This is a genomic window from Streptomyces sp. NPDC051907 (assembly GCF_040681075.1).
Classification (GTDB): Bacteria; Actinomycetota; Actinomycetes; order Streptomycetales; family Streptomycetaceae; genus Streptomyces.
This window is the reverse complement of sequence record NZ_JBFAYB010000052.1, coordinates 1-56,400: the sequence shown is the minus strand read 5'-3', so window position 1 is coordinate 56,400 and position 56,400 is coordinate 1. Positions and strand designations below refer to the sequence as shown.

The window sequence follows — 56,400 nt, the reverse complement described above, 5'->3', positions numbered from 1 at the left end:
CCCATGAGGTCGTGGTCCGTTACCTGGCGCGCGCCTCCCCAGGTCTGCTCGATGCCATTCGCGTACGTGTCGAAGAGTCCTCCACCCGGCATTCGTCGCAGATGGAGCGCAGGTGCCATGTACGCACCGATCCCGTAGACGTGGGTGTTCACCAGCATCTCGTCATCGGCTCGGAACAGGGAGTTGTAGAGCGTCGCGTCATGCAGCCGGAAGGCGATGTCAGGATGGCTGCCGAACAGCGGCCGATAGTTCATCAGCGCATTGCGAATCTTCCCGTCCATGATCTGGTGACCCTCGTCTATGCCGCGCTGCTTGACCGCGGCGCAGTCCGGGTCCCCGAGCAGGATGCGCACCTGTGCGTTCCCCTGCACTTTGGCCTTGAGTAGGTCATGGAAGAGCGGATCCTCCGACAGCCACAGTCCGGAGTACACGAGAACGTCGATGTGCGACTGAGCCCGCGCGTAGATCTCGCGCTACAACTCCCCGGGGACCATATGGCGATGCGGGTAGACGGTGACGATCTCGGCTTTGCTCAGGTCCGAGGAGCTTTCGACCGTGCGGGAGTCCTCCCACAGCGTCGTCACGTCGACCTTGATCAGTGACGCCGTCGCGTACTGGTGACGCCGATACGGACGCGGATGCTGCGCACGAGCTTTGTGTCGCTCCTGTCGGACCACGGAATCCCGATCGAGGTCATCGCTCGCGTCGTGGGCCATAGCGGCAGCACCACCACTGAGCGCGTGTACCGCAAGCAGCTGCGTCCGGTGATCACATCGGGTGCGGAAGCGATGGACGACATCTTCAGAGCGAGTGGCGGCGAGAGGACGAGACAGGAGTGCGAACGGCCGCGCTAACCGGGCAGTGGCTCCCTGTCTGGCTCCCCGTGGCTCGTGTGCGCTGGGGGAGGGGGCTGTGACCTGGGCAGGGATCCACGCTCACCATTACCTCTGCGGTAATCGACCCCGTCCGCGGCGCCGGGCAGGCTTGCGCTACCGGAACTCGGGCGGCGCACTCCGTCCGAGCTCCGGGTCACCGACCGGCCCTTTGCCCTCGATGGAGGCTGATCCGCCATGTCCGCTGCCCTGCTCGCCGGCATCTCCCGTACCACCGAGCCGAAGACCATGCTGCGCCGCCTGCTCGCGCTCGACGCCGTCGTCACCGGCGCCAACGGACTGGCGTACGCTCTCGCCTCCGGGCCGCTCGGCCGGCTGCTGGGCGTCGACTCGACCCTCCTGGTCGAACTGGGCGTCCTCCTCACCCTGTTCGCGGCCGGAGTCGGCGCTCTCGCCTCGCGGCCGGAGCCCGCCCCGACGGCGGTGAAGGTGGTCGTCGACGTCAATCTGCTCTGGGTCGTCGGGAGCGTCGCCGCCCTGGCGTTCTGGTTCGAGCCGACGACCGCCGGCGCCGTGTGGATACCGATGCAGGCGCTGGTCGTCGGCGGATTCGCCGTGCTCCAGTGGTCCGCGCTGCGGGCGGGCGCTAGGGCGTGAGCGACTGAAGGTAGGCGACCGTCGCCGGGTCGGCCGGGAGCAGCGTCTCTATGGCCAGCTCGGCGACGGTGACGTCCATAGGCGTGTTGAACGTCGAGATCGACGACACGAAGGACAGCACCCGGCCGTCGTGCTCGATCCGCAGCGGAAGCGCGAAGTACGCGTGCTCCGCCTCGTCCTCGCCGTGCTCGGTGCCGTGTCCCCCGTCGGCGCCGGTCTCGGCGAGGGGATAGGCGGCGACCTCGTCGTACAGCTCGCGCAGCGCGTCGGAGCGGACCAGCGCGATCTGGCGCTCCATCTGGGCCAGCAGGTGGCCGCGCCACTGCGGCAGATTGCGGATGCGGGAGGCGAGGCCCTCGGGGTGGAGGGTGATCCGTACGGCGTTGACGGGCGGTGTGATCAGGTGCTCCGGCAGGCCTTCCATGAGCATCGCGATGCCTCGGTTCGCCGCTACCACCGTGTACGTAGCGTCGACGACGAGCGCCGGATACGGCTCGTAGCCCTCCAGCAGCGCCTTGATGCCCTCGCGCAGGGCGCCCATCGCCGGGTCGTCGAGGGCGGTCTCGGTGTACTGCGGCGCGTAGCCGCCCGCCAGCAGCAGGGCGTTGCGCTCCCGCATGGGGACGTCCAGGTGCTCCGCGAGGCGCAGGATCATCTCCTCGCTGGGGCGCGAGCGTCCCGTCTCGATGAAGCTGATGTGGCGGGCCGAGGAGTCCGCGCGCAGGGCCAGCTCGAGCTGGCTGATCCGGCGCTGCTCGCGCCAGCCGCGCAGCAGCTGCCCTACTCTCATGTCGGGCGCGACAGTTGTCATACCGCGACCGTAATACGCCGAGTGGGGGATGCGCGGGCGCGGCCCGGCGCACGGTCGAGGACCGAGGTCTGGACACGGACCGGCTCGGCGGGGGCCACGGGCCCGGAGCGGGCAGTTCCGCGGCCAGCGGTGGCAGCGGGCGCCGGTGTCGCCCAGACTCGGACGGTGAAGGCGTGATCGCAGAGTGTGAGATTTCACGCAGGCGTCCCCGAGTCACAGGAGTCCCGCCATGCCCGAAGGTCCCACGGCGCCGGCGCATCTGACCGCCGCGGTGCGCAGCCTCGCGGACGTGCTGGGCGGGCTGCCGAAGCGCTGGGTCGAGGCGCTCTGGCTGGCCGAGGTGGAGGGGCAGCCTCCCGACGCGGTCGGCGGGCGCATAGGCACGGCGCCCCCGGCGACGGCGATGGTGCTGGAGCGGGCGCGGGAGGGGGCGCGGCAGGCGTTCCTGCGGGCGTACCCCGGGGCGCCGGCAGACCCGGCGTGCGGGACGTACTGGGAGCGGGTGCCGGCGAGGGCGGCGGGCGGGGCGTGGGGATCACCCGAGCGGTCGAGCGAGCTGCGAGCGCATATGGCGGGGTGCGGGGGATGCCGGACGCGAGCGGCCGTGCTCGCCCGCGCGGACGAGGGGTTCGATGCGCTGCTGCGGCCCGCGCTGCTGATGTTCTTCCTGGGCGGCCCGGAGGCCGAGGCGGCGGATGAGGCCGGGCGCGGCGGTCGCTGGGAGTCCGTACGCCGTGTGCTGGCCGGCGGTGGCAAGGTCCCGGCCGTCGCGATCGGCGCGGCGGCGGTGACGGTGACCGTCGCGGGTGTCGCGGTCGCCGCGGGCCTGGCGCTGCGGGGCTCGGACGCCTCGACGGCCGACGCGGCGGACCGGGGCGGGTCTGCCTCGGCGTCGCGTCCGCTGCTGGACCCGGACGCGCCGGCCGAGGAGAAGCCGCCCGCGCCGCCCGTGGACCCGGAGGAGTCCGCGCCCGCCGAACTCCTGGAGGAGGCGGACTCGGAGGTTCCCGCCATCCCGGACGCGCCCGAGGAGGCGGAGGTCCCCGACGTGCCGGAGGACCCGGCGGAGGCGCCCGTCGAGGCGGAGCTGCCCGAGGCGCCCGCGCTGCCCGAGGCGCCGGACGACGCGGCGCTGCCGGACGAGGCGGAGGCGCCTGCGCTGCCGGCGCTGCCGGTGGAGACGGCCGTACCGGAGGAGCCCGCGGCGCCCCTGGTACCCGTCGAGCCCGTCGAACCGGTGGCGCCCGTCGTTCCGCTCGTGCCTGACGAGCCTGAGCCCCCGGTCGAGCCGACGACGTCCGCGCCCCCGGCCCTGCCCGTACCACCGCCCGCATCCGCGTCGGTATCGCCGTCGCCAGCGCCGTCGAGCCTGACCCCCTCGGCCGCGTCAGCGAAGCCGAAGCCGACGCCCAAGTCGACGCCCAAGCCGTCGCACGCGACGAAACCGAAGCATGAGCCCGAGCAGAAGCAGAAGCAGGCGCAGCGGAAGCAGGAGAAGCTGAAGAAGCCGAAGGCGTGCGGCTCCGCGAGCCCGACGGCCCAGCGCACCCCTGCCGCTTCCCTCGCCCCCCTACGGCCCACCGTCGACCCGGGATCGATCTGTGTCCGGAAATCGCCGTCCGCGCTCGGCGGGCGGAGGTGAGAAGCCCCGGCCGGACGGGGGTTTCCGGCCGGGGCGGTCAGCGTGCGGGCGGTCACCGTCACACCCACGTATAGATGAACGGTAAACCATCACGTGGGTTCCCGTGAACTCGGTCCCCTTTCGGCGTGTGTGCCGGTTTCGCCTACTCGCCGGTCCCGCGCGGCACCACCGTGGCGAGCACGGAGGGCAGCGGGAACCAGTCGGCCGAGACGACGTTCGCGTGACGGCCCGCCAGCAGGGACAGCCGGTCGCGCGCCTGGGCCTCGGTCGGGTTGGTGCCGTCGATCGCGGGCGCCACGCTGTGAGCGTCGGTCATGACCACGAGATAGCGGTTCCTGGCGTACCAGGCGGTGTCGATCGAGCCGCCCGCGTAGGTGCCCGCGCTCCCGTCGAAGACGACGAACCAGGGGCGGATCGAGGCGTCGGCGTACCGGGTGCGCGGGTCGCCGGCGGCCGCGCCGTGGACCGCGGGGAACGCCCCCGCCTCGCCCAGCCGGCCCGCCGCCTTGAGGTCCCGCAGATGCTGGGCGTACTCGCGGTCGGTCCACAGCGAGTCCAGCGGGTTGCCCTCCTCGACCGTGCCGGGGATCAGCTCGACGATGAACTTGCCGGCGAGCGCGGAGCGGGCGGGCCAGCCGTTCGTCCGTACGGCCGTGTCCAGGTCCGGGTGCCCGCCGGCCAGGTCGCGCGGGCGGTACAGGGCGTCGCCGAGGCGGGCGGCGAGGAGCGCGTCGAGGGCGGCGGGACCGCGTCCGTGCTTGGCCTGGAAGCCGTCCTTGAGCTCCATCTTGATGAGGATGGGCCGGTGGCCGGGGTTGGCGTCGTGCCAGGCCTTCATGTCGGCGAGACAGCCGCCGAGGTCCTGGTTGCGGGACTTGGTGCGCAGCTGGGCCGCGTTGGCCGCGTTCTCGCAGTTGTTGTTGTTGCCTATCGGGTTGCTGTGCGAGACCCGCCACGATCTGCCGAACGCGTTGGTCCAGACGTCGACCTCCAGCATCCCCGCCCCGGAGTCGAGCGCGTCGGCGAAGTACGGGTACTTCGCCTTCTCGTACGCGTTGTGGACGCCGACCCCGGTCGTTGCCGAGTAGGGCAGCTGCCCCGGATCCGCTGCCCGGGGCGCGGCCGTCCCGGTCGGAGCGAGCGCGACGGCGAGCAGCCCGGCCGCGACGGTCGTCGTCACGGCCGCGCGCGAAAGCTTCCCCATGGTCCCCTGCCTTTGCTTTCGTTCGATCAGTTCGATCAGTTCGATCAAGTCGACGTGAAGGCTAGGGGAGTTGGGTGAATCGTGGGGAGACCGGACCCGGCCGTTGCGCGCGGGTCCCGTGTGCTAGAAGCTCTGGCCGGCTGCCTGTTGGGCGACGGTCAATGCTGGTTGACGGGCTGTCAGCCGACAGGCCGCTGGCCGGCCGGCCGCTCCAGGAACTCCTCCAGGATTCCCGGGGCGGCGACGGAGGCGAAGGCGACGGCCTGATCGGCCGCCATGTCCCGGACGTGGTAGCCGTGTTCGCCCGCCCCGACCGCGGCGGTGAGCGTGAGGAGTCCGTTGCGGCGGCCGAAAGGAGAGCTGACGAAGGTCCAGGCGATGATCGCGTCCCGCTCCAGGGCGACCGTTTCCCGGCTGAACGTGCCCGCCCGCACCAGGAAATGGGCGCCGTGCAGCGCATGGCCGAGACTGCGGTACGCGTCCCGGGCCAGCAGCCACACCGTAGCCGCCGCGACCAGCGCGTAGATCCAGGCGACGGTCAGCAGGACGGGCGTCAGCAGCAGCCCGAGCGCCAGGAGCGCGGCCGTGGCCGGAGCGACGGCGAACAGCAGCCCGCGCGTCAGCCTGCGGCGCAGCGCGGCCCGGGGATGGGGCGTGAGGCGGGCCGCGGTGAAGGGGTGCTCGGCCGTGCGGAGCGCGCCCGCGGTGACGCGCAGCGCCTCCTCGCGCGGCGCGGGCGGGAGCAGGGCGCTGCGCGCGCGGGTCTCCTCGCTGTCGCCGAGCCCGCCCGCGACGGCCGCCGCGCTCGCGCCGCCGCCGGCCCGCAGCAGCAGCGGCTCGCGGAGCGCCACGCCGCGCAGCCGGGCGCGCTCGATGGAGACCGAGCGTGTGGTCAGCAGCCCGCGGCGCACGGTCAGGGTGCGCTCGTCGGTCCAGGTCGCGCTGTAGCCCCACCAGTTCTCGACGTACATCGCCAGCGCGCCGATCGAGCCGAGGGCGAGCACGGCGAGCAGCGCCCCGGGGACGGTCAGCCAGAGCATGCTGTGGCCGAACTCCGTGAACGCGTCCCTGACGAAGCCGACGCGCCACAGCTCGACGCCGAAGCCGTCCAGCACGCGGTAGACCGTGCCCACGACGACGCCCACGCCGCCGACGACCCAGAACGTCAGCGGGGCGTAGCGCAGCCACCGCCAGTCGACGCGGCTGAGGACGGGGTCGTGGGCCGCCGCGCCGGCCTCGGCGCGGGCGAGCAGGGCGGCGCGCAGCCGGTGCGCCTCGGGCGCGGCCACGGAGTTGAGGACGATCTCGCCCCTGCCCTCGCCCGACGCGGAGGCGCCCGCCCGGACGACGGCGAGGCCCAGCAGCCGGTGCAGCGGGGTGGCGGTCAGGTCCACGCTGCGGACGCGGTGGAGCGGGACGGTGCGCACGCTGCGGCTCAGTACTCCGCTGCGTACGACGAACGCGTCGGCGGTGACCTGATAGCCCGTGCGGGACCAGCTGAGCAGGCCTACGGCGGTGACGACGGCGAACGAGACGGCGAGGGCGGCCAGCGTGATCAGGGCGCCCACGGGTATCGCGCCGCCGGTGGCGAGCGCGGTGAGGGCGAGCGAGGCGAGCGGCGGGGCGAGCCAGCCGCAGTGCACGAGCAGGGTACGGGCGTCGGGGCGGCGCCAGGCGGCGGCGGTCGTCGTCATGCGGCGTCCCCGGGGACGGTCTCGGCGGCCTCGCCGATGAGTCGCGCGAGCTCCTCGGCGTCGGCCTCGCGGATCCCGGAGATCTTGACGTCGCCGGCGGTGGAGGCGGTGGTGACGGTGAGCGTGGCCAGTCCGTACCGCGCCTGGAGCGGGCCGCGGACCGTGTCGACGGTCTGCACCCTGGACAGCGGGGCGATCCTGCGCTGCTGCCAGAGCCAGCCGCCGGCCGCGTAGACGGAGTGCGTGCCCAGCTCCCAGGCGTGCACGGCGTACCGGCGGCGCGGCATGAGGGTCAGATAGGCGAGCGCGGGCGCCACGAGGACGACCAGCAGCAGCGGGGCGAGCCAGGGGAGCGCGCCGGCGAAGAACAGCGCGGAGAGCCCGGCGAGCGTGACGGCGGTCAGCAGCATCGGGCCGCTCACCGTCAGCAGCGCCTGGACGGTCCACCAGCGGCGGGCCCGGGGGTCGACCTGGTGGCGGGGCGGCCGTAGGCGTGGGGCGGCGTGCAGGGACATGGGAGCTCCGCTTTCCAAGTCAACTGTATTGGATAGCGATACGTTACAACGGTACAAGTGACTTGTAAAAGTCGGCCGACGGACATCGGGAGGGGCCGATGAGCCGCGAGAGCCGACGAGCTGACAGCCGACGAACCGAGAGAGAGGAACCGCCCGGTGCCCAAGAAGGTGGACCACGAAGCCAGACGCCTGGAGATCGCGGAGGCGCTCCTGCGCATCGCCGGCACCCGGGGGCTCGACGGGGTGAGCCTGCGGGACGTAGCCGCGGAGGCGGACATCTCGCTGGGGCGGCTCCAGCACTACTTCCGTACGAAGGACGAGATGCTGCTCTTCGCCCTGCGGCACATCAACACGCTGGCGGACGCGCGGATCAGGGAGCGGATCGCGGCGGCCGGCGGGGAGAACGGCGAGGCGCCGCCGCCGCGGACGGTGCTCAGGGAATGCCTGGTCGGAATGCTGCCGCTGGACGACAAGAGCAGGGTGGGCACGCTGGTGGGGGCGGCGTACTTCGCCCGGGCGGTGCACGACGACCGGCTCGCGGGGGAGGCGCGGGAGGGGATCCCGAAGCTGGCCGCGCTGCTGGCGGAGCTGCTGAGGCAGTCGGGGCTGGGGGAGGGGCGGGACGCGGACGACGAGGCGATGCGGCTGATCAGCCTGGTCGACGGGCTGACGGCGTACACACTGCTGGGGGTGCAGACGGGGCGGGCGGCGCTGCGGCTGCTGGAGGGGTATCTGGACGGGCTGCTCCCCCCGGACCCGACCCCTTCGTGAACCGGACCCGAACCTTCCCCGGACCGGACCCTTCCCAGGGGCGACCCGCCCCTCGGAACCGCACCCCGACCCCCCCGCCCGCGCGTGCGCGTTCCGTCCCCGCCCCTCGGAACCGAACCCGGACCCGCCCCCGGCCGCGCGTGCGCGTTCCGTCCCTGCGGTGGACCATGGGGCCATGCTGATCGCCCGGCTCGCCGAGGTCTCCCAGCGCGTCGCCCAGACCTCCGCGCGGTCGCGGAAGATCGACGCGCTGGCCGAGCTGTTCCGGGAGACCGACGCCGAGCACGTCGGGCTCGTCATCGCGTATCTCGCCGGGCGGCTGCCCCAAGGGCGCATCGGCATCGGATGGAGCATCCTCAAGGAGCCCGTCGCCCCCGCCGAGCGCCCCGCGCTCGCCGTGTCCGACGTCGACCTCGCGCTGTCCCGGATCGCGGACGTCTCAGGGCCCGGCTCCACCGCCGAGCGCAAGCGGCGCGTCCACGACCTCATGGGCGCCGCCACCGCCGACGAGCAGGCGTTCCTGATGCGGCTGCTGACCGGCGAGGTGCGCCAGGGAGCGCTCGACGCGATCGCGCTCGAGGCCGTCGCCAAGGCCGCCGAAGCGCCGGCCGCGGACGTGCGCCGGGCCGTGATGCTCGACGGCTCGCTGCCGCGCGTCGCACGCGCCCTGTTCGCCGAAGGGCCGTCCGCGCTGGCCGGGTTCCGCCTGCGCGTCGGCGTGCCCGTGCAGCCGATGCTCGCGCACACCGCCAAGTCCGTGACCGAGGCCGTCCAGACGCTCGACGCCCCCGCCGTCGTCGAGGAGAAGCTCGACGGCATCCGCGTCCAGGTGCACCGCGCCCAGGACCAGATCCGGGTCTACACCCGCTCCCTCGACGACATCACCGACCGCCTCCCCGACGTCGTCCTGGCCGCACGCGAGATGACGGGCGATCACTTCATCCTGGACGGCGAGGTGATCGCCCTGGACCCCGTCGGCCGGCCCCTCGCCTTCCAGGACATCGCCTCCCGCGTCGGCTCGCGCCTCGACGTGGACGCCGCCAGAGCCGCGCTTCCCCTGGTGCCCGTCTTCTTCGACGTGCTGGCCGCCGACGGCGAGGCGGTCCTCGACCTCCCCGGCGGCGAACGCCACGAGGTCCTCGCCCGCCTCGTCCCCGAGCCCATGCGCGTACGCCGCAGCGTCGTCGCCGACCCCGCGTCGGCCGAACAGGTCGCCGCAGCAGAGGAGTTCTTCGCCGAGACCCTGCGCAGGGGCCATGAGGGCGTCCTGGTCAAGGCCCTCGACGCGCCGTACGTCGCCGGCCGCCGCGGCCGCTCCTGGCTCAAGGTCAAGCCCGTACACACCCTCGACCTCGTCGTCCTCGCCGTCGAGCGCGGCCACGGCAGACGCACCGGACTCCTGTCCAACCTCCACCTCGGCGCCCGCGCGGCCGACGGCACGTTCGTCATGCTCGGCAAGACGTTCAAGGGGCTGACCGACCAGATGCTGCACTGGCAGACGGAGCGGCTGGGCGAGCTCGCCGTCGCCGACGACGGGTACACCGTGCAGGTCCGCCCCGAGCTCGTCGTGGAGATCGCCTACGACGGACTCCAACGCTCCTCGCGCTACCCCGCAGGCGTCGCCCTCCGCTTCGCCCGGGTGCTGCGCCACCGCCCCGACAAGCCCGCCGAACAGGCCGACACGATCGAGCAGGTCCTGCGGTCGGGGCAGTGAGCCCCCCCCCACGAGGCAGTGAGACCCCGTACGAGGCAGTGAAGCCGTGAGCCGCGCACCACGACACAGGAGCCGGAGCCTGCTCTGGCCCATCCGGGGGAGCGAGGTCCGACGCGCCGCGGGGACACGTCCGGCGCGGCTCGCCGGTGGCGTCGCCAGAGCTGATCGCACGTCATAGGGTGGCCGGGTCGCCTGCCGTCTCCCGAAGGGATCCCGGTCATGCCCACAGAGCCGCTGTCGCAGAAGGAGATCGAGGACCGGCTGCGGGAGCTTCCCGGCTGGTCCCAGGAGGGCGACCGGATCGCCCGCTCCTACCGCCTGTCCTCCCACTTCGCGGCCACCGCGATGGTCGTGCACATCGCGCAGATCCAGGAGGAGCTCAACCACCACTCGGATCTCACGCTCGGCTACAACACCCTCGCCCTGTCGATGAACAGCCATGACGCGGGCGGGGCGGTGACGGAGAAGGACTTCCAGCTCGCCCAGCGCGTGGAGGACATCGCCTCGGGCCACGGCGCGAGCTGAGCCTCCACGCCGCGACGCCTCCACGCCTCCACATCTCGTCGCCTCGACGACTCCGTCACGGCGAGGACCACGTGGCATCCTCGGTCACATGCTCGACTACGACTCCGAGGCCGCCGCCTACGACGCCACCCGAGGGGGTGTGCCCAGGGCCGAGGCCGCGGCCGCGGCGGTCCTCGGCCTTGTGCCCGCCGAAGCCCGCACCCTGCTCGATATCGGCTGCGGCACCGGCCTGGTGACGGAGCGTCTGATCCGGCCGGGGCTGCTGGTGACGGGCGCCGACGGCTCGTACGGCATGGCCCGCAAGGCCGCCGAGCGCGTGGGCCGCGTCGTCCTCGCGGACGTGCGCCGGCTGCCGCTGGCCGCCGAGGCCGTGGACGCCGTCTCCGCGGTGTGGCTGCTCCATCTGGTGCGGGAGGCGGATGCCGTGGTGGCCGAGGCGGCACGGGCGCTGCGGCCCGGCGGGGTGTTCGTCGCGACCGTCGACAAGGACGCGGGACACGACGTGTCCAGCGACATCGACGAGGTGCTCGCGCCGTACCGCTCGTACGAGGACGCCTTCGACCGCGCGGATCTCGTCGAGCGGCACGCCGCCGCGCACGGGCTGAAGCCCGCCGGGGAGACTCGCTTCGTCGGCCACGGCCAGGGGCGCTCGCCGCAGGGGACCGCGAAGTCGCTGCTCGCTGGGGGTTTCGCGTCCTGGTTCAGGGGCCACGACCAGGCGACGGCGGCCGAACTGGCCGACCGGCTCGTCGCGTTGCCCGATCCCCAGACGTGCCGCCCCGACCCCCGGTACCGACTGCTGGCCTTCCGCAAGGAGCGCTGAGCCTCCCCCGGCCGGGGGAGGCTCAGCACCGGTGCGGGCGGCTCACCCGTTCCAGGCGCCCGACTCGGCCGCTTCCCGGGCGAAGTCCGCGAAGTCCTTCGGGGCCCGGCCCAGCACCTTGTACACGCCGTCCGTCACATGGGCGTTGTGCCCGTCGAGCAGCATGGCGAACAGGCCCGCCAGCCACTCCGACTCCGGCCCGGGGAAGCCGTAGTGCTGGAGCATCTCGGCGTACTCGTCGGCGGACACCGGGAGGTAGCGCACCTGACGGCCCGTCGCGCGGCTGATCTCGGCAGCCGCCTCCTCGAACGTGAGCAGCCGGGGGCCGGTCAGCTCGTGGACCACGCCGGCGTGGCCGTCCTCGGTGAGCGCCGCGACCACCACGTCCGCGAGGTCGTCCGCGTGGATGAAGGGCTCGGCGGTCTGGCCGGCCGGGAAGGGGATCTCGCCGCCGAGCACGGCTTCGTACATCGCGCCCTCGTTGAAGTTCTGCGCGAAGAAACTCGCCCGAACGACCGTCAGATCCAGTCCGGACGACCGCAGTTCGCCCTCGGCCACCAGCGCGTCCGGCTCGCCGCGCCCGGAGAGCAGCACCACGCGCCGCACCCCGTTCTCCTTCGCGATCCGGCCGAAGGCCTGCATGGCCTCGGCGCCGCCGGGGGCCGCGAGGTCCGGGTAGTAGGCGATGTACGCGGCGTCCGCGCCGTTCAGGGCTGCCGCCCAGGTCGACTGGTCCTCCCAGTCGAATCGGACGTCGCCCTTGCGCGAGCCCGCCCGCACCGTCGCTCCGAGCGCCGTGAGCCGCTCCGCCACCCGCCGTCCGGTCTTGCCCGTCGCCGCCGTCACCAACACCGTGTTCTGCTTCGTGTTCTCTGTCATGCCTCAAGATTCGCGGCTCGCGCTTGGACTCTCCATGCTTCAAAGGCTCAATGTCATATGCGCGCGTCTACGGGTCTGCGTACGCTGTGACGCATGGACGTTCTCGCCGGACTTCTGGACGGACCACGCGCCAGGGGGGCCTTTCTGCTGCGGATGGTGATGCGGCCGCCGTGGTCGGTGCGCGTCGAGGACGAGGCCACGCTGTGCGTGCTCTGCATGACCAAGGGCGAGGCGTGGATCATTCCCGATGTCTGCGAGCCGGTGCTGCTGCGCCCCGGGGACGTCGCCATCGTCCGCGGTCCCGGGCACTACACGACCGCCGACCGGGCCGACCGCGAGCCGACCGCGCTGATCGGACCGGGCGGGACCTGCCACACCCTCCAGGGCGAACCGCTCGCGGAGTCCATGTCCTTGGGCGTCCGCAGCTGGGGCAACGACCCCGCGGGGTCGAGCACCATGCTGGTCGGGACGTACCAGATGAAGGGCGAGGTCAGCACGCGGCTCCTGGACGCGCTGCCCGACGTGGTGCATCTGTCGGCCGAGACGCTGACCTGCCCGCTGATGCCGGTGCTCGACGAGGAGATCTCCCGCGACGAGCCCGGCCAGAGCGTGATGCTCGACCGCATCCTGGACCTGGTGCTGGTCGCGGCGCTGCGGACCTGGTTCTCCCGCCCCGACGCGGCGGCCCCGGCCTGGTACCGGGCGATGGGCGACCCGGTGGTGGGACAGGCGCTGCGGCTGATGCAGGACGATCCCTCGTACCCCTGGACGGTGGCCTCCATCGCCGACAAGTGCGGGGTCTCGCGGGCCGGGCTCGCGCGCCGCTTCACCGACCTGGTGGGGGAGCCCCCGATGGCGTACCTCACCGGCTTGCGGCTCGCGCTCGCCGCCGACCTGCTCCGCGACACGGACGCGACGGTGGAGGCGGTGGCCAGGAAGGTCGGCTACAGCGGCTCGTTCGCGCTGAGCGCGGCGTTCAAACGGGTACGGGGGATCAGCCCGCAGGAGCACCGAACGGGGCAGGCCCCGGCGAACGGCGGTTTGCCGAAACCGCAACAGCATTCGCCAGAAGGGCGAAGCGACGCGACTCTGGAGCCATGACTCATCACCACGACACGACGCACATCGACTGGGACGAGATGACGCCGCTGCTGGAGATCGGCGTCGAGCTCCACAGCCCGCTCTACCGCCAGGCAGCCGACTGGATGGGCACCCTGGCGCCGGCGGCCGGTGTCCGCCGGATCCTCGACGTCGGCAGCGGCCCCGGAGTGCTCACCGTGCTGCTCGCCGAGGCCTTCCCGTACGCGGAGGTGGTCGCGGTGGACGCCACCGCGCCGCTGCTGGAGCGGGCCAGGGAACGCGCGGAGCGCGCCGGGCTCGGCGACCGGATCAGCACCCTGCACGCGGAACTCCCGGAAGACTTCGAGAAGTTGGGCGAGGCCGACCTGATCTGGGCGGGCAACTCCCTGCACCACATCGGCGATCAGCGCGCCGCGCTCGCCGGCTTCGCGCGGCTGCTGCGGCCCGGCGGGCTGCTCGCCCTGGCCGAGGGAGGACTGCCCGCGCGCCATCTGCCGCGGGACATCGGCATCGGCCGGCCGGGCCTGGAGGCGCGGATGGGGGTGGCCACCGACGACTGGTTCACGCAGATGCGGGCGGAGCTGCCCGGGGCGAAGGACGAGGTCGAGGACTGGCGCGCGCTGACGGCGGGGGCGGGACTGACGCCGAGCGGCGCCCGCACCTTCCTGCTGGACGTCCCGGCGCCGATCCCGCAGGTCGCGCGCGACCATCTGATCGCCGACTTCACCCGGCAGCTCGACGTCCTGGGCGAGGCGCTGTCGGCCGAGGACCGCGCGACGCTCGAGCGGCTGCTGGACCCGGCCGACCCGCAGGGGCTCCACCACCGCGCGGACCCGTACCTGCTGTTCGCGCGCACCGTGCACACCGCGCGCCGGGGCTGACCCTCGCGGCTCGACCGGCGCGTCTCGCCCTGATCGCTCGTACGTGGCTCGTCGCTCGTGCTCGGCGCGTCTCGCGCACTGATCGCTCGTACGGGCACGGGTCGCTTGCGCTCGTGCTCGCGCCGATCGTGCGTACGCGCAGCTCGCCGACGCGAAGACACAAACGCGAAGACGACGACGCCCTCGCCGGGTACGTACCCGGGCGAGGGCGTCGCGCATGGCCGGGCCGCTGTCGGCGCCCCGGCGGCAAGTCTCTCGCTCTAGCCGAACGTCGTCGGGTCCGGCCCCAGCCGCTTGCCCTCGTCGAGCGCCGCGAACGCCGCCAGGTCGTCGCCGTCCAGCTCGAAGTCGAAGACGTCGATGTTCTCCTGGATCCGCGACGGGGTCACGGACTTGGGGATCGCCACATTGCCGAGCTGCAAGTGCCAGCGCAGCACCACCTGAGCGGGCGTCTTGCCGTGCTTCTGCGCGACCGCGACCACCGTCGGGACCTCCAGGAGGCCCCGGCCCTGGCCCAGCGGCGACCAGGCCTCGGTCGCGATGCCGTGCTCGGCGTGGAAGGCGCGCGAGGCGGACTGCTGGAGCTGGGGGTGCAGCTCGATCTGGTTCACCGCCGGAACGATCGCGGTCTCGCCGATCAGGCGCTCCAAGTGCTCCGGAAGGAAGTTGGAGACGCCGATCGCCTTGGCGCGACCGTCCGCGTGGATCTTCTCGAAGGCGTTGTAGGTCTCGACGTACAGGTTCTTCGCGGGCACCGGCCAGTGGATCAGATACAGGTCCACGTAGTCGAGGCCGAGCTTGTCCAGCGAGGCGTCGAAGGCGCGCAGCGTGGAGTCGTAGCCGTGGTTGCTGCTCCACAGCTTCGTGGTGACGAAGAGCTCCTCGCGGGGAATGCCGGAGGCGGCGACGGCGCGCCCGGTGCCCCGCTCGTTCTCGTAGACGGCCGCGGTGTCGATACTGCGGTAGCCGGCCTCCAGGGCCGTGCCGATCGCCCGCGTCGCCTCGTCGTCCGGCACCTGCCAGACGCCGTAGCCGAGCTGGGGCATGGCGGCGCCGTTGTTGAGGATGATGGAGGGCACCTTGCTCACGAGCGGTCGATCCTTACGTCGTCGGTCATGCGTCGGTCATGCTGGGTCATGCGTGGGGCAGTACTCCCACAGTCAACGATCACCCTTGCACACGCATTCCCCGCCGGCGAAGTCGGCGGGCGTCCGCTGCGACCTCATCGGTCCAGACCACTGACCGCGCCTCGTCAAGCCCTCCGGTGCGGCACGGCGGGCCGGCGCGCCGCGAGCCGCCGTCGACCGGCGCACGACGAGCGGCTGGACTGGACTGGGCTGGACTGGACGGCGTCCTGCCCAGCCCCTGGCTCCTCTCTCGCGCGGCCGGATCAGGCCTACCGGCCCCCGAACCACCTGAACCGCGGCCGCTTCTGCGGTGCGGGCGGCGCGGCCGCGTACTGAACCGGCGGGTGAGCAGGAGGCTGCACCGGCGCCGCCTCCTGGCGCCGCTGCGGCGCGAAGGCCACGGGCAGGCTGGTCAGACGGCGGGACATCCAGGTGCCGACGACCTGCAACTGGTAGTCGTCGACGGCGAGCCGCAGATCGGGGATGCGCTCCAGGACAAGGTTGATGCCGGTCTCCGCGATGGCCCTGCCGAGGTCCTGGCCAGGGCACTCGTGGCTGCCGGCGCCGAAGGCCAGATGCGAGCGGTTGCCGTGCATCGAGGCGTCCGCGTCGGGCCGGATGGCCGGGTCGACGTTGCCGGCCGCCAGGCCGAGCATCACCATGTCTCCGGCCGCGATCCGTGCGCCGCCGAGCTCGGTGTCGCCCGTGGCCCAGCGAGTGGGGACCACGGCGAGCGGCGGATGGTCCCACAGGACCTGCTCCAGGGCATCGGGCAGGGTCATCTGGCCGCCCGAGAGGTGCCCTCGGAAACGCCGGTCGGTCAGCACCATCCGCAGCGCGCTGGCGATCAGGTTGGCGGTGGGCTCCAGCGACGCCACGAGCGCGAGACGCAGATGCTCGCGAACCTCCTCGTCGGTCAGCGACGAGGGGTGGACCAGCAGCCAGCTGGCCAGGTCGTCGCCGGGCTGCTGCCTCTTGCGCTCCACCAGGTCGCTCATCATCTCGACGATGAGCTGATTGCTCTGCATCGCCGTCTCGCCGCCGCTGATCATGTCGCTCACCGCCGCGCCGACGGTCAGGGCGTCCTCTTCGCGTATGCCGAACACCTGGCAGACGACCAGCGCCGGCAGCTTCCTGGCGAAGTCGGCCACGAGATCGGCCTGCCCTGTGGAGGCGAAGTCCTCGATGAGGCGGGTGGCGTAGCGCGTGAGGTACCGGCGCATCCGGTGGCGGTTCACGCGCGCCAGGCTCTCGGTGACCGCCTGGCGCAGACGGGCGTGCTCGGCTCCGTCGGTCAGCGCCACCAGCGGCTGCCACGCGGTGATGGGCAGCAGGGGCGAGTCCGGCGCGAGGGAGCCCTCCTGGATGGCGCGCCAGTGGCGGGAGTCGGACGAGAAGCGGGGCGACCGCATCGCCTCCAGATTCTCGCGGTGCCCGAGGACCAGCCAGGCCTGCACGTTTCCATACAGCAGAACGGGCGCCACGGCCCCGTGCTCGGCGCGGAGCTGCTCGTACAGAGCGTACGGCTGGGCCTCGGCCTCGCGGCCGTACAGCGGGCGCGGGCGTGGGGCGCCGACGCCCTGGTGCGCGGGACAGCCGAGCGGGGCGGCCGTCGAGGAAGGTCCGGTCGGGGCGGGGGGCGGGGTGGTCACGGGGCCTCCGGGCAACGGCGAGACCCGCCGGGAGGCGGGCCCACACCGAGAGTGACGATTGGTCAGCATCGCGCAGCCTACTGTCGACCCGCGCCCGTCGTGGGGGCACCCCCCCCACCTCAACTGGGATGGCGACGCCCACACTTGGGTAGCGATGATCTTCGGAGGCCGGCGTCGCGGAATACTGCGGGGCCGCCGCCCCGCTTCGGCGCCGGCAGGCGATCTGCCCGGCGCGTCCTGACTGAGAGGAACCCACCCGGATGTCGTCAGTTGCTGAGCTGCGACCCGTCACGTCCGTCCCCCGCGTGCCGGGAGCCGTACCGCTCCTCGGCCATGCTCTCGCCCTGTGGCGCGACCCCCTCGGGTTTCTCTCCTCGCTCCGGCAGCACGGCGACCTCGTGCGCGTCCACCTCGGCACGATGCCCATGGTCGTGGTGACCACGCCCGACCTCGTGCACGAGGTCACGGTCCGTCAGGCGCACAGCTTCGAGAAGGGACGATTCTTCGACAGGCTGCGGCCCCTGGCCGGCAACGGCCTCGCGAACGCCGACGGCGAGCTGCACAAGAAGCACCGCCGGATGATCCAGCCGATGTTCTCCCGCGAGCGCATCGCCGGCTACTCGGACGTCATGAGCGCCAACGCACAGGCCCTCGCCGACTCCTGGGCGCCGGGCGACGTCATCGACCTCGAACCGGCCATGGCGGGGTACGCCGTCGAGACTCTGGCGAGCACGCTGTTCTCCACGGACATCGGCCTGCCGGCCGTCGACGCCGTGCGCAGGAACCTGCCGGTCCTGCTGGCGAACCTCCTCATACGCGCGGCCTCTCCCAAGGCGCTGGACCGGCTGCCGATCCCGGCCAACCGCCGGTTCGACCAGGCGGCGGCCAGCCTCCGCGCGGTCATCGACGAGGTGGTGGCCACCTCGCGAGCGGCCGGCCCCACCGATCACGACGACCTGCTGGCTCTGCTCCTCGCCGCGCAGGACGCCGAGAGCGGAACGCGCCTGTCGGACGTGCAGGTCCGCGACGAGCTGGCCACGATCCTGTTCGCCGGCGCGGAGACCACGGCCGCCACGCTCGCCTGGACGTTTCACGAGCTGGTCTCGCGCCCCGACGTGGAGGACGCCCTCGTCGCCGAGATCCGCGAGGTGGTCGGCGACGGTCCGGTCACCGCCCAGCACGTGCCCGCCCTGCAGGGCATCCGGCGGGTGATCGACGAGGTGATCCGGCTGCACGGCGTCACCCTCCTGATGCGGCGGACCACCGAGCCCGTGACCCTGGGAGGGGTCGAGCTGCCGACCGGCACCGAGGTCGCCTTCAGCCTGTACGCGCTGCACCGCGATCCCGGCCTGTACGACAGGGCCCACCTCTTCGACCCCGACAGATGGCTTCCCGAGCGGCAGGCTCAGGGCCCTGGCCGCCGCGCCTACATTCCTTTCGGCGCGGGCAACCGCAAGTGCATCGGGGACCTCTTCGTCTGGACCGAGGCCACGATCGCCATCGCGACCATCCTCCGCCAGTGGCGGCTCGTCCCGGTTCCCGGCCACTCGCCCCGGGAGATCGCGTCCGCTGTCGCGCACGCCGACCGCATCCCCATGACCGTCGTCGCCCGGCAGTAGCCCTCGGACCCGGTGCGCCTCCCTGTCGGCGGGCGTGGACAGCCGCCGTCCCCGTACCGCTCAGCGGGCGGCGATCAGTCCCTCGCGGCGCGAGCGCGGGGAGACCAGACGCGCGGACGGCCCGGTCGGCACCACGTCCCACCACCACGACACCGCGTCGATCCCCAGCGGCTCGTGCCCGCCGTCGGTGGGCGTGCTCGTGAAGACGGTGGGGAGCGCGGCCGGGTCATCCGGCGTGGTGTAGCGGATGGAGTTGACGCCCCAGTCCTGCGAGCCGCGGATGAAGCTGCGCAGGCCCGCCATGTACTGCCGCATCTGCGGACTGCCCACGGCCGAGAGGTGGTCGGCCAGCCGTACGAAGGCCATCAGCACGCGGTCGCGCTGCGCTATGGCCGTCGTCATCGCCTCCTGCCGGCTGAGTCCGCCCGACGTCTCCAGCACCCGCAGCACGTTCAGGTAGTAGCCGCGCTGCGCGCGCTCCTTGTGGTCGGAGAGGATGTCGTTGTCCCAGGTGATGACGAACGAGGCCATCTCCTCGACCGCCCGCACGGCCCGGTAGTCGCGTTCGTACGGCTGGAGCTCGTATCCATGGGCCATCTCCAGCAAGGGGAACACGACCGTGGTCGCACCGTCGTAGAGCCTCATCAGGGTGTAGTCCGAGAGGCTGGGCACCGTGCCCGCGCTGCGGTGGGACGCCTCCCACACCACCGAGAAGAAGTACTCGCGCAGATGGCCGATCCAGCGCGCCGCCTGGCTGGCTGTGCCGTACTCCTCGACCCGGGCCCGCAGATCGCGCAGGCCGCTCGCCAGCGTGTCGTCGAGCAGCAGAGGGGCCTCCGGGCTCTGTGCGACGCGCAGCAGGCGGTGCAGCGTCCCGGCGAGCTCGCCCGGGTGCCGGCCCAGGTCGCCCTCCTCGCAGCAGCCGTCGTCGACTCCGAACAGCCAGAGCACGAAGTCGGCCATCAGCTGCGTCACCTCCTCGCGGCCCTGCGGCATGACGCGCGCGGCGAAGGCGCCGATCTCATGCTGTACGAGCCGTCGGCGGAGTTCGTCGGATCCGATCCGATGGGACTCGGCCCAGGCTCCTGTCCGCGCGTCGATCTGCTCGTGCTGCGGATGGATGGCGGGGGGTATGGGGGAGAACAGCGGCGGAACTGCTATCACGGGGGGCTCCTCTGTTGCGGGTGGCGCGGTCTGCGTCCCAACTGGCGCTCCCTGCACACCCGTTCCTGCACATCATCCGTGATCATCCGGTAACTCCTTGGCTGGATCCAGTAGGACTATCCGACCCATATGCGCTATGTCGTCATGTGCCGACGCGGCTTTGCGGAGCTCTTGCGCGGCTCTTGCGCAGGGCGGCGGAGCGACCTGTTCCAGCCTCTGTGCGCGCCGCCCGACTCGGCGCTGTTCAAGCCGAGTCGACGCCGAGATACGCGTCCAGGACCCTGGGATCGGCGCGGACCTCGGCGGGCGTGCCCTCGGCGAGCGTTCTGCCCAGGTCGAGGACGACCACCCGGGCGCAGAGCTCCATGACGAACGCGACGTTGTGCTCGACGAGCAGGACCGCGCAGCCGTCCTCGTCCGCGGCCCTGCGCACCACGGAGGCCAGCCGGGCTCGCTCGGCGGCCGTCATGCCCGACGCCGGCTCGTCCAGGAGCAGGACCCGCGGCGGGTCCACCAGCGCGCGGGCGAGCTCCGCCATGCGGGCCTGGCCGACGGGCAGCGCGCCCGCGCCGGCCGTTGCGAGGGACTCCAGGCCGCAGGCGCGCAGAACGGCCTCGGCTCGTTCGCGGCGGCGCGCCTCGTGGGCGCGGCGCGTGGGCGCCGCCAGCAGGTCGGTGACGAGACCGCCGCCACCGCCGCGCCACTCCTGGGCGACCAGGAGATTGTCGGCGACGCTCAGCTGCCCGAAGAGCTGCTGGCGCTGGAACGTGCGGCGCATCCCGTGCCGGGCGCGCCAGACGGGCGAGCGGCGGGTGACGTCGGCGCCGTCGAGCAGCACACGGCCCCGGTCGGGGCGGCGGATGCCGGAGACGACGTCGAACAGGGTGGTCTTGCCCGCGCCGTTGGGGCCGATCAGCCCGCAGACCTCGCCGGCCCGCAGGGCGAGGTCCACCCCGTCCAGGGCCCGTATCCCGCCGAACTGCACGCCGACGCCCGATGCCCGCAGCACGTACTCGCTCATGGCCGGCGCCCCTGCGCCATGCCGAGGTATGCCTCGGTGAGCCGGTCCCGCTCCACCGCGTCGCGCGGCCCGCACCAGGAGACCGCGCCCTGCGAGAGGTAGGCGACGGTGTCCGCGACGCCCAGCGCCTCGGCTGCCTTCTCCTCCACCAGCAGCAGCGCGCAGCCGGCGTCGCGGAGCTCCGTCAGCAGCCGGAACACCTCCTCGACGACGCGGGGCGCGAGGCCGAGGGAGGGCTCGTCGGCGATCAGGACGGCGGGCGGGCGCTGGAGCAGCGGGGCGAGGGCGAGCATCTGCTGCTCTCCGCCGGAGAGCGATCCGGCGGTCACGAAGCGCCGCTTTGCGAGCTCGCCGAACCGCTCGTACACCGCGTCCCGCGCGCCGTGCCCGGGCAGGGCGAGCGCGAGGTTCTCCTCGATGGTCAGCGAAGGGAAGATCCCCCGCCCCTCGGGCGCGAGCAGCACTCCTTCGCGGGCGCGGCGCACAGGCCCGCTCCGCGAGCTGTCCCGCCCCCGGACGTACACCTCGCCCCGGTCGGGTGCGACGAGCCCGGCGGCCACCCGGCACAGCGTGGTCTTGCCCGCGCCGTTGGGGCCGAGCAGGGCGAGTATCTGGCCCTCGCGCACGGCGAGGTCGGCGCCGTGCAGGACGGTCCCCGCGTCGTATCCGGCGTGGACGCCCCGGAGCTCCAGGGCCGGACGGGCCGTGTCCGGCGCTGTGTACGGGGATGTGTACGGGGCCGCGTCCGGGCGGTCGCGGGGCGCGGCGGCGGGCCGGGGGAGCGCCGGGCCGGACGGCGGTCTCGGGGCGGGGACGGTCGGGGAGGCGGCCGCCTCTCCGCGCGCGGCGGCCGCCTTCGCCAGCGCCCCCCTCAGCCGGACCCACACCCCCGCGCAGTACCCGTCCGGATCGTTCGCCAGCGCCAGCCCCGCCAGGCCGAACAGGATCACCGGCAGATGCGCCGACTCCGTCGCCCACTGCTCGAGCGCGTGCGGCGCCACGGCGAAGACCAGGCCCGCCACCACCGCGTACTGCGGTCTGCGCACGCCCGCCGCGACCACCACCGCCAGCCAGACCAGACCCGTCATCGCCGTGAAGTCCGTCGCGGTGACACGGGTGTTGTACGACGCGTACATCACGCCCCCGAACCCCGCCAGCCCCGCCGACAGCGTGAACAGCAGCAGTTTCGTCCGTACCACCGAGACCCCGCTCGCCAGGGCCGCCGCCGGCGCCGAGCGGACCGCCAGCATCGCCCGCCCCGACGGCGAGTCGCGCAGCGCGCTGAGCGCGGCGACCGCCGCCGACACCAGCACCACCAGCGCCACGCCCATCGCCCGGTCGTCCGTCAGGTCCACCGGGCCGAACACCGGGCGCGGGATCTCCCACCCCGTGTCGCCGTTGCGCAGCCACCCCATCTGGAACAGGACGTGGTCCGCGAGGAAGGCCAGCGCCAGCGTGGCCAGGGCGAGCGAGCGCCCGCCCAGACGCAGCGCCGGCAGGGCCGCCAGCGCCCCGAGCAGCGCCGCCGCGCCCGCGCCCGCCAGCGTCGCCGCCGCGAACGGCCAGCCGCGGCTCATCAGCAGCCCGGCCACCAGCGCCGCGCCCGTCACAAAGGTCGCCTGCGCCAGCGAGACCATCGCGCCGAGCCCGGTGACCACCGTGAAGGAGACGAAGACCAGCGAGATCGCCAGCCCCTGCGCCAGGATCCCGCTCCAGAACGGGGTGGTGACCGTGTAGAAGGCCGTCGCGAGCAGCACCGCGCCCACCGCCCACGGCCCCAGGCACCGCGCCCGCGAGCGGCCCGCGAGATGGTCGGCCGGCGGCGCGTCGGCCGCTGCGGTGCCCGCGGCCCGCTGCCGTCGGGTCAGCACGAGCAGCCCGGCGAACAGGATCAGAAACGGAACGGCCGTACGGAATCCGGTGATCCGGTCCGCGAAGGACGCGTACCCGGCGACCAGGTTCTGCAGCACCCCCAGCGCCAGCCCGCCCGCGAAGGCCAGCGGCACGGAGGCGAAGCGTCCCAGCACCGCCGCCGTCGCCGACACGAAGAGGAAGAGCGTGTAGTCGTGCGCGGACAGCCCGAGCAGCGGCGTGGCGAGCACGCCCGCGAGCCCGGCGAGGGCCGAGGAGAGCATCCAGGCGATCGAGGAGAGCCGGTCGGCGCTGATGCCCCGGAGCTCGACGAGCGAGCGGTCGTCGACGGACGCCCGCAGCCGCAGCCCCAGCCGAGTGCGCCGCAGCAGCGCCCACAGCGCCGCCGCCGCGGCCGCGGCCGCGACCCAGGTGATCAGCTGGTCGGAGTCGACGCCGACCCCGTCGGCCAGCTGCCAGGAGACGGCGGGGCTCGGCCCCACGCCCGGCAGCCCGAACTGGTTCTCCGCCGGCTTCACCGGCGCCCCCGCCGCCGCCAGCAGTTCGACGATCCACAGCCCGAGCGCGGGCAGCGCGACGAGCAGCCCGATCGTCGCCACGATCTGCGCCGTCTCGCCGACCCGCGCGAGCTTGCGGAACATCAGCCGGTCCAGGCTCCAGCCGAGCCCGGGCGCCACGAGGCACACCAGCAGCAGCGCCGTCGGCACGGCGGGCCAGCCGAAGCCGGAGTGCAGCTCGTAGAAGGCCAGCGCGCACAGATAGGCGGTGGCGCCGTGCGCGAAGTTGAAGAGACCGGACGCCGAGTACGAGATCACCAGCCCCGTCGCCAGCAGGGCGTACAGGGCGCCCGAGACCAGCCCGCTCAGCACGAAGCCCAGCAGATCCGCCATGGCGGCGTCCCCTCAGCCGAAGGGGATGGGCTCGTAGCAGGCGAACGGCGACGACACCTCGTACGCCCCGTTCTTCAGCCGCACCAGCGCTCCGCAGCCGAACGCCTCCTTGCGCCCCTTGGCGAGATCGCGGTCGCCGACCATCGTGCCGGTGTCGGAGTAGCTCGCCGCCGCCTTCTGGAAGCTGTCGACCGTCAGCTTCTCGCCGGCCTTCTCGGCGACGGCGAGGAAGAGGTCGGCGGACATATAGCCGGTCATCATGTGCATGTTGAGGGGCACGTCCTTGCCCGCGGTCTTGCGGATGTCCTCCTTGAACCGCGTCATCGCCGGGCTGTCGGACTCGAACGGCTCGAAGGAGAGCAGCACATGCACCCCGTCGAGCGCCTGCCGCGTCGCGCTCTTGGCGAGCAGCCCCGGATCGTAGTCCGTCGGATCAGTGAGCAGGCCCCGGTAGCCGGCCCGCTTGAGCGCTGTGAACAGGCCGATGTTGTACGGGGTCTGCATGACGGACACCACGGCGTCGGGAGCCTTGCCGCCGGCGCTGCGCAGGATCTCCTTGGTGTACGCCGACCAGTCGCTGGGCAGCGAGGTGGCGGGCACGATCGGCTTGGCGTAGCTCACCTGGAAGCCGGCCGCGGCGAAGCCCTGGCGGTAGGTGCGGATCGCGAAGCCGCCCGCGTCGTTGTCGTTGGCGAGGATCGCGACGGACTTGCCCTTCGCGCCGCCCAGCACCTGCGCGAGCCCCTCGGGCCAGCTCTGGGTGATGGTGCCGCCCGGGGTGGGCACCATGCAGCCGCCGAAGCCGTAGATGTACTGGGGGCCGCAGAACTGCGGGACCGTGCCCCAGCCGAAGGTCGGCACCTTCTGCCGCTCCAGGAAGTCCGCGCCCGAGAAGGTCACCGAGCTCATCGGGGAGACCGCGAAGACCTTCTCCTGCTGGACGAGCTTGCGGGCCGCCGCGAGGTTCCTGCCCGGATCCTGGCCGTCGTCCTCGGCGCCCAGATACTCGATCTTCCGCCCGTGGACGCCGCCCTCGGCGTTGGCGCGCTCGTAGCGGGCGCGGGCGCCGAGGTCGGTGTCCTTCTTGGAGTAGCCGCTGGCGGTGGTCATCGAGACGATGCCGCCGACCTTGATGGAGTCGGCGGTGACCCCGCGCACGGAGGAGCCGCTCTTGTCGGCGGGCTCGCCCGAGGTGGACGCGGAGTTGCAGGCGGCGGCGAGCAGCAGCGCCGCGGCGGCTGCGATGGTCCGGATGGGTCGCGACACAGTGGGTCCCTCCGTCGGGTGACCGAAATTCTGTGCCGGACCTGATGGGTCGTCAATAAGTGATACAGCGTCAATTGATGGTCCGTCAGATTACGTCGGATCACTGGCGGACACGCGCCCTCGCACGCTGCGCGGCGGGCCCCGCGGTCGGGCCTCACTGGTAGAGCGCGTCCACCTCCGTCGCGTACGCCGACTCGATGGCCTTGCGCTTCAGCTTGAGCGAGGGAGTGAGCAGCCCGTGCTCCTCGCTGAAGGGGTGGGCCAGGATCCGGAACGTACGGATCGACTCCGCCTTCGACACCAGCGTGTTGGCGGCCACCACCGCCCGCCGGATCTCCATCTCCAGATCCGGGTCGCGCACCAGCTCCGTCGGCGGCAGCGACGTCCTGTTCTGCATGGCCAGCCAGTGCTCGACGGCCTCCTGGTCGACGGTGACCAGCGCCGCGACGAAGGGGCGGTCGTTGCCGACGACGATGCACTGCGCCACCAGCGGATGCGCCCGCACCCGCTCCTCCAGCCCCACCGGCGAGACGCTCTTGCCGCCGGAGGTCACCAGGATCTCCTTCTTCCGCCCGGTGATGGTCAGATAGCCGTCCTCGTCGAGCGAGCCGAGGTCGCCGGTGGCCAGCCAGCCGTCGTGCAGCACCGCGTCCGTGGACTTCGGGTCGCCGAGATAGCCCTGGAAGACCTGGGGGCCGTGCAGCCACACCTCGCCGTCCTCCGCGATGTGCACGGTGGTGCCCGGGATCGGCAGGCCGACCGTGCCGTACCGGGGCCGCTCCGGCGGATTCGCCGTCGCCGCCGCGGTCGTCTCGGTCAGCCCGTACCCCTCGAAGACCGTGACGCCCGCGCCCTCGAAGAAGAGCCCGAGTCTGCGGTCCATGGCCGAGCCGCCGGACATCGCGTGCCGCACCCGTCCGCCCATCGCCTCGCGCACCTTGCCGTACACCAGCTTCTCGAAGAGCTGGTGCTGCACCCGCAGCCCGGCCGAGGGGCCAGGACCCAGACCGAAGGCCCGGTGCTCCATGGCCTCCGCGTACCTCACCGCCACCTCGACGGCCTTGTCGAAGGGGCCGGTCTTCCCCTCGCTCTCCGCCTTGCGGCGCGCGGCGTTGAAGACCTTCTCGAAGATGTACGGCACGGCCAGGATGAACGTCGGCCGGAACGCGACCAGATCCGGCAGCAGCGCGCTCGCCTGGAGCACCGGCTGATGGCCGATCTTGACCCGGCCGCGGATCGCCGCGACCTCCACCATCCGCCCGAAGACATGCGCCAGCGGCAGGAACAGCAGCGTGGCGGCCTCGTCGCCGGGCTTGGAGTGGAAGACCGGCTCCCAGCGGCCGACCAGGGTGTCCGCCTCGTACATGAAGCTGGCGTGCGTGATCACGCAGCCCTTGGGGCGGCCGGTGGTGCCCGACGTGTAGATGATCGTGGCGGTCGAGTCCGGGGTCACCGCCCGCCGGTGGCGGTGCACCACCTCGTCGTCGATGTGCTCGCCCGCCTCGACCAGCTCGGCGACCGCGCCCGCGTCCAGCTGCCACAGCCGCTTCAGCTGCGGCAGCCGGTCCACGACCGAGCCGATGGTCATGGCGTGGTCCTCCTGCTCGACCATGCACGCCGTGACCTCGGAGTCGTGCAGCATCCAGAAGACCTGCTCGGCCGAGGAGGTCGGATAGACGGGCACCGACTGCGCGCCCACCGTCCACAGCGCGAAGTCGAACAGCGTCCACTCATAGCGCGTACGGCACATCAGCGCGACGCGGTCGCCGAACCGGACGCCGTGCGCGAGCAGTCCCTTGGCGAGCGCCAGCACCTCGTCGCGGAACTCCGCGGACGTCACGTCCTGCCACTGGCCGGCCGCGTCCTTGCGGCCGAGCGCGATCCGGCCCGGATCGTCCTCGGCGTGATCGAAGACCGCGTCCGCCAGTCCGCCGACCTGAGGCGCCGCGTCCATGGGTGGGACAGTGAACTCGCGCAATGGCCTGCTCCTTGTGGCGCTCCGCACAGCGCCGTGACGCTACCCCAACCCTCCGACGGGCGGGAGGGTCTTCGTGAACTGTGGACGAATGGCATCACCACAGGTCAGCGGCAGATATCCGAGCACAGAGCGGGAGATGGGGACAGGCATCTGACCGCGGAGTAAGAAGCTGGCCCGGAATCTCCACGGAATCTGTACCGTGCACTCACGGTCGCTCTACGGTGACGGCGTCCTTGGTCCGTACCTGCCCGCTCTCCTCCGCCGGAGCCCGCAGCCACACCAGCGCCGCGGCGCCCGCCAGCAGACCGGCGACCCCGGCCGCGGCCGCCGCCGTGTTCAGCCCGGAGGCGAACGCCGAGCGCAGCGCCTCCTCGGTCACCGCGCCCCCGGCGCGCAGCGCCCCCGCGCCGCCGCCCGCCAGCGTGTGCGCCGCCTCGGCCGCGCCCTCGACCCCAGACCCGCTCAGCGACCGGGCCATCTGGGACGCCGCGACCGCGCCGAAGCCCGCGACGCCCAGGGCGTAACCGAGCTGACGGAAGGTGTTGACCGCGCCGCCCGCCATGCCCGCGTTGCGCGGCGGCACGGAGGCCAGCGCCGCGCCCGCCAGCGCCGGAGAGATCACGCCGACGCCGACGCCCGCCACCATCAGCCCGGCCGTCAGAGCGGCCCAGCTCGAACCGGCGTCCAGCACCGCCTGCCCCAGCGTGCCCGCGCCGATCAGCAGCATCCCGCCGCCGATCACCCAGCGGCGCTGCACCCCGTGCAGCAGCCGGCTGGACACCGCCGCCACCGTGAACGCCACCACGGCCTGCGGCAGCAGCGCCAGACTCGCCGTGAGCGGGCTCATGCCGAGCACGGTCTGCAGCCAGATCGAGGTGTACGGCAGCACCCCGAACGCGGCCGCGTTGTACACCATGCCCGCCGCCATCACCGTCACGAACGACGAGCGCCGAAACAGCGACAGATCGATCAGCGGATCGGCCGCCCGGCGCTCCACCACGACGAACGCGCCGAGGCCGGCGGCCGCCACGAGGAACCACCCGCCCGTGCGCGCCGACGCCCAGCCCGCCTCGCCGGCCCGCACCACGCCGTACGTCGCCGCCCCCGCGAAGACCGCGAACGCCGCCGTGCCCGCCCAGTCGATCCGCCGCACGCTCCGCTCGGACGGCCGCACCGCGCGCAGCGTCGCCCACACCGCCGCCACGCTCACCGGCAGATTGATGAAGAAGATCCACCGCCAGTCGATGGCCTGGGTGAGCACCCCGCCCAGCACCGGACCCACCGCGGCCGCCGCGCCGCTGATCGCGCCCCACACCCCGAGCGCCACCGAGCGGTCCCGCCCCTGGTACGCGGCGCCGAGCAGCGACAGCGTGGTCGCGAACATCGCGGCCGCGCCCAGACCCTGGATCCCGCGCATCACGATCAACGACTCGGGACCCGAGGCGAGACCGCAGCCCAGCGAGGCCGCCGCGAACATCGCCGTGCCCCACAGATACAGCCGCCGAGCGCCCAGCACATCGGCCGCCGACCCCGCGCCGAGCAGCAGCGCGGCCAGCACCAGCGCATAGATGTCGATCACCCACTGGAGATCGGTGAGCGACGCGTCCAGCGCGCCCGCCATGTCGGGCAGCGCGACGATCAACACCGTCACATCCAGCAGCAGCATGAAAGTTCCCAGACTGACCGCGAGCAGCGGCCCCCACTTGCGCATGACGTCCTCCGAGGTGCTCGGTCCGTTTCACGTCGTACGATCCGAGAGCCGCCGGTCATCCGGCGGTCAGCGCGCCGGGGGCGGCGGAATCCGACACGAGGAGGGGGCGCGGCGGTGGAACCCGATGGGCCGGACGAGCTGGATCTGAAGCTGCTGCACGCTCTCGACGTGGGCGGACGCGCCTCCTTCAGCAAGATCGCCGCCGTGCTGGGCGTCTCCGACCAGACGGTCGCCCGCCGTTTCCGGCGGCTGCGCGCCGAGGTCGGGGTGCGCGTCGTCGGCGTCCGCGACGTCCAACGGCTCGGCCAGGACCACTGGATGCTCCGGCTGCGCTGCACCCCCGACGCCTCCGACGCCATCGCCCGAGCGCTGGCCCGACGCCCCGACACCGCCTGGATCGGACTCGCCTCCGGCGGCACGGAGGTCGTCTGCACGACCCGCGCCGGCGACGGCGGCGAGCACGAGGAACTGCTGCTCGGCAAGCTCCCGAGGACCCCCAGCATCGTCGAGATCCGCGCCCACCAGGTGCTGCACAGCTTCTACGGCGGCCCCGCCGGCTGGCTCGGCAAGAGCCGCGCGCTGACGCCCGAACAGGTCGAGGCGCTGCGCCCGGAGTCCGACGAGCCGCCCGCCCCCGACGGCGCCACCCGTATCACCCCCGACGACGAGCCGCTCGTCGCCGTCCTCGAACGCGACGGCCGCGCCCCCTTCGCCGAGCTCCAGCGGGCCACCGGCCGCTCCGAGTCCGCCGTACGCCGCAGACTCGACCAGCTGCTGCGCTCCGGGGCGCTTTTCATCGACGTGCAGTTCGACCCGGCCGCCTTCGGCTTCGGCACCCGGGCGCTGCTGTGGATCACCGCGGCGCCCTCGGAGCTGGACGCCGTCGGCCGGGCGCTCGCCGCGCACCCGGAGGTCGCCTTCGCCGCGGCGACGGCAGGCCACTGCAACCTGGTCGCCGTGATCGTCTGCCGTGACACCGCGTCCGTCTACCGCTATCTGAACGAGGGCCTCGGCCGGATCGCGGGCGTCCAGCACGTGGAGTGCGCGCCGGTGCTGCGGACGGTCAAGCAGTTGACGTACGAGGAGCGCGTCGGCCGCTAGGGGGTTGCCTGCGGGGCGGGGGGCTTGCGGGGCTCTGCCCCGGGCCCCGGTCCTCAAACGCCGGACGGGCTGGATAGGGCCGGTCTTCAAGCGCGGGACGGGCTGGTGGGGGTGTGCGGGTTGCCTGCGGGGCTCTGCCCCGGGCCCCGGTCCTCAAGCGCCGGACGGGCTGGGTGGGTCCGGTCCTCGATTGGGCCCTGTTCTCAAGTGCTGGACCGGCTGGATGGGCCCGGCGGGCGGTGGAGGCGGTCGGCGCCGGCCAGGATCGCTGCGGCGAGCGCGTCCGCGGACTCCTGTGACGCGTCCCGGCGGCGGCCGTGGAGCAGTACGAAGTCCACGTCGCCCAGCTCCGGCAGGCCCGCCCGCGCGGGGACCGGGGCCAGGCCCGGCGGGATCAGGCCGCGGGTGTGGGCCATCACCCCCAGACCCGCCTGCGCCGCCGCGATCAGACCGCTCAAGGACGTGCTGGTGCAGACGATGCGCCAGGGGCGGCCGTCCGCCTCCAGCACCTGCAGGGCGCGGGCGCGGGTGATGCCGGGCGGCGGGAAGACGATCAGAGGGACCGGGCGGTCCGCCTCCAGTCGGAGCCGGGGCGCGCCGATCCAGGTCAGGGCGTCCTGCCAGACCAGCTCGCCGTGCGTGTCGCCGGTCCGGCGCTTGGCGAGCACCAGATCGAGGCGGCCCGCCGCCAGCCGCTCGTGCAGGGTGCCCGACAGCTCCACCGTGAGCTCCAGGTCGACCTCCGGGTGCTCGCGCCGGAAGGACTGGAGGATCTCCGGCAGCCGGGTGAGCACGAAGTCCTCGGAGACCCCGAAGCGCAGCCTGCCGCGCAGCCGGGTGCCCGTGAAGAACGTGGAGGCCCGCTCGTTCGCCTCGAGGATCGTGCGGGCGAACCCGAGCATCGCCTCGCCGTCCTCGGTGAGCTCCACGCTGTGGGTGTCCCGGGTGAACAGCTGCCGGCCCGTCGCCTCCTCCAGCCGGCGCACATGCTGGCTCACCGTCGACTGCCGCAGGCCCAGCCGGCGGGCGGCCTGGGTGAAGCTCAGCGTCTGGGCGACGGCGAGGAACGTGCGCAGTTGCACCGGCTCGTACATGGTCCGAAGGCTAGCGCGCGCTATCGCGATCCGTGATGACAGTCAGAGTGGTGTACGGGTTTCCCGATCGCCGTGGTCGAGAGCAGCATGGTGGGGCACGCCCCGAACCGACAGCAGACCCACAGCAGACCGAGAGCAGACCGAGAGCAAGTGGAGCACATGAGCCGCCGCACGTCCTCCCTCCCGTCCTGGCTGCCGATCGATCCGTACATCGTGGCGCTGCTCGCGACGGTGGCCCTCGCGGCGCTGCTCCCGGCGTCCGGCGCGGCGGCCCAGGCGGCGTCCGGCGCGTCGACCGGGGCGGTGGCGCTCCTGTTCTTCCTGTACGGCGCCCGGCTGTCGACCCGCGAGGCGATGGACGGACTGCGGCACTGGCGACTGCATCTGACCGTGCTCGGCGCGACCTTCGTGCTCTTCCCGCTGCTGGGCCTCGCGGCGCGCGGCCTCGAGCCGCTCGTGCTCACCGAGCAGCTCTACTCCGGCCTGCTCTTCCTGTGTCTGGTGCCCTCCACGATCCAGTCCTCGATCGCCTTCACCTCGATGGCGCGCGGCAACGTGCCCGCGGCGATCTGCGCGGGCTCGTTCTCCAGCCTCGCCGGCATCGTGCTGACGCCGCTGCTCGCGGCGGCGCTGCTGAGCGGAAGCGGCGGCGGGTTCTCGGCGGACGCGCTGGTGCGGATCGTCCTCCAGCTGCTCGCGCCGTTCGTCGCGGGGCAGCTGCTGCGCCGCTGGGTCGGCGCGTTCCTGACCCGCCACAAGAAGGCGCTGGGGTACGTCGACCGGGGCTCCATCCTGCTCGTCGTCTACACCGCCTTCAGCGAAGGCGTCGTCGCCGGCGTCTGGAGCCAGGTCACCCCCGCCCGGCTGGGCGCGCTGATGGCCGTGGAGGCCGTGCTGCTGGCCGTCATGCTGGCGCTGACCTGGTACGGCGCCAAGCGCCTGGGATTCGGCCGGGCCGACCGGATCGCGATCCAGTTCGCGGGCTCGAAGAAGAGCCTGGCGGCCGGGCTCCCGATGGCGAGCGTGCTGTTCGGCGCGCAGGCGAGCCTCGCGGTGCTGCCGCTGATGCTCTTCCACCAGATGCAGCTGGTGGTCTGCGCGGTCATCGCGAAGAAGCGGGCGGGGGACCCCGGACGGCAGGGGACAGAGGAGATGCAGGAGGCGCAGGGGGCGCAGGAGATACCGGAGACGCGGGAGGCGCAGAAGACCCCGGCGACGCAGGGGGCGCTCGAGGCTTCCGAGCGGGCGGCTGACACGATCGGCCGGTGACGACCCGCGCCCTACGGCCCTTCGGCCCCCGACCCTGCACCCTCGTCGTCTGCCGGGGGTGCTGCTGCGGCGACGCGCGCAAGCACCCCGGCACCGACCACCAGGGGCAGCTGGACCGGCTGCGCGCGGCCGGCGTCCAGGTGCGCACCAGCGACTGCCTCGGGCCGTGCGGACAGGCCAACGTCATCGTCGTGCAGCCCTCCACCGAGGGGCGGCGGCGCGGCGCGCGGGCCGCGTGGATCGGCTGGGCGCTGGACGACGACTGCGTCGACGACGTCCTGGCGTGGGTGCGGGCCGGCGGGCCAGGGATGGCCGAGGCGCCCCAGACGCTGACCCTGCAGTTCATCCCCGCCCCCTCCGACGCCCGCCGCCGGGCCCGCTGACCCCGGCCCGCCCCTCCCGTCCGGCGTATCCCATTCGGCGTATCCCATTCGGTGAAAAGGGCGGACAGCGTGATCGCGATCTGGTGAGATATGAATACGGATCGTGACGTGGGGGACGGACTGATGCGGCAGCACTTCGGGCACTTACTGGGACTGCCCGCCGCCGTCCCCCCGCTCCCCAGATCCCCGCTCGTCCCCGCGGCCGCCGAACTCTTCGACGAGCAGCGCCGCACGGGCCTGCGCCACGCGGCCGACGCCCTCTTCCCCGGCGCCGCGACCACCGCCGTACGGTTCCGGATACTCGACGGCCTGCAGATCCCCGGCCGCGGCCGCCACTGGCGCCCGGTCACCCGCACCGCCCTCGCCGAGGCCCGCGACGCCTGGCTCGCCGCTCCCGGCGCCGACCCCCGGACCGTCGCCTCCCTCTTCGCGCGCTACGACCGCGTCCTGGCGGCCGACCCGATGGGCCTGCGCCGCCTCGCGCTGTACGAACTCGTCGGACTGCTCCAGCAGCACCCGCACGGCCCCGTCGCCACCGCCGCCCGCGAGCTCGGCGTCGACCCCGCCGAGGCGGAGGGCCTGGCCTACGCCGTCCGCCTGGAGCCCCTGCGCACCGCGCCGCTCCGCGAGAGCGCCGAGCGCATCGTCGACGCCTGGCGCGCGGGCCGGCTGCGCCGGACGCAGGAGTACGCCACCCGGCTCGGCGACCCCGGAGACGACCAGCGGCTCGACCGGTTCCTGCGCCGCGTCCGCCGCCGCAGCGACCAGGTCAGGGAGCTGCTGGCGGAAGGCGTCCGGCTGGAGTGCGCCGGCGACCCCGCGGGCGCCGCCGCGGTGCTGCTCGACGCCGCGCGGACCGCCGTCGACGAACCCCGCGCGGTGGAGGGCCTGTTGCGCAACGCGGCGGCCGCCCCCGCCGCCGGCCGGACCGTCGCCGCCCGGGTCCTGCCCGACGGCGTCCACCTCGACTGGTCGGGGCCCGCCGGACCGTACCGCGTGCTCCGCGGCCGCCGGGGACAGTGGACCGAGCTCGTCGGCGCCACCGATCTGACCGCCCTCGCCGACGCCGACGCGCCGCTGGGCGAGCGCGTCCGCTACGCCGTCCTGCCGCTGGACGACCCTGCCGCCGACGCAGACACAGACGCACCCGCCGACGGCCCCGACGTCCGCCGCATCCGCGAACTGCCCGCCGTCAGCGCCTTCGTGCTGGTCGCCCCGGACGTCCAGGACGCCGAGCTGACCGACGCCCGTGCCCGGGTCACCGCCCGCTGGCGGACCCCGCCCGGCGCCCACGGCGTGCTCGTCGAGCGGCTCGGCGGCGGGCGCCCGATATCCGTGCCGGCCGACCGCGACGGCTTCGCCGAGGACCGGCTGCCTCCCGGAGAGCACCGCTACACCATCCGCTGCCGCTACCGCACGGCCGGCGGCGAGGAGACCGCCTCGCCCGGCGTCGACGTGCGCGCCACCGTGCACCCCTGGCCCGAGCCCGTCACCCGCCTCGACATCGCACCCGGCGAGCGCCCCGGCAGCCTCGCCGTCGCCTGGAGCGGCGGCGAGGGCGCCGAGCTGCGGCTCGTCGACCTGCCAGGGCCCCTGCCCGCGCAGGGCGCCGACGTGGCGCTGGGGGACCTGCCCGCCGAAGTCGCCTGGGAGCGCACCCCCGTCTACACCCCCGCCGGCCCCGGCCTGGAGCTGCGGCCCCCGCTCGGCGCCCGCGCCCGCCTCACCGCCGTCAGCGTCGTGGGCGGTCGGGCCTGCGTCGGCCCCTCCGTCAGCGTCGAGCTGCCCGCCGCCGTGACGAACCTCGCCGTGCGCCGCGAGGCGCCCCAGAGCGCGTGCGTCACCTTCGACTGGCCGGGCGACGTCGACTGCGTCCTCGTCAGCTGGGAGCAGTCCGGCGAACGGGGCTCCAAGACCGTCACCAAGTCCGCCTACCGGACCAGAGGCGGCCTCGAGGTGGCCGTCACGGCCGCCGGCGCCAGCTTCCGCGCCGACCCGGTCACCCTCGTCGACGCCGACTTCGTCGTACCCGCCCAGGCGGGCGGGCCCGCCGAGCTCCCGCCCTACCTGGCCGTCTCCTACGACCTGGTGAAGCCGCGCTGGCGGCCCGGCCGCCGCAGACGCGTGATCGTACGAACCGACGACGCCGCCGCCGCGGCCGCCGCCGACGAAGGCGCGCCGGAGCTGCCCGAGTTCGTGCTCGTCGCCCGCGCCGCCGTCCTCGGCGACCGGGACACGCCGCCGCGCCCCCGTCATCCGGCCGACGGGGCGACCGTGCTGCGGCTCAGCGGGGACGAGCTGGGCCAGGGCGCCGCCGTCCAGCGGGACATCGACATGGACGTCGCCGTCGCCGGAGAGAGCCCTCCGTACACCCTCCGCGCGTTCCTGCTCGGCCCCCGCGCGGACTCCGCCCGACTCGAAGAACCCCCGCACGAGCGCTTGGTGGTGCGTTGACGTGACGACTGTCATCTGTCCCTACTGCTTCGCCCGCGGATCCGCCTCCCGGCTCCGCTACCGCTGCCTGATGACCCGCACCGGACTGCGCGGCGGCCACCAGCCCTGCGCGCCCCAACGCGACGACACCTGGGCCGAGTTCAAAGGCGCCGGGGTCGCGCCCCAGGCCCGGATGCGCGGCCCCGTCTTCGACGTCCGCCGGGGCCTTGGCCTCGGCGGGGACCGCGCCCCCTGCCCGCACTGCGGCGTGCTCACCCCCACCCGGGTCTGCGTCTCCTGCCACAGCGACCTGCCCAGCGACTACTGCCGCCAGGACAGCCGCATCATCGCCCTCGTCGGCGCCAAGGCCACCGGCAAGAGCACCTATGTCACCGTCCTCGTCAACGAGCTGCGCCACCGCGTCGGCAGCTCCTACCGAGCCGCCCTGGCCGCCATGGGCGAGGACACCCAGCGCCGCGACAAGGAGATGGCCGCCGACCTCTACGACCGGCTCCATCTGCCCGGCGCCACCCCGCCCGCCGCGCTCGGCTTCAACGACCCGCTGCTGTACCGGCTGAGCCTGCCCAGCCAAGGACGGTTCGGCGACGGCACCCGGCACACCGCGCTCGTCTTCTTCGACGCGGCCGGCGAAGACCTCGGCGACACGGCCGCCATGGACCGCTACACCGACTACCTCGCCGCCGCCGACGGCATCATCCTGCTCGTCGACCCCCTCCAGCTCCCCTCCGTACGCGAGCAGCTCCCGCCCGGCGACGGCCCCCCGCTGCCCCCCGTCGAGGCGTCGCCGCAGCAGATCGCCTCCGACATCGCCGGCCAGCTGCGCGGCCACGGGCGGCGCGCCGCACGCGGCAAGGCGGCGACGCCGCTGGCCGTGGCGCTCACCAAGACCGACATGATCAGACCGCTGCTGTCCGCGCAGTCGCCGCTGCTGCGCAACGCCCGCCACGAGCGCGGCGCCTACGACGAGGCCGGCCGGATCGCCGTGCACGAGGAAGTGCGCTCCCTGCTCGACGGCTGGGACGGCGGAGAGCTCCACCGCCGCCTGGACCGCGACTTCGCCGACGTCTCCTTCTTCGGCCTGTCCGCGCTCGGCGCGCCGCCGCCCGCCACGGCCCCCTCCGACGTGCCCAAGTCCGGACCGCAGCCGGTCCGCGTGGAGGACCCGCTGCTGTGGCTGCTCACCCGGCGCGGCCTGCTGCCCGTACGCAAGCCAGGCAAGAGCAAGAGCATGAGCAAGAGCAAGGGAGGCGGCGCGTGAGCAGCGGCCCGCACCTGCCCCAGCTCCACTACACCTCCGCCGCCCCCGGACCCGACGGCTCCGGATTCCGCTTCACCGCGGTGAGCCAGGACGTCCCCGCCAACCTGCTCCGCGAGATCGAGCAGCTCCTCGGCTACGAGCCGCCGCGCGACGCCCCCAGCCGCCCCAGCGCCGACGAACTGGCCCTGTTCCCCGCCGCGTTCACCCACACCACCCTCTCCGACGGCAGCCGCCTGCTGTGCCGCAGCGTCTACACCGGCGCCGACTACAGCGGCCGCTACGGCAACTTCCACGCCCACGCCGTCTGGCTGCCGGGCGGCGCACCCGTCCCCGCCGGGCTGCTCCCCGTCGAGCTGTGGGAGTCCCCGTCCTGGTCGGCGGCCACCCCCGCCGACGGCCGCCCCGAGCCGCTCGCCGCCCTCGCCCCGGGCCGCCGCACGGACCGCGCGAGCCTCACCGCCTTCGCCGCCGCCAGGGCCGAGCGGCTGCCCGCGTTCCTCGCCGACGTACGGACGCTGTTCACCGCGGCCGACGCGCCGCAGCTCGTCGTCGTCGAACGCGACGCGCAGGACACCGTCCGGTGGATCGCGCTGGCCAGCTCCGTGCTGCCGCGCCGGCTCGCGGACCGGCTGACCTTCACCTCGTACACCCGCCGGCCCCTCCAGGCCCGCCAGCAGATCGTCGGGATCCTCCCGGACGCCGACTTCGGCTTCTCCGGCGGCTCCGACCACCGCTACCGGGTGCACGACGGCGCCGGCGGCGCGTCCAGCCCGCCCGCCGAGGACCCGTGGGCCACCGTCGCCGCCCGGATCTGGACCGCCGGGCTGCCCCAGCTGTTCACCGCCGCCCTCAAGCTGCCCACCGAGCACGACGACGGCTCCGACCTCGACCACGGCCGGCTCGCCGCGGTCGCCGCCGCCCAGTGCGTGGCGCTCGACACGGCGGGCCGCGCGGCCGCGGCACGCTGGGCGGCCCGCCACGGCCAGGGGCTGGACGCCGAGTTCTGGGGACCGCTGGTGGCCACCCTCGCTGCGGGCGGCGACCCGCGCAGCGCCGAGGAGTGGCTCGCCCTCGCCCCGCTCACCGCCCACCTCGCCCGCCTCGCCGGGCACAGCGCGACCGAGCCGCTCAAGGAGGATCTGGTCGGCGCCCTGGCCTCGGTCGGCCGCGCCCCCCTCGACGTGGTCCTCGCCCTCCTCGACCTCGCCGACGCGCTGTCCGTGGAGACCATCGGCGTGCTGCCCGTCCTTGCCGAGCGGACCTCCGCCGCACTGCTCCACGACCCGGACGCCCAGAGCGCGCCCGACGAGGACCCGGCCGCCGTCGTCGCCGCGCTGGGCCGCCACCCCGACGTCCGCGCCGCCGTCCTGGGCGAGCTGGACCGCGCCGCCGCCACCGGCGACCCGGCCCGCCTCGCCGCCGTCGTCCGCCAGGCCATGCCCGACGCCGACCTCGGCGACACCCCCCATCTGCGCCTCGGCGAGGCAGCGGCCCGCCGCCCCGAAGGCGACGACCCGCTGCGGGCCTTCCACGCACTGGTCGCCGAGGCCGGACCCGAGCACAAGGGCCGCCCCGCCGTGCTGCGCACCGCCAGCCGCCTCGCCTGGGGCGATGCGCCGATCACCCCGGGCCAGGGCCGGTTCCTCGTCAACCAGCTCCCGCCCGACTGGCTGGAGCAGTCCGGCATCCAGAACCGGATCACCGACAGCGCCCTCGCCGCGCCCGCCGACGACGCCGACGTCCCCGAGCTCGCCGCCGACCTGCTGCGCCACGCCTCCCGCGGCCTGGAGCACCGCACCCGCAGCAAGCTCACCCTGCTCGCCCTCGCCGGACAGATCGCCGACGGCCGCGCCGCGGCCGGCTTCACCGAGACCGCCGTCGCGCACTGCCGGATCGCCGACCCGCTGGAGCCCCCCATCGCCGAGCGGATCGGCACCGCCATCGCCCGCAGCCTCCTCTCCAGCCAGCCGCCGCGCGGCGAGCTGGAACAGCTCGCCCGCTCCGGAGACCCCCAACTGCTCGCGGCGTACAAGAAGACGGCCTACGGCGACGGCGTCCGCGACCGGCTGCGGCACTCGCCCACCTACGTCGCCGTCTGCTTCTTCCAGTGGTCCAGCGGCCCCGGCCTCAACCCCGCGTGGGACGACGCCCGCACCGCGCTCCTCGCCGACGTGCTGCGGCCCGTCGTACGCCGTATGCCCGCCGCGGACGTCACCGCGGTCGTACAGCAGCTGGAGCGGGCGGAGGGACGCTGGGCGCAGGCCTTCCAGGAGTGGAACAAGCCCGGCGGCATCGCCCGCCTCGGCGGGCTGCTCGGCCGCAAGAAGCCCAAGAAGCCGCCGGGGCAGCCCGGCTCGCCGGGGCCCCGGCCCGGTGAGGAGCGCCGCCGATGAGTCCCTGGCTGCTGTACCCGCTGGGCGTGTACGGGGCGTTCATGGGCCTCGTCGCGCTGTTCGTCGCCCTGTACGCCTTCCCGGTGGCCGCCGCGCAGGCCGTCGCCGCCATGGGGCAGGGGATGGGCCCCTACCGCACCGGCGAGAGCGATCCGCGGATCGTGGCCGCCTCGTCCAGGGAGCCCGCCCACCTCTCCTACTGGACCCGCCAGTTACGCGACGACGTGGTCAACTGCGTCGCCGCGGGAGCGCTGCGGCTCCGTGACCTGCTGATCGACCGGTGGCTCGCGAACAGCGCCGTCAATCTGCTGACCGGGCGCCGCCCCTCCGGCAGCCGCGGCGAGAACGGGTTCACCAGCACGGTGATGGTCCTCACGGGACCCGGGTTCGGCCTCGGCGTCGCCGTCGGATCGACCCTCGCCGGGCTCTTCCTGCTGACCGCGCTGGTCTTCTTCGGCGTACTGCTCACTCTCGTCTGCGCGGCCCTGGCCGCGGTCGCCCTCGTGCTGCGCGGAGTGGACCGGGCCGGGCTGCTGGCCCGCTCCATCCGGATGAAGTGCCCCCACCCAGGCTGCTACCAGCCCATCGACCTGCCCGTCTACCACTGCCCCGGCTGCAACGCCGCCCACCGCAGACTCCGCGCCGGCCGCTTCGGCGTCACCCGGCGGGTCTGCTCCTGCGGACGACGGCTGCGCACCAGCTTCCTGACCGGCCGTCACAAGATGACCGCCTACTGCCCGCACTGCGAGCTCGCACTGCCCGGATCGCTCGGCACCATCCGGATCGTGCACGTGCCCATCGTCGGCGGCACCTCCTCCGGCAAGACCATGCTGATGGCCGCCGCCATCGCCGGACTGCGCGACCTCTCCAGCCGCGGGAGGCTGACCGTCGACTACGGCACCGTCGACGACCGGCGCGAAGTGCAGCGCCTGGAGGGCCAGCTCGGCCAGGACGGCTGGGTGCACCGGACCGCCTCCCAGCAGCCCAGGGCGTTCATGCTCACGATCGCCCGCGGACGCCGGCGCCGGCTGCTGTACCTCTACGACCCTATGGGCGAGACCTTCGGCGACGCCGGGGTCGTACGCGAGCAGCAGTACCTGGCCCACGCCGACGGAGTGGTGCTCGTCGTCGACGTCCTCGCGGCCCCCAAGGTGCGCAGGGCGCTCGAGCCGAGCGACGCACAGCGCGCCGTTGACGCCCGCCCCTCGCCCGAAGGCCCCAAGGAGACCTATGACCGGCTCGCCGGAGAGCTCGCCGCCATGTCCGGACGGCGCGCCAAGACCCCGATCGCCACCGTCGTCACCAAACGCGACGTGCTGGACCAGCTGGACGGGCTGCCCCCGCCCGGCGTCCGCGTCGACGAGTGGCTGAACCGCATCGGACTCGACGACCTGGTCCAGAGCCTGGAGCACGACTTCGGCTCCACCCGCTACTGGGCCGTCAGCGCCCACGCCGCCACCGGCGCCGGAGCGCTCCACGGCGAGAGCAGGCGCGCCGCCGAGTCCCTGCTGTGGCTGCTCTCCACCACCGGACTGCCCGTCAGATCCCTGCTCGCCGACGGAGCGGTAAAGCGATGACGGACGCGCCCGGCAGGGCTAGGGTCGATGACGACGGCCGAAGGCACAGCGTCGGCCGACGAGTTGCGCACGGGGGTGCGGAAGATGAGCGTTGTACCCGACCACACAGCACGGCAACGGCGCGTCGTACTCGGCCTGTTCATCATGGCGGTCGTCTTCGCCACGGCCGCACTGCTGTCGACAGTGGGACTGCTGCTGACCATGGCGCTGCCCGAATGAGGCGCGCGGCCGTCGGCGGCGCAGAGGAGGACACGGAGTGAGCGACATTCCCGGCGGCCCGATGGAGAACCGCCCGGTTCATTTCATCTGGATTCTCGACGTCTCGTACTCGATGATGGGCGAGAAGATCGGGCAGCTGAACTACGCCATCCGCGAGGCCGTTCCGGAGATGCGGTCCGTGGCGCACGACAACCCCGCGGCCCAACTGCTGCTGCGCGTGCTGACGTTCTCCTCCACGGCCGTGTGGCACGTCGCCGACCCGACCCCGGTGGAGAGCTTCACCTGGCAGGACGTCGGCGTCGACGGCGGCACCAACCTCGGCGACGCCCTGTACGCCGTGGCCCGCGAGCTGGAGACGCCGCCCATGCCGCAGCGCGCCCTCAAACCGGTGCTCGCGCTCGTCTCCGACGGGCAGCCGCTCGACGAGTGGCGCGAGGGCCTCAAAGCCATCGACGCCACGCCCTGGGGCAAGAAGGCGGTACGGGTCGCCATCGGCATCGGCGCGGACGCCGACCGCAGCGTGCTCCAGGAGTTCCTCGCCAACCCCGAACTGCCCGTGCTGGACGCCAACAGCCCCAAGCAGCTCGCCGCCGCGATCCGCTGGGCGTCCACCGCTGCGGTCAAGGCGGCGTCGCAGCCCGTCGCCGGGCCCGCGGCCGGGACCAAACAGCTCGCCCCGGCCTACGCGCCGCCGGCGCTCGACGACGACGATGACGACGATGTGTGGTGAGCGTGGGGCCCCAGGAGATCCAGGACGGGCGCTGGGACGTGCTGAACGGCAGCGTCCAAGGGCCCGCCAAGCCGTTGAACCAGGACTGGAGTGACACCGAGACCACCGCCGACGGCGCCGTGGTCCTGGCGGTCGCCGACGGCCACGGCTCCGCCGCCCACCCGCTGAGCCACCTCGGCGCGCGCTACGCCGTCGACGTGTTCAAGCTGTGCGGCACGGACTTCGCCGCCCGCGCCCGCCAGGCCGCCGGCCCCGGCCAAGGCGGCGGCCTGCGCCGGCTGTGGGCCGACGCCCACGACCGGGTGCCGCGCGAGCTGGTGCGCACCTGGCAGGACTGGGTCGTCAAGCGGCACCGCGCCGCCCCCGGCGAGAAGCAGCCGCCGCAGCCCGATCTGCTGCGCGCGTACGGCACCACGCTGATCGGCGCGGTCCTCACCGAAGGGCTGTTCGCCGCCTGGCAACTGGGCGACGGCGACCTCATGGTCGTCGACGCGGACGGCACCGTCGCCCAGCCGCTCGCCCCCGCCACCCCCGAACTGGGCGACGAGACCGAGTCGATGTGCAGCCGCCAGGCCTGGGACCTGGTGCGCGTGCACTGGGCCCCGGTCAGCGACCCGGCCCGGCTGCCCCGCCTGGTCGCCCTGTCCACCGACGGCCTGTCCAACAGCTTCGCCGCCCGCGACGGCTTCGTCCGCTTCGTCCAGGAGATGGACCAGCGGATCGCCGCCGAGGGGCCCGACGCGATCGGCGAGGCCCTGCCGGCCTGGCTCGCCCGCGCCGGCAGCTACTCCGGCGACGACACCACCGCGGTCGTGGCCCGTCTGCGGCTGCCCGGCCGCGCACTCACCGAGACGGAGGACTGATGTCCGGCATGCTAGACAGCGGGGCGCGGCTGACCACGGACACCGGGGACGAGGTCGCGGTCGCCGGGATGCTCGGCGCCGGCGGCCAGGGCGAGGTGTACCGGGTCAAGACGCCGACCGGCGACAAGGCGCTCAAGTGGTACTACCCGGCCTGCGCCACGCCCGAGCAGCGGCACATCGTCGAGGGCCTGGTCGGCCGCGACTTCGACGACGACCGGTTCCTGTGGCCGACGTCGGTCGTCGCCGGCGGCGGGCGGAGCGCCGGCTTCGGGTATCTGATGGACATCAGGCCCGACCGGTTCAAGGGGCTGCCCGCGCTGTTCCGCCGGCAGCTGCGGACCAGCCCGCTGGCGCTGGTGACCGCCGGACTCAACATGGTCGAGGCGTACCAGTCGCTGCACTCGCGCGGCATCGCCTACCGCGACATCTCCTGGGGCAACATCTTCTTCGACCCCGACAACGGCGATGTGCTGGTCTGCGACAACGACAACGCCGTCAGCGAGGGGGACAGCACCGGGATCTCGGGGACGATGGAGTTCATGGCCCCCGAGCTCGTCCGCGGCGACGCCGGGGCGGTGCCCGGCACCCAGTCCGACCTGCACTCGCTGTCCGTGCTCCTCTTCATGCTCCTGATGAACCATCATCCGCTCAAGGGCCGCGCAGAGCTGGAGATCCGCTGTCTGGACGAGGCCGCGGAGAAGCGGCTGTACGGCAAGCGGCCGGTGTTCGTCTTCGACCCGGTCAACGACGACAACCGGCCCGACCCCGTCGAGCACGGCACGGTCCTCGCGACATGGGCGGCCGCGCCGCCGATCCTGCAGAAGCTCTTCACGCAGAACTTCACCGAGGGCCTGCACGACGGCGCCCGCCGGGTCCGCGAGACCCAGTGGCGGCACGCGCTCAGCGAGGTGCGCGACACCATCGTGGTGTGCGCGGAGTGCGGACGGCAGAACATGACCGAGCCGCAGTCCGCGACGCCCGGCGTCTGCTGGTCCTGCTCCCGCACGCTGATCCTGCCGCCGCGGCTGGTCGTCACGACGCTCAGGCCGAGGGTCGAACGGAACCTGCGGCTGCGCAGGGCGGCCAAGGTGTACGGACACCATCTGCTCGCCGAGCCCGCCCGGCACCGCTACGACGACGCCACGCTCGTCGCCGAGCTCGTCGAGCACCCGCAGAAGCCGGGCAAGTACGGACTGGCCAACCGGTCCGGCGAGAGCTGGACGGCCCGCAGGTCCGACGGCACGGCCCAGCAGGTCGCGCCGGGGCAGCGGGTGCCGCTGCGGGCGGGTCTCGAGATCGAGCTGGGCGCCGCGGCGCGGGCGGTCGTCCGCGCGGACTGAAAGGCGGACTCAAGCGCCAGGGCCGACAAGCGGCGGACGGCAGCGCCAGGCCGAAAAGAGTGAGCGGGGAGCGGCTGTCGTCCTCCGTGGACAGGCGGCGGCTCCCCGCCCGCGGGCTCAGAGACCGATCGCGCCGCCCAGCGCCTGCGCGAGACTCAGCGCCGCGCTGCCCGCGCCCGCCCCCGCCGTGATCGCGTCCAGCCAGCCGCGCACCCGCCCCTGGTCGACGGAGCGCCCGTGCTGCTGCGCGTCGACGAGCTCCCCTTGCAGCATCTGCGCCTGCCCGACCAGATGCGGCCGCTGCTCCGCCTGCAGCTGCCGCACCAGGTCGCCCGCCAGACGGACGGCCTCGGCGGCCGGGACGCCGTGGTTGTGCTGTGTGTTGTTCTCGCCGAACTGGTTCTGACCGCCGCTCACCGAACCGATGTTGATGTCCGCCATCGCTCTCCCCGTTCTCATGTGGTCTTGCCGCCGCCGGCCGGAGGCGCCGCGCCGCCGCCCTGGTGGGGCCCGCTCGGGCCGCTGTTGTTCTGCGTGCTGCCGGGGCCGAACTGGTTCTGGCCCCCGCTGACGCTGCCGATGTTGTACGTCTGGTTGTTGATCACTTTCTGGGCGCGGTCGAAGTCGCTGGTGTCGACGTTGTGCGCCTTGAGGAACTTCTCCGTCGCTATCAGCACGCCCTGCTGCAGCCGCTGACAGGCGTCCTGCGCGTCCATGCGCTCGTCGAAGTCCATGGTGTCCAGGTCGGCGGCCCGCTCGCGCAGACTGTCCAGGGCGCCGTAGTCGTACGCCGCGTGGTACTTGGTGATCTCGCGGCGGGTCTTGCGCATCTCGCGGTCCCGCCTGGCCCGGCGGGCCGCTCGGCTGCGGATCCGCCCGAGGGAGCCCAGCAGCATCCAGCGCAGGCTGGTCGCGGTGAACAGGACCAGCGCCCACCACTGCTCGAACCCGCCGAGCGGCAGATAGGCGACATAGTTGAAGCGGACGTGCACCGGCGGCAGCACATAGGCGGCGACCTGCCAGGAGAGCCGGCTCTGGGTGAGGCGGGCCCGCAGATGCATCGACACGACGTACTTGCCGCCGTTGCCGACCAGTTCCAGGCTGAGATACGTCCGCATCCCGCCGCCCGCGCGGACCACCCCGGCCTGCACCAGCTGCTTGTCGATCCGCGTGAGCGGCCGGCGCAGCGGGTCGGGCAGCAACTGCGCGCCCAGGCTGGGGACATGGAGCCCGCGCACATAGAGACGGTTGCGGGCCCGCAGATCGTCCAGACCCGATATGCCGCCCATCTCGCGCGCCATGAAGGTGTGCAGGTCGACCGCGTCGAAGGGGACGAGCGTGAGCTTGCCGCCGCCGGGCGCGTCGGCGGGCCGGCCGACGTCGATGCTCGGCCAGACGTCCTCCTTGATGATCTCGCCGCTGCCGACGAAGGGGTTGTCGGCCTCGACCCGCGCGTCGTACGGGACGACGTTGGCCTGCCGCAGCGACTTGAGCCGACCCTCGGTCGCCGCATCGACCGGAGGCGCGAGATCCTGCGGCCTCTCCTGCCCCCGGTAGACGCCCCGGGCGGCCCGCCACGCGCCGTGACCGCTGTGGTGAACGGCCAGGGCGGCCAAGGCGATGGCGAGGGCCGCGGCGATCGACAACCCGGCGGCGGTGTCGTGCCGCTGGTCGACCAGGGCGAGGAGCGCGGCGAGCAGGCAGCCGCCGACGGCGAGGAGTATGACGGCGAGTTGGGCGTCCCGTCCTCTGCGCCGGCGCTGTGCGGCCTCGGCGTGGCGGACGAGGGCGACGAGGTTGATGCCGAGCGGGAGGCCGATCGCCTTGAGCCGGTCCGCGGTGAACTCGTCCAGGACTTCCTGGGCGAACTCCTCGTCGAGATGGGTGTGCGCGCAGAGCAGCCGGGTGACGGAGTCGTCGCGGTACTGGGGCAGGAGCGGTAAGGGCTTCGGCGTCATAGGTCCCCCTCCTGGCGATGCCGTTCTCAGCCTAGCCCCGTCGGACCTCCCGCGACCGGGGCTCCGCGCAGTCCCTCGCCCAGGGCGATGCGCTCGTCGCCCGCGTACACGTTCATGTTGGGGCCGCGCAGAAAGCCGACCAGCGTCAGCCCGGTCTCGGCGGCCAGGTCGACGGCGAGCGACGACGGCGCGGAGACGGCCGCCAGCAGCGGGATCCCCGCCATCACCGCCTTCTGCGCCAGCTCGAACGACGCGCGGCCCGAGACCAGCAGGATCGCCCGGGACAGCGGCAGCCGGTCGTCCTGGAGGGCGCGTCCGACGAGCTTGTCGACGGCGTTGTGCCGGCCCACGTCCTCCCGTACGTCGAGCAGCTCGCCCTCCTCGGAGAACAGCGCGGCCGCGTGCAGCCCGCCGGTCCGGTCGAAGACCCGCTGGGCCGCCCGCAGCCGGTCCGGGAGGGCGGCGAGCAGGGCGGGCTCGACGCGGACCGGGGGAGCGTCGGCGATGGGGAAGCGCGCCGTGGTGCGGACGGCGTCCAGGCTGGCCTTGCCGCACAGCCCGCAGGACGAGGTGGTGTAGACGTTGCGCTCGAGGGTGATGTCGGGGACGGGCACGCCGGGCGCGAGCTGCACGTCGACCACGTTGTAGGTGTTGACGCCGTCCTCGGTGGCCCCGGCGCAGTACACGATGGTGCGCACGTCCGCCGCCGAGCCGAGCACTCCCTCGCTGACCAGGAAGCCCGCCGCGAGCGCGAAGTCGTCGCCGGGCGTGCGCATGGTGATGGCGAGCGGCTTGCCGTTCAGACGGATCTCCAGCGGCTCCTCGGCGACGAGGGTGTCGGGGCGGGCCGACACCGCCCCGTCCCTGATACGGATGGTGCGCCGGCGCTCGGTGACCCGTCCCATGGCGATCAGTTCCGATTCTGTACGTGTTGGAAGCCGAAGCGGCCCTTGATGCGGAGGCTGCCATGGGCCACGGGGGTGGTCGTACGGCGAGGTGACCTTGGCTGTCTCATTGTCCTGCACGTGCGGAGCGAGGCCGCAGGCAGAACGGTCGACGATGATGCCGATACGTCGACAGAATATTGTCTGCAGTATGCCTTTCAGACCGTTAAGAGCCCTTGGGGGAGCCGGAGCCGTTGGAGAAGCTCCAAAGTCCTGCCCGGGAAGCTGTGGGATCACGTGCCCGCATACCGGTCGGTAGCAGCCAAGACTGGGTGGCTCCGGCTTTTCGTATACGAGGGGGATCCGCTCATGACCGGCTCACGTGTGGTCGCACTCGGCCACTATCAGCCCGCCACGGTGCTCACCAACGCCGACCTGGCGGCCATGGTCGACACCAGCGACGAGTGGATCCGCAGCCGCGTCGGCATCGAGACCCGGCACAAGGCGGGCCCCGACGAGCCCGTCGACGAGCTGGCCGCGCACGCCGGAGCGAAGGCCCTGGCGGCGGCCGGACTGACCCCCGCCGACATCGACCTCGTCCTCGTCGCCACCTCCACGGCCGTCGACCGCTCCCCGAACATGGCCGCCCGCGTCGCGGCCCGCCTCGGCATGGGCTCGCCCGCCGTCATGGACCTCAACGTCGTCTGCGCCGGGTTCACCCACGCGCTGGCGACCGCCGACCACACCGTGCGCGCCGGCGCCGCCACACGCGCCCTGGTCATCGGCGCGGACAAGATGACCGAGGTCGCCGACTGGAGCGACCGCACCACCTGCGTGCTCGTCGGCGACGGCGCCGGCGCGGCGGTCGTCGAGGCCGTCGAGGACGGCCGCGAGCCGGGGATCGGCCCGGTGCTGTGGGGCTCGGTCCCCGAGATGGGCAACGCCGTGCGCATCGAGGGCGTCCCGGCCCGGTTCGCCCAGGAGGGCCAGTCCGTCTACCGCTGGGCCACCACCCAGCTCCCGCCCATCGCCCGCAAGGTCTGCGAGCGCTCCGGCGTGACCCCCGAGGAGCTCGCCGCGGTCGTCCTGCACCAGGCGAACCTGCGGATCATCGAGCCTGTGGCGCAGAAGATCGGCGCGGTGAACGCCGTGATCGCCCGCGATGTGGTGGAGTCCGGCAACACCTCGGCCGCCTCCATCCCGATGGCGCTCTCCAAGCTGGTCGAGCGGGGCGAGATCACCTCGGGCGACCCGGTGCTGCTGTTCGGCTTCGGCGGCAATCTCTCCTACGCCGGCCAGGTCATCCGCTGCCCCTGAGCCCGCGACCGGGCAGACTCGACCCATGGCGACGAAGCAGAGCGCGGGCCTGCTGCTGTTCCGCAGGCGAGGCCCCGTGACAGAGGTCCTCATCGGCCATATGGGCGGGCCGTTCTGGCAGTCCAAGGACGCGGCGGCCTGGTCCGTGCCCAAGGGCGAGTACACCGCGGAGGAAGAGCCGATGGCCGCCGCGCGCCGGGAGTTCGAGGAGGAGCTCGGCCTGCCGCCGCCCGACGGCGCCTGGCTGCCGCTCGGCGACGCCCGCCAGGCGAACGGCAAGGTCGTTCTGTGCTGGGCGCTCGAAGCCGACCTCGACACCGCCCTCGTGACCCCCGGCACGTTCGCCATGGAGTGGCCGCGGGGCTCGGGCCGTATGCAGGAGTTCCCCGAGATCGACCGGGCCGAGTGGTTCGCCGTCGAGGCGGCCAGGGAGAAGCTGGTGTCCGGCCAGCGGGTCTTCCTCGACCGCCTCGAACAGCTGCCGTGAACGTCTCCTGACCCTCCTGACCAGCCTGACCTCCTGACTAGGGGGACTGCTCGTCGACGGTGAAGCCCTGGTCCGCCCCGTACTTGGCGCTCGCCTTCCGCCAGTTCTCCAGACCCTTGCTCAGCGGGGTCGAGGAGACGTACGCCTTGCCCACGGTGTCGTTGAACACGGAGTTCGCGTACACCTGGTAGGGCAGGTACGACCAGCCGGCGCCGACGTTGGCGGCCGAGTCCGCGAAGATCTTGTTGGCCTGCTGGCCGCCGAAGTACGGGAACGCGGCCTCCTGGAACGCCTTCGACTCCAGGTCCGCCTTCGTGGCGGGGAAGGCGCCCTCGGCGACGCGGGCCGACGCGCCGGCGCCGGTGGTGGCGTACTCGATGAAGGCGTAGGCCAGCTCCTTGTTCTTGGCGCCCTTCGGCACGGCGAGCGAGCTGCCGCCGTTCTCGGCGCTGGCCTTGGCGCCCTTCGTCCACTGCGGGAGCGGGGCCACCCGCCAGTCGCCGGACGCGGAGGCGACGCCCGAGGTGAAGTTGGCGGGCATCCACGCCCCGATGGACAGCGTGGCGATGCTGCCGTCGGCCAGGCCCTTGTACCACTCGTCGCTCCAGGAGCTGACCGGCGCGAGGAGGTCCTCGTCGAGCAGCTTCTGCCAGGTGTCCGTATAGGCCTTGGCGCCGCTGTCCTCGAAGCCGATCGAGACGGTGGTGCCCTCGGTCTTGTAGGGGCGGCCCCCGGCCTGCCAGATGAGGCTGGTGGTGGCGCCCGCGTCGCCCGTGTCGTTGGTGATGAAGATCTTGGGGTCGGCCTTGTGCAGGGCGCGCGCCGCCTCGACGTACTCGTCCCAGGTCGTCGGGATCTCGATGCCGTGCCGGTCGAAGACCTTCTTGTTGTAGAACAGCGCCATGGGGCCGGAGTCCATTGGCAGCGCGTAGATCGACTTGTCGTACTTCACCGCGTTCCACGGACCGTTGGTGAACGTCTTGTCGTAGGAGGCCGCGCCGTAGCCGGCCAGGTTCTCCACGGACTTGGCGATGGCGAACTGGCCGAGTGCGTAGTACTCCACCTGCGCCACGTCCGGCGCCCCGGACCCGGCGGCGACGGCGTTCTGCAGGGCGGTGTACTGCTTGTCGCCGGTGCCGGCGTTGACGAGCTCGACGTCGACCTTCGGGTACTTCTTCTCGAAGTCGGCGGCCGCCTTCTTCAGGGTGGGCTCCCAGGCCCACACCGTCACCTTGCCGCCCTTCTCCAGCGCGGACTTGACGTCCTTCGCGTTGCCGCCGTCGTCGGCCGAGTCGGACGAGCCGCAGGCGGTCGCGCCGAGGGCCATCACACAGGCCGTGGCGACGGCGCCGAGAAGCCGGCGGGTGCTGTTCGTTCTCATGCGTGGTGCTCCTGGTTCGGTGTGCGGGAAGGGGCGAGGGCAAAGACGTCGAAGAGGGCGAGGAGGCGGGAGGGGTTGGAGAGGGAGGAGGCGGAGGGCGGGGCCTGGGTCATTCCTTGACGCTGCCCGCGGCCAGGCCGGACTGCCAGTACCGCTGGAGCAGCAGGAAGATCGCGATGATCGGCGCGATCGTGAGGAGCGAGCCGGTGATGACGAGGTCGAACACGGCCTCGCCGCCGGCCGTCTGCGCCTGTGCGTTCCAGGCGTTGAGCCCGAGCGTGAGCGGGTACCAGTCCGGGTCCTTGATCATGATCAGTGGCAGGAAGTAGTTGTTCCAGGTCGCGACCATGGAGAACAGCAGCACGGTGACCGTGCCCGGCATCAGCAGCGGCAGGGCGATGCGGAAGAAGGTGCGCAGCTCTCCGGAGCCGTCGATACGGGCCGCTTCGAGGAGTTCGCTGGGCACGGCCTCGGCGGCGAACACCCACATCAGATAGAGCCCGAAGGGGGAGATGAGCGAGGGGACGATGACGGCCCACGGGGTGTTGGTCAGCCCCATGTTGCTGAACATCAGGAACGTCGGCACCGCCAGCGCGGTGCCCGGCACGGCCACCGCCCCGATGACGACCGCGAACACCGCCCGGCGGCCCGGGAATTCGTACTTCGCCAGCGCGTACCCGCCGAGGACCGACAGGACGGTGGCGCCGCCCGCTCCCGCGACGACGTACAGCAGGGTGTTCGTCAGCCAGCGCACGAAGACGCCGTCGTCGTAGGAGAGCGTGCGCGAGATGTTGCCCCAGAGGTCGAAGTCCTCGGCGAACCACAGGCCGAAGGAGTCGAGCAGCCCCTGCTGGTCCTTCGTCGCGTTGACGAGGAGCCAGGCGAGCGGGAGCAGCGTGTAGAGGAGGACCAGCCCGGTCACGAGAGTCAGCGGGATGCTGGGCCGCGGGTTGAGCGGCGTGTGCGGCGGACGGCGGCCGCGGCGGCGCCGGGCGGGCGGACGGGCCGCGCGGCGGGCGCCGGCCGGCTCCGCGGGACCCGACGGGTCACGGGGTTCGGTGGGTTCGGTGGGTTCGGTGGGGTCGGAGGAGTTCGAGAGAGTGCTGGAGACGTACGAGCTCATGGCTCAGCCCTTCCGCATGCCGCGCAGCTGGACCGTGTAGGCGATGATCGCGGTGATGACGCCCATCACGATCGCCACGGTCGCCGCGTAGTTGTGCTGCTGGCCGGAGAAGGACAGCGAGTAGGTGTACAGGTTGGGTGTGAAGTCGCTGGTGATCGAGTTGGGGGCGAGCTTCTGCAGGATGCTCGGCTCGTTGAAGAGCTGGAAGCTGCCGATGATCGAGAAGATCGTCGCGATGACCAGGGCGCTGCGGATGGCCGGCAGCTTGACCGAGGTCACCACCCGCCACTCGCCGGCGCCGTCGATCGCGGCCGCCTCGTACAGGGACCGTGGGACGACCCTGAGCGCCGAGTAGAAGATCAGCATGTTGTAGCCGACGAACTCCCAGGTCACGATGTTGCCGATGGAGGCCAGCACGAGCGAGGGGGAGAGCGGGTCGGGCAGTGAGACGCCGAACGCGTCGTTGATATTGCCCACCAGGCCGAACCGGGTGCCGTACATGAAGCCCCACATGAGGCTGGCGACCACGGCGGGCACGGCGTACGGCAGGAAGATCGCGATACGGAAGAAGGCCTTGCCGTACAGCCTGCCGCTGTCGATCGCGAGCGCGGCCAGCAGCGCGATGCCCAGCATCACGGGCACCTGCACGGCCAGGAACAGCCCGACCCTGGTCAGCCCCTCCCAGAACTGCGGATCGCTCAGCGCCTGGCGGTAGTTGTCCAGGCCCACGAAGGTGTTCCCGCCGATCAGCCGGTCCCGGAAGAGGCTGAGGTAGAGGGCGTAGCCGATCGGCGCGAGGAAGACGAGCGCGAAGACGGCGACGAACGGACCGGCGAACCCCCAGCCGACGAGGGCCTGCTTGCGGAGGCGGAATCGTGCGCGCGGGCGGGCGCGTGGACGGGGTGGCGATGCTGCCTCCGCGGGCGTCGACAGGAGCGTCATGGCTGGTTCCTTGTGTCGGTGACCGACCGGTCTGGAGAGGGAGTCAGAAGAGCCTTCGGTCCTTCGGCGGCCGGGACGAGGCTGGCCCGATGAGGAATGTTTACGTAATCATCGGTAGCGTGATGGTGACATTCCCACTGGGGGGCGTCAAGCACGGTGCCGCGGTGAACGGAAGGGAATTTCGGTGACGGACAAGGACACGGCCGCTCTCGGGGATACGGCCGGCGGCGGGCGCCGGCGCACCGCGAAGGGGCGGCAGCGCCGCGTCTCGATGGCGGACGTCGCGCGGGTCGCCGGCGTCTCCTCGCAGACGGTCTCCCGGGTCTCCAACGGAGAGCCCAACGTCGTCGAGAGCACCCGGCATAAGGTGCTCGAGGCCATGCGGGAGCTCGGCTACCGGCCGAACAGCGCCGCCCGCGCCCTCAAGTCGGGCTCCTTCCGGACCATCGGCGTCATCACGATGAGCCTGTCCAGCACCGGCAACGTCCGGACCCTGGAGGCCATCGCGTACTGCGCGTCCCGCGCCGGCTACGCGGTCACGCTCATCCCGCTCGACGCCCCGACCCAGGACGACGTCAGGGGCGCCTTCACACGCCTGGACGAACTCGCGGTGGACGCCGTCGTGCTGATCATGGAGGTGCACCTGCTGGACACGGCGTCGCTGACGCTGCCGCCCCATGTGAAGGTCGTCGTCGTGGACTCCGACGCCGGCGACCGGTTCCATGTCGTGGACACCGACCAGCATCAGGGCGCGCGGACGGCCGTACGGCATCTGCTGGACCTCGGCCACCGCACCGTCTGGCACCTGGCCGGCCCCGAGGAGTCCTTCGCGGCCGGCCGCCGCGAGGCCGCCTGGGAGGCGGCCCTGCGGGAGGCGGGGCGCGATGTGCCGCCGCCGCTGCGGGGCGACTGGACCCCCGAGGCCGGCTACCGGGCGGGCCTGCGGCTGGCGGAGGAGCCCGACTGCACGGCGGTGTTCGTCGCGAACGACCAGATGGCCCTGGGCGTGCTGCGAGCGCTGCACGAACGCGGCAGACGCGTGCCGCAGGAGATCAGCGTCGTCGGCTTCGACGACATCGGCGAGGCCTCCTCGTTCATCCCGCCCCTGACCACGGTCCACCAGGACTTCGCCAAGGTGGGGGAGCTGTGCGTCGACGCCGTCCTGCGGGAGCTGCACGGCGAGACCGTCAAGGGCGGCACGACGCTGGTGCCGACCCGCCTGGTCGTCCGCGACAGCACGGCCGCGGGCCCGCTGGAGGCGTCGGCTGGGGAGTGAGCCTCGGCGGGGGAGGGGGTGCGCGCACCGCAGGGTCGGGTTCCGGCGACGAACGCGGTTGGCTGGATTGTCGGGGCGTCCTCGAACGGCAGCGCCGCCTCGGCCGTCGGCGTCGGCAGGGTCCACGGCGCGCACGGCGTGGACGGGCGCGCCTGCGGAGGCGGCGGGCTCCGCCGACACGGTCCCTCGCTCGGCCGCCCTCCTGCTGCCGCGCGGACGGGCGCCCCGCAGCTTTCCGACGTACAGCCCTCCGACGTACAGCCCTCGGATGTACAGCTCTCGGACGTACAGCCCTCGGATGTCGTCGACGGCATGGTCGTCGCAGTCGAGAGCCTGCTCGCCGCGACGGGCGCCCCGGCCGGGTGGTCCACGGCCGAGAGGCGAGGGCGTCCGGGCCGGACGCGCCGGTAGGCCCCGGCGGTGGCTCCGGCCTCGCCGCCACGGCGTCGGTGCGTCCCGCAGCCGGGCGGGCGGGGCGCGTGCCCCCGCCGTAGGTCCGGTGCGAGCGCCGGTGGAACTGCTCGCAGCGCGGCCCCAGCCGCGCCTACCGGCTTGGACGCGCACACCGGCTTGGACGCGCCCACGACTCGGCCGCGCCCACCAGCTTGGACGCGCGCGCACCAGCTTGGCCGAACGGCCGGCTCGGCCGTCGGCGCCGGCTCAGCCGCACGCCGGCACCGTCAACGCCGGCTCACCTCTCCGCGGCGCTCAAGCCGAGCGCCCCGGCGGAGGAGGTCCCGTACTGGCGCGGACGACGAGGGCGGGCTCCACCGCCATGCGGCGCGGACCCTGCGCCCTGCCCTCGATCTGGTCGAGCAGCAGGGTGACGCAGTGCCGCCCCACCACGTCGAAGTCCTGGCGCACGGTGGTCAACGGCGGCTGGAAGTACGCGGCTTCCAGGACGTCGTCGAAACCGGCCACGCTGACGTCGCCCGGCACGGCGCGCCCCGCTTCGTGCAGCGCCAGCATCAGCCCGAGCGCCATCTGGTCGTTGGCGGCGAACACCGCGGTCGCCTCGGGCCGTTCGGCCAGCTTCCGCCCGGCGCGGTACCCCGACTCCGCGGTCCAGTCCCCGTGCAGCACACCGGGGACCGGGGCGCCGGCGTCGGAGAGGGTGCGCTGCCAGGACTCGGCGCGGCGGCGCGCCGCGAAGGAGTCGCGGGGGCCAGCCACATGCCAGACCGTGCGGTGGCCGAGGGCGAGGAGATGGGCGACCACGCTCTGGGCGCCGTGGGCCTGGTCGAAGTCGACGTGGGGGTAGCGGTGGCCGGTGTCGCCGTCCGCGACGACCACCGGCATGGCGGGCGGCAGGCGTAGCGACGGGGTGTCGAGCATCTGCGACTCGACGAGCACGATGCCGTCGACGGACTGCAGCATCAGATGCTGGAACGCCTGCCGTACGGCGGCCTCGGTCTGCGCCCGTACGCCCATGAAGTTCACGGAGAAGTCGGCCTCGCGCGCGGCGTCGGCGATCGCGGCGAGCGTTCTGGCGTTGCCGTGGGCTCCGACGTCGAAGCTGACCACGCCGAGGGCGCCGAACCTGCCGGTCACCAGCGCGCGGGCCGCCGTGTTGGGGCGGTAGCCGAGGTTCTGCATCGCGGACAGCACCTTCTCGCGGGTGGCCGCGTCGACGTTCTCCCGGTTGTTGGCCACCCGGGAGACGGTCTGCGCGGAGACGCCCGCCATCGCCGCGACGTCCGCCATGGAGGGCCACTGGCGCCTCGGCCGCGAACGCGGCGTCCTGCTCCTGTTCTCCGTCGCCATGCGCCGACCTTTCGCTGGGGCCCCAGATCCCCGGACGCTGCGAGAGATCCCTGGACGCTGGGAGACAACAGCTCGTTGTGCTCGGCATGTTGGCGTAAACAAATCGGTCGGTCAATCAGGCGGACGTTCCTGCACAAGTCCTTGACAGGTCCGGGCGCCGCTCTCAAACTCTCCCCCAAACCGCTTGTGTTAACGCGAACATGGAAGGGCGACCCATCGATGTAACACACGGCGGTCGTACAACCCCCCACCCGCCCAGGGCCCCGCCCTCGGGCCGCGTCTCCCGCTGTATGCAACCCGGCATGGCCGGATGCGCCGGCCCTTCGCGGCCAACTCCCGGCCGCTCCCGCCTCTTTGCTCATGCACGTGCTTTCGCTCGGCTCGATTCCGTCCCTTCCGCCTGCCCTCCGCCCCTCCTGCCCGCGCCGACGCGCGGCCCCGTCCCGTCCCGTCCTGTCCACCCGCACACCCAGAGGTACGCGATCATGCGACGCACGCCTTCGACGGCGGCGATGGCCATCGCCGTTCTAGCCGCCCTCCTGCTGTCTCTCCTCACCGCCTCGGGCACCGCCCAGGCGGCCCCCCAGACCGCCCCCAACCCCACGCGGTTCACCGATCCGAACGGCGATCCCGTGCACGCCCACGGCGGCGGAGTCGTCAAGGTCGGCCAGTACTACTACTGGTTCGGCGAGAACCGGAACAGCGACAACAGCTTCCGGTACGTCTCCGCCTACCGCTCCACCGACCTCAGGAAATGGGAGTTCCGCAATCACGTCCTCACCCAGGCCAGCGACCCGGAGCTGAGGTCCGCCAACATCGAGCGGCCCAAGGTCGTGTACAACAGCGCGACCGGCCAGTTCGTGATGTGGATGCACAAGGAGAACGCCACCGACTACGGCGAGGCGCGGGCCGCGGTCGCCGTCTCCTCCACGGTGGACGGCGACTACACCTGGCGCGGCAGCTTCCGCCCGCTCGGCCATATGTCCCGTGACATCACCACGTTCGTCGACACCGACGGCGCCGGCTATATGATCTCGGCCGCCAACGAGAACGCCGATCTGCACGTCTACCGGCTGACCGCGGACTACACCGCCGTGCAGTCGCAGGTCCAGAAGCTGTGGGCGGGCCAGTGGCGCGAGGCGCCGGCCATGTTCAAGCGCAACGGCGTCTACTTCCTGCTGACCTCCGGCGCCACCGGCTGGGCCCCGAACCAGCAGAAGTACGGCACGGCCACCAGCATCACGGGCGCCTGGAGCGAGACGAAGGACATCGGCGACTCCACGGCGTACGGCTCCCAGACCGCGTACGTCCTGCCCGTCCAGGGCACGTCGGGGACCTCCTATCTGTACATGGGCGACCGCTGGGGCAACTCCATGGGCGGCATGGTCAACGACTCCCAGTACGTCTGGCTGCCGTTGAAGTTCCCCACCAAGACCACGATGACCATGGACTTCTTCCCGCAGGTCTCCATCGACACCGCGACCGGCGCCGTGAAGGGGCTCGGCAGCTGGGAGACCCTGACCGCCCAGCACAGCGGGAAGTGCGCCGACGCGGCCGACCGGTCCAGCGCCGACGGCGCCGCCATGATCCAGTGGTCCTGCGGCGCGAATGCCGTCAACCAGCAGTTCTGGCTGATGAAGAACGGCGACGGCACGGTACGGATCGTGCTGCGCCACAGCGGCAAGTGTCTCGGCGTCCGCGACGCCTCCAGGGACGACGGGGCCGCCGTCGTCCAGTACACCTGCGACGGCGGCGCCGCGGACCAGCGGTGGAGCGTGACCAGGTCGGGCACGGCCGTGCAGCTCGTCGCTCGGCACAGCGGCAAGTGCCTCGACGTCGTCAACCAGTCCACCGCCGACGGCACGGCGCTCGTCCAGTGGACCTGCAACGCCGGCGACAACCAGCGGTGGCGCCGCTCGGCGGCCTGACCTCAGCGGGGTTCAACCCCCTGACCCCTGCGGGGCTCCGCACCCGGTCAGAGCCCCGCTCCACCTCCGGTCGCACCCATCCCCGCAGCGCCCCGCGCCCACCCGCGCGGGGCGCCCACGGGCGCGACCCCGCAAGCGCCTCTGCCGCCCACCTGCACGACCTGAAGGCAGACTCCGCCGCCCGCACGACCCGCCCCCCTCGTCAGGAGCAGTACATGACCCCCACCCGCAGAAGACCCGCCTCCCGCCATCCAGGACGACCGTGTGGGCGAGCTGGTCCACCGCGTACCGGCTCAGCGCGGGCTCCGTGCCCCGGCGCCGCGCCATGGC

The 56,400-nt window shown here is 72.9% G+C and carries 47 protein-coding genes and 2 pseudogenes (1 of these 49 only partly in view); 25 read left to right on the top strand and 24 right to left on the bottom strand.

Going from position 1 to position 56,400, the window contains the following annotated elements:
• Both AB0M39_RS25060 and AB0M39_RS25055 read right to left on the bottom strand, forming a co-directional pair.
• Positions 1 to 431, bottom strand: the 5' portion of a protein-coding gene (locus tag AB0M39_RS25060; protein WP_365368023.1) for a hypothetical protein. It extends 7 nt beyond the left edge of the window; only the first 431 of its 438 coding nucleotides appear in the window; it begins with the start codon at positions 429 to 431; the stop codon falls past the left edge of the window.
• A gap of 42 nt (positions 432 to 473) precedes the next feature.
• Positions 474 to 716 (bottom strand): hypothetical protein, encoded by a 243-nt coding sequence (locus AB0M39_RS25055; RefSeq protein WP_365368045.1) that lies wholly within the window; start codon positions 714 to 716, stop codon positions 474 to 476.
• On the opposite strand from AB0M39_RS25055, the pseudogene AB0M39_RS25050 reads away from it, so the two are divergent.
• Together AB0M39_RS25050 and AB0M39_RS25045 are read left to right on the top strand one after the other, a co-directional pair.
• Positions 636 to 854: pseudogene (locus tag AB0M39_RS25050) on the top strand (site-specific integrase); the annotation flags it as partial. The gene AB0M39_RS25055 and the pseudogene AB0M39_RS25050 overlap by 81 nt on opposite strands.
• A 216-nt stretch (positions 855 to 1,070) precedes the next feature.
• Positions 1,071 to 1,490, top strand: coding sequence for a hypothetical protein (locus tag AB0M39_RS25045; protein ID WP_365368021.1), 420 nt, complete (start codon positions 1,071 to 1,073; stop codon positions 1,488 to 1,490).
• Here the strand turns inward: AB0M39_RS25045 and AB0M39_RS25040 are convergent.
• A complete protein-coding gene (locus tag AB0M39_RS25040; RefSeq protein ID WP_365368020.1) occupies positions 1,480 to 2,301 on the bottom strand; it encodes a helix-turn-helix transcriptional regulator in 822 nt (273 codons plus the stop codon). The two genes, AB0M39_RS25045 and AB0M39_RS25040, sit on opposite strands and share 11 nt — an antisense overlap.
• A gap of 229 nt (positions 2,302 to 2,530) precedes the next feature.
• On the opposite strand from AB0M39_RS25040, the gene AB0M39_RS25035 reads away from it, so the two are divergent.
• Entirely contained in the window at positions 2,531 to 3,943 is a 1,413-nt protein-coding gene (locus tag AB0M39_RS25035; RefSeq protein ID WP_365368019.1) for a hypothetical protein, read from the top strand.
• 142 nt (positions 3,944 to 4,085) lie between these two features.
• Here AB0M39_RS25035 and AB0M39_RS25030 read toward each other — a convergent pair whose 3' ends face one another.
• The 3 genes from AB0M39_RS25030 to AB0M39_RS25020 all read right to left on the bottom strand — a co-directional run bounded on the left by AB0M39_RS25030 (position 4,086) and on the right by AB0M39_RS25020 (position 7,356).
• Positions 4,086 to 5,147 carry a phosphatidylinositol-specific phospholipase C domain-containing protein gene (locus AB0M39_RS25030; protein ID WP_365368017.1) on the bottom strand — a complete coding sequence of 354 codons (1,062 nt, stop codon included), beginning with the start codon at positions 5,145 to 5,147 and terminating at the stop codon, positions 4,086 to 4,088.
• Positions 5,148 to 5,326: 179 nt separating this feature from the next.
• Positions 5,327 to 6,841 (bottom strand): PH domain-containing protein, encoded by a 1,515-nt coding sequence (locus AB0M39_RS25025; protein WP_365368015.1) that lies wholly within the window; start codon positions 6,839 to 6,841, stop codon positions 5,327 to 5,329.
• Positions 6,838 to 7,356, bottom strand: a complete 519-nt coding sequence (locus AB0M39_RS25020) for a PH domain-containing protein (protein ID WP_365368013.1) — start codon at positions 7,354 to 7,356, stop codon at positions 6,838 to 6,840. Before AB0M39_RS25020 ends, AB0M39_RS25025 begins: the two co-directional genes overlap by 4 nt.
• A gap of 156 nt (positions 7,357 to 7,512) precedes the next feature.
• Between AB0M39_RS25020 and AB0M39_RS25015 the strand changes: the two genes are divergently transcribed.
• From AB0M39_RS25015 to AB0M39_RS25000, 4 genes are all read left to right on the top strand, one after another.
• Entirely contained in the window at positions 7,513 to 8,127 is a 615-nt protein-coding gene (locus tag AB0M39_RS25015; RefSeq protein WP_365368011.1) for a TetR family transcriptional regulator C-terminal domain-containing protein, read from the top strand.
• Between the two features lie 175 nt (positions 8,128 to 8,302).
• A complete protein-coding gene (locus AB0M39_RS25010; protein WP_365368009.1) occupies positions 8,303 to 9,841 on the top strand; it encodes an ATP-dependent DNA ligase in 1,539 nt (512 codons plus the stop codon).
• A 219-nt stretch (positions 9,842 to 10,060) separates the two neighbouring features.
• Entirely contained in the window at positions 10,061 to 10,366 is a 306-nt protein-coding gene (locus AB0M39_RS25005; protein ID WP_365368007.1) for a 4a-hydroxytetrahydrobiopterin dehydratase, read from the top strand.
• An 88-nt stretch (positions 10,367 to 10,454) separates the two neighbouring features.
• Positions 10,455 to 11,189 carry a class I SAM-dependent methyltransferase gene (locus AB0M39_RS25000; protein WP_365368005.1) on the top strand — a complete coding sequence of 245 codons (735 nt, stop codon included), beginning with the start codon at positions 10,455 to 10,457 and terminating at the stop codon, positions 11,187 to 11,189.
• A 42-nt stretch (positions 11,190 to 11,231) separates the two neighbouring features.
• Here AB0M39_RS25000 and AB0M39_RS24995 read toward each other — a convergent pair whose 3' ends face one another.
• A complete protein-coding gene (locus tag AB0M39_RS24995; protein ID WP_365368003.1) occupies positions 11,232 to 12,068 on the bottom strand; it encodes an NAD(P)H-binding protein in 837 nt (278 codons plus the stop codon).
• A 93-nt stretch (positions 12,069 to 12,161) separates the two neighbouring features.
• On the opposite strand from AB0M39_RS24995, the gene AB0M39_RS24990 reads away from it, so the two are divergent.
• Together AB0M39_RS24990 and AB0M39_RS24985 are read left to right on the top strand one after the other, a co-directional pair.
• Positions 12,162 to 13,169: an AraC family transcriptional regulator gene (locus tag AB0M39_RS24990; RefSeq protein WP_365368001.1), complete on the top strand. Its 1,008-nt coding sequence runs from the start codon at positions 12,162 to 12,164 to the stop codon at positions 13,167 to 13,169.
• Complete coding sequence (locus tag AB0M39_RS24985) at positions 13,166 to 14,029, top strand: class I SAM-dependent methyltransferase (RefSeq protein WP_365367999.1); 864 nt, start codon at positions 13,166 to 13,168, stop codon at positions 14,027 to 14,029. Before AB0M39_RS24990 ends, AB0M39_RS24985 begins: the two co-directional genes overlap by 4 nt.
• A 260-nt stretch (positions 14,030 to 14,289) precedes the next feature.
• On the opposite strand, the gene AB0M39_RS24980 is transcribed toward AB0M39_RS24985, so the two are convergent.
• Both AB0M39_RS24980 and AB0M39_RS24975 read right to left on the bottom strand, forming a co-directional pair.
• The gene (locus tag AB0M39_RS24980; RefSeq protein WP_365367997.1) at positions 14,290 to 15,117 is read right to left on the bottom strand and encodes an aldo/keto reductase; all 828 of its coding nucleotides are present in this window, start codon (positions 15,115 to 15,117) and stop codon (positions 14,290 to 14,292) included.
• 308 nt (positions 15,118 to 15,425) lie between these two features.
• The gene (locus AB0M39_RS24975; RefSeq protein WP_365367995.1) at positions 15,426 to 16,808 is read right to left on the bottom strand and encodes a cytochrome P450; all 1,383 of its coding nucleotides are present in this window, start codon (positions 16,806 to 16,808) and stop codon (positions 15,426 to 15,428) included.
• Between the two features lie 260 nt (positions 16,809 to 17,068).
• On the opposite strand from AB0M39_RS24975, the gene AB0M39_RS24970 reads away from it, so the two are divergent.
• On the top strand, positions 17,069 to 18,427 hold the full coding sequence (locus AB0M39_RS24970) for a cytochrome P450 (RefSeq protein WP_365367993.1): 1,359 nt from the start codon (positions 17,069 to 17,071) through the stop codon (positions 18,425 to 18,427).
• Positions 18,428 to 18,487: 60 nt separating this feature from the next.
• Here the strand turns inward: AB0M39_RS24970 and AB0M39_RS24965 are convergent, their stop codons facing one another.
• The 6 genes from AB0M39_RS24965 to AB0M39_RS24940 all read right to left on the bottom strand — a co-directional run bounded on the left by AB0M39_RS24965 (position 18,488) and on the right by AB0M39_RS24940 (position 28,329).
• The gene (locus AB0M39_RS24965; RefSeq protein ID WP_365368043.1) at positions 18,488 to 19,588 is read right to left on the bottom strand and encodes a selina-4(15),7(11)-diene synthase; all 1,101 of its coding nucleotides are present in this window, start codon (positions 19,586 to 19,588) and stop codon (positions 18,488 to 18,490) included.
• 247 nt (positions 19,589 to 19,835) lie between these two features.
• A complete protein-coding gene (locus AB0M39_RS24960; RefSeq protein ID WP_365367991.1) occupies positions 19,836 to 20,612 on the bottom strand; it encodes an ABC transporter ATP-binding protein in 777 nt (258 codons plus the stop codon).
• Positions 20,609 to 23,374 carry an ATP-binding cassette domain-containing protein gene (locus tag AB0M39_RS24955; RefSeq protein WP_365367989.1) on the bottom strand — a complete coding sequence of 922 codons (2,766 nt, stop codon included), beginning with the start codon at positions 23,372 to 23,374 and terminating at the stop codon, positions 20,609 to 20,611. Before AB0M39_RS24955 ends, AB0M39_RS24960 begins: the two co-directional genes overlap by 4 nt.
• Before the next feature lie 12 nt (positions 23,375 to 23,386).
• Complete coding sequence (locus AB0M39_RS24950) at positions 23,387 to 24,640, bottom strand: ABC transporter substrate-binding protein (RefSeq protein ID WP_365367987.1); 1,254 nt, start codon at positions 24,638 to 24,640, stop codon at positions 23,387 to 23,389.
• A 154-nt stretch (positions 24,641 to 24,794) separates the two neighbouring features.
• Positions 24,795 to 26,594: an AMP-binding protein gene (locus AB0M39_RS24945; RefSeq protein ID WP_365367985.1), complete on the bottom strand. Its 1,800-nt coding sequence runs from the start codon at positions 26,592 to 26,594 to the stop codon at positions 24,795 to 24,797.
• 229 nt (positions 26,595 to 26,823) lie between these two features.
• The gene (locus AB0M39_RS24940; RefSeq protein ID WP_365367983.1) at positions 26,824 to 28,329 is read right to left on the bottom strand and encodes an MFS transporter; all 1,506 of its coding nucleotides are present in this window, start codon (positions 28,327 to 28,329) and stop codon (positions 26,824 to 26,826) included.
• A 114-nt stretch (positions 28,330 to 28,443) separates the two neighbouring features.
• Between AB0M39_RS24940 and AB0M39_RS24935 the strand changes: the two genes are divergently transcribed.
• Positions 28,444 to 29,430 carry an AsnC family transcriptional regulator gene (locus tag AB0M39_RS24935; protein WP_365367981.1) on the top strand — a complete coding sequence of 329 codons (987 nt, stop codon included), beginning with the start codon at positions 28,444 to 28,446 and terminating at the stop codon, positions 29,428 to 29,430.
• Between the two features lie 203 nt (positions 29,431 to 29,633).
• Here AB0M39_RS24935 and AB0M39_RS24930 read toward each other — a convergent pair whose 3' ends face one another.
• Positions 29,634 to 30,524, bottom strand: coding sequence for a LysR substrate-binding domain-containing protein (locus AB0M39_RS24930; protein ID WP_365367979.1), 891 nt, complete (start codon positions 30,522 to 30,524; stop codon positions 29,634 to 29,636).
• Positions 30,525 to 30,683: 159 nt separating this feature from the next.
• On the opposite strand from AB0M39_RS24930, the gene AB0M39_RS24925 reads away from it, so the two are divergent.
• The 10 genes from AB0M39_RS24925 (at position 30,684) to AB0M39_RS24880 (ending at position 43,010) form a co-directional block, all read left to right on the top strand.
• Complete coding sequence (locus AB0M39_RS24925; RefSeq protein WP_365367977.1) at positions 30,684 to 31,793, top strand: bile acid:sodium symporter family protein; 1,110 nt, start codon at positions 30,684 to 30,686, stop codon at positions 31,791 to 31,793.
• Positions 31,790 to 32,176: a (2Fe-2S) ferredoxin domain-containing protein gene (locus tag AB0M39_RS24920; RefSeq protein ID WP_365367975.1), complete on the top strand. Its 387-nt coding sequence runs from the start codon at positions 31,790 to 31,792 to the stop codon at positions 32,174 to 32,176. Before AB0M39_RS24925 ends, AB0M39_RS24920 begins: the two co-directional genes overlap by 4 nt.
• Positions 32,177 to 32,284: 108 nt before the next feature.
• Positions 32,285 to 34,630: a hypothetical protein gene (locus AB0M39_RS24915; RefSeq protein WP_365367973.1), complete on the top strand. Its 2,346-nt coding sequence runs from the start codon at positions 32,285 to 32,287 to the stop codon at positions 34,628 to 34,630.
• 1 nt (position 34,631) lies between these two features.
• The gene (locus AB0M39_RS24910; protein WP_365367971.1) at positions 34,632 to 35,888 is read left to right on the top strand and encodes a hypothetical protein; all 1,257 of its coding nucleotides are present in this window, start codon (positions 34,632 to 34,634) and stop codon (positions 35,886 to 35,888) included.
• Positions 35,885 to 38,281 (top strand): GTPase-associated protein 1-related protein, encoded by a 2,397-nt coding sequence (locus AB0M39_RS24905; RefSeq protein WP_365367969.1) that lies wholly within the window; start codon positions 35,885 to 35,887, stop codon positions 38,279 to 38,281. The genes AB0M39_RS24910 and AB0M39_RS24905 overlap by 4 nt, the downstream gene beginning before the upstream one ends.
• The gene (locus AB0M39_RS24900; protein ID WP_365367967.1) at positions 38,278 to 39,858 is read left to right on the top strand and encodes a hypothetical protein; all 1,581 of its coding nucleotides are present in this window, start codon (positions 38,278 to 38,280) and stop codon (positions 39,856 to 39,858) included. The genes AB0M39_RS24905 and AB0M39_RS24900 overlap by 4 nt, the downstream gene beginning before the upstream one ends.
• A gap of 84 nt (positions 39,859 to 39,942) precedes the next feature.
• Positions 39,943 to 40,077, top strand: coding sequence for a hypothetical protein (locus AB0M39_RS24895; protein WP_365367965.1), 135 nt, complete (start codon positions 39,943 to 39,945; stop codon positions 40,075 to 40,077).
• A gap of 61 nt (positions 40,078 to 40,138) precedes the next feature.
• Positions 40,139 to 40,807 carry a tellurium resistance protein gene (locus AB0M39_RS24890; RefSeq protein ID WP_365368041.1) on the top strand — a complete coding sequence of 223 codons (669 nt, stop codon included), beginning with the start codon at positions 40,139 to 40,141 and terminating at the stop codon, positions 40,805 to 40,807.
• Positions 40,804 to 41,670, top strand: coding sequence for a PP2C family serine/threonine-protein phosphatase (locus AB0M39_RS24885; protein ID WP_365367963.1), 867 nt, complete (start codon positions 40,804 to 40,806; stop codon positions 41,668 to 41,670). The genes AB0M39_RS24890 and AB0M39_RS24885 overlap by 4 nt, the downstream gene beginning before the upstream one ends.
• A complete protein-coding gene (locus tag AB0M39_RS24880; protein ID WP_365367961.1) occupies positions 41,670 to 43,010 on the top strand; it encodes a protein kinase in 1,341 nt (446 codons plus the stop codon). Before AB0M39_RS24885 ends, AB0M39_RS24880 begins: the two co-directional genes overlap by 1 nt.
• A gap of 117 nt (positions 43,011 to 43,127) precedes the next feature.
• Here AB0M39_RS24880 and AB0M39_RS24875 read toward each other — a convergent pair whose 3' ends face one another.
• The 4 genes and pseudogenes from AB0M39_RS24875 to AB0M39_RS24860 form a co-directional block, all read right to left on the bottom strand.
• A complete protein-coding gene (locus tag AB0M39_RS24875) occupies positions 43,128 to 43,451 on the bottom strand; it encodes a hypothetical protein (protein WP_365367959.1) in 324 nt (107 codons plus the stop codon).
• 14 nt (positions 43,452 to 43,465) lie between these two features.
• Entirely contained in the window at positions 43,466 to 44,968 is a 1,503-nt protein-coding gene (locus tag AB0M39_RS24870; RefSeq protein ID WP_365367957.1) for a hypothetical protein, read from the bottom strand.
• Between the two features lie 26 nt (positions 44,969 to 44,994).
• Positions 44,995 to 45,873 (bottom strand): formate dehydrogenase accessory sulfurtransferase FdhD, encoded by an 879-nt coding sequence (gene fdhD / locus AB0M39_RS24865; RefSeq protein WP_365367955.1) that lies wholly within the window; start codon positions 45,871 to 45,873, stop codon positions 44,995 to 44,997.
• 5 nt (positions 45,874 to 45,878) lie between these two features.
• A pseudogene (locus AB0M39_RS24860) lies at positions 45,879 to 45,996 on the bottom strand (Fe-S-binding domain-containing protein); the annotation flags it as partial.
• A 225-nt stretch (positions 45,997 to 46,221) separates the two neighbouring features.
• Here AB0M39_RS24860 and AB0M39_RS24855 point away from each other — a divergent pair.
• Entirely contained in the window at positions 46,222 to 47,169 is a 948-nt protein-coding gene (locus AB0M39_RS24855; protein ID WP_365367953.1) for a beta-ketoacyl-ACP synthase III, read from the top strand.
• Positions 47,170 to 47,194: 25 nt separating this feature from the next.
• Positions 47,195 to 47,656: an NUDIX domain-containing protein gene (locus AB0M39_RS24850; RefSeq protein WP_365367951.1), complete on the top strand. Its 462-nt coding sequence runs from the start codon at positions 47,195 to 47,197 to the stop codon at positions 47,654 to 47,656.
• Between the two features lie 37 nt (positions 47,657 to 47,693).
• On the opposite strand, the gene AB0M39_RS24845 is transcribed toward AB0M39_RS24850, so the two are convergent.
• The 3 genes from AB0M39_RS24845 to AB0M39_RS24835 form a co-directional block, all read right to left on the bottom strand.
• Entirely contained in the window at positions 47,694 to 49,037 is a 1,344-nt protein-coding gene (locus AB0M39_RS24845) for a sugar ABC transporter substrate-binding protein (RefSeq protein ID WP_365367949.1), read from the bottom strand.
• Positions 49,038 to 49,146: 109 nt separating this feature from the next.
• Complete coding sequence (locus AB0M39_RS24840) at positions 49,147 to 50,160, bottom strand: carbohydrate ABC transporter permease (protein WP_365367947.1); 1,014 nt, start codon at positions 50,158 to 50,160, stop codon at positions 49,147 to 49,149.
• A 3-nt stretch (positions 50,161 to 50,163) separates the two neighbouring features.
• Complete coding sequence (locus AB0M39_RS24835; RefSeq protein ID WP_365367945.1) at positions 50,164 to 51,102, bottom strand: sugar ABC transporter permease; 939 nt, start codon at positions 51,100 to 51,102, stop codon at positions 50,164 to 50,166.
• A gap of 271 nt (positions 51,103 to 51,373) precedes the next feature.
• Here AB0M39_RS24835 and AB0M39_RS24830 point away from each other — a divergent pair, with 271 nt between their 5' ends.
• Positions 51,374 to 52,378 carry a LacI family DNA-binding transcriptional regulator gene (locus tag AB0M39_RS24830; protein WP_365368039.1) on the top strand — a complete coding sequence of 335 codons (1,005 nt, stop codon included), beginning with the start codon at positions 51,374 to 51,376 and terminating at the stop codon, positions 52,376 to 52,378.
• A 708-nt stretch (positions 52,379 to 53,086) separates the two neighbouring features.
• Here AB0M39_RS24830 and AB0M39_RS24825 read toward each other — a convergent pair.
• Entirely contained in the window at positions 53,087 to 54,082 is a 996-nt protein-coding gene (locus tag AB0M39_RS24825) for a LacI family DNA-binding transcriptional regulator (RefSeq protein WP_365368037.1), read from the bottom strand.
• 545 nt (positions 54,083 to 54,627) lie between these two features.
• Between AB0M39_RS24825 and AB0M39_RS24820 the strand changes: the two genes are divergently transcribed.
• Complete coding sequence (locus AB0M39_RS24820) at positions 54,628 to 56,070, top strand: RICIN domain-containing protein (protein WP_365367943.1); 1,443 nt, start codon at positions 54,628 to 54,630, stop codon at positions 56,068 to 56,070.
• Positions 56,071 to 56,400 lie beyond the last annotated feature (330 nt).

What these genes read in the sequence shown, in the direction of transcription:
- AB0M39_RS25055 (WP_365368045.1), bottom strand. Translation starts at nt 716, where the DNA reads ATGGCCCACGACGCGAGCGATGACCTCGATCGGGATTCCGTGGTCCGA.
- AB0M39_RS25045 (WP_365368021.1), top strand. Translation starts at nt 1,071, where the DNA reads ATGTCCGCTGCCCTGCTCGCCGGCATCTCCCGTACCACCGAGCCGAAG.
- AB0M39_RS25040 (WP_365368020.1), bottom strand. Translation starts at nt 2,301, where the DNA reads ATGACAACTGTCGCGCCCGACATGAGAGTAGGGCAGCTGCTGCGCGGC.
- AB0M39_RS25035 (WP_365368019.1), top strand. Translation starts at nt 2,531, where the DNA reads ATGCCCGAAGGTCCCACGGCGCCGGCGCATCTGACCGCCGCGGTGCGC.
- AB0M39_RS25030 (WP_365368017.1), bottom strand. Translation starts at nt 5,147, where the DNA reads ATGGGGAAGCTTTCGCGCGCGGCCGTGACGACGACCGTCGCGGCCGGG.
- AB0M39_RS25025 (WP_365368015.1), bottom strand. Translation starts at nt 6,841, where the DNA reads ATGACGACGACCGCCGCCGCCTGGCGCCGCCCCGACGCCCGTACCCTG.
- AB0M39_RS25020 (WP_365368013.1), bottom strand. Translation starts at nt 7,356, where the DNA reads ATGTCCCTGCACGCCGCCCCACGCCTACGGCCGCCCCGCCACCAGGTC.
- AB0M39_RS25010 (WP_365368009.1), top strand. Translation starts at nt 8,303, where the DNA reads ATGCTGATCGCCCGGCTCGCCGAGGTCTCCCAGCGCGTCGCCCAGACC.
- AB0M39_RS25005 (WP_365368007.1), top strand. Translation starts at nt 10,061, where the DNA reads ATGCCCACAGAGCCGCTGTCGCAGAAGGAGATCGAGGACCGGCTGCGG.
- AB0M39_RS25000 (WP_365368005.1), top strand. Translation starts at nt 10,455, where the DNA reads ATGCTCGACTACGACTCCGAGGCCGCCGCCTACGACGCCACCCGAGGG.
- AB0M39_RS24995 (WP_365368003.1), bottom strand. Translation starts at nt 12,068, where the DNA reads ATGACAGAGAACACGAAGCAGAACACGGTGTTGGTGACGGCGGCGACG.
- AB0M39_RS24990 (WP_365368001.1), top strand. Translation starts at nt 12,162, where the DNA reads ATGGACGTTCTCGCCGGACTTCTGGACGGACCACGCGCCAGGGGGGCC.
- AB0M39_RS24985 (WP_365367999.1), top strand. Translation starts at nt 13,166, where the DNA reads ATGACTCATCACCACGACACGACGCACATCGACTGGGACGAGATGACG.
- AB0M39_RS24970 (WP_365367993.1), top strand. Translation starts at nt 17,069, where the DNA reads ATGTCGTCAGTTGCTGAGCTGCGACCCGTCACGTCCGTCCCCCGCGTG.
- AB0M39_RS24960 (WP_365367991.1), bottom strand. Translation starts at nt 20,612, where the DNA reads ATGAGCGAGTACGTGCTGCGGGCATCGGGCGTCGGCGTGCAGTTCGGC.
- AB0M39_RS24955 (WP_365367989.1), bottom strand. Translation starts at nt 23,374, where the DNA reads ATGGCGGATCTGCTGGGCTTCGTGCTGAGCGGGCTGGTCTCGGGCGCC.
- AB0M39_RS24945 (WP_365367985.1), bottom strand. Translation starts at nt 26,594, where the DNA reads ATGGACGCGGCGCCTCAGGTCGGCGGACTGGCGGACGCGGTCTTCGAT.
- AB0M39_RS24940 (WP_365367983.1), bottom strand. Translation starts at nt 28,329, where the DNA reads ATGCGCAAGTGGGGGCCGCTGCTCGCGGTCAGTCTGGGAACTTTCATG.
- AB0M39_RS24930 (WP_365367979.1), bottom strand. Translation starts at nt 30,524, where the DNA reads ATGTACGAGCCGGTGCAACTGCGCACGTTCCTCGCCGTCGCCCAGACG.
- AB0M39_RS24925 (WP_365367977.1), top strand. Translation starts at nt 30,684, where the DNA reads ATGAGCCGCCGCACGTCCTCCCTCCCGTCCTGGCTGCCGATCGATCCG.
- AB0M39_RS24900 (WP_365367967.1), top strand. Translation starts at nt 38,278, where the DNA reads ATGAGTCCCTGGCTGCTGTACCCGCTGGGCGTGTACGGGGCGTTCATG.
- AB0M39_RS24895 (WP_365367965.1), top strand. Translation starts at nt 39,943, where the DNA reads ATGAGCGTTGTACCCGACCACACAGCACGGCAACGGCGCGTCGTACTC.
- AB0M39_RS24890 (WP_365368041.1), top strand. Translation starts at nt 40,139, where the DNA reads ATGGAGAACCGCCCGGTTCATTTCATCTGGATTCTCGACGTCTCGTAC.
- AB0M39_RS24880 (WP_365367961.1), top strand. Translation starts at nt 41,670, where the DNA reads ATGTCCGGCATGCTAGACAGCGGGGCGCGGCTGACCACGGACACCGGG.
- AB0M39_RS24875 (WP_365367959.1), bottom strand. Translation starts at nt 43,451, where the DNA reads ATGGCGGACATCAACATCGGTTCGGTGAGCGGCGGTCAGAACCAGTTC.
- AB0M39_RS24870 (WP_365367957.1), bottom strand. Translation starts at nt 44,968, where the DNA reads ATGACGCCGAAGCCCTTACCGCTCCTGCCCCAGTACCGCGACGACTCC.
- fdhD (WP_365367955.1), bottom strand. Translation starts at nt 45,873, where the DNA reads ATGGGACGGGTCACCGAGCGCCGGCGCACCATCCGTATCAGGGACGGG.
- AB0M39_RS24855 (WP_365367953.1), top strand. Translation starts at nt 46,222, where the DNA reads ATGACCGGCTCACGTGTGGTCGCACTCGGCCACTATCAGCCCGCCACG.
- AB0M39_RS24850 (WP_365367951.1), top strand. Translation starts at nt 47,195, where the DNA reads ATGGCGACGAAGCAGAGCGCGGGCCTGCTGCTGTTCCGCAGGCGAGGC.
- AB0M39_RS24845 (WP_365367949.1), bottom strand. Translation starts at nt 49,037, where the DNA reads ATGAGAACGAACAGCACCCGCCGGCTTCTCGGCGCCGTCGCCACGGCC.
- AB0M39_RS24840 (WP_365367947.1), bottom strand. Translation starts at nt 50,160, where the DNA reads ATGAGCTCGTACGTCTCCAGCACTCTCTCGAACTCCTCCGACCCCACC.
- AB0M39_RS24835 (WP_365367945.1), bottom strand. Translation starts at nt 51,102, where the DNA reads ATGACGCTCCTGTCGACGCCCGCGGAGGCAGCATCGCCACCCCGTCCA.
- AB0M39_RS24830 (WP_365368039.1), top strand. Translation starts at nt 51,374, where the DNA reads ATGGCGGACGTCGCGCGGGTCGCCGGCGTCTCCTCGCAGACGGTCTCC.
- AB0M39_RS24825 (WP_365368037.1), bottom strand. Translation starts at nt 54,082, where the DNA reads ATGGCGGACGTCGCGGCGATGGCGGGCGTCTCCGCGCAGACCGTCTCC.
- AB0M39_RS24820 (WP_365367943.1), top strand. Translation starts at nt 54,628, where the DNA reads ATGCGACGCACGCCTTCGACGGCGGCGATGGCCATCGCCGTTCTAGCC.